Origin of the sequence: Streptomyces sp. NPDC057616, from assembly GCF_042800575.1 — a bacterium.
Taxonomy (GTDB): domain Bacteria; phylum Actinomycetota; class Actinomycetes; order Streptomycetales; family Streptomycetaceae; genus Streptomyces.
The window spans coordinates 57672-114341 of record NZ_JBHVGU010000026.1; the positions used below are offsets into that span (position 1 = coordinate 57672).

49 protein-coding genes, 2 tRNA genes and 1 pseudogene (2 of these 52 running past the window's edge) are annotated in these 56670 nt (G+C 71.0%); 25 read left to right on the forward strand and 27 right to left on the reverse strand.

The window, feature by feature from the left end:
- Positions 1-659, forward strand: a pseudogene (locus tag ACFU97_RS29490) (RNA-guided endonuclease InsQ/TnpB family protein) (it extends 414 nt beyond the left edge of the window).
- 83 nt (positions 660-742) lie between these two features.
- Here ACFU97_RS29490 and ACFU97_RS29495 read toward each other — a convergent pair.
- Together ACFU97_RS29495 and pepN are read right to left on the reverse strand one after the other, a co-directional pair.
- Positions 743-1789, reverse strand: coding sequence for a hypothetical protein (locus tag ACFU97_RS29495; protein WP_384262498.1), 1047 nt, complete (start codon positions 1787-1789; stop codon positions 743-745).
- A 188-nt stretch (positions 1790-1977) separates the two neighbouring features.
- Complete coding sequence (gene pepN, locus ACFU97_RS29500) at positions 1978-4545, reverse strand: aminopeptidase N (protein WP_384262500.1); 2568 nt, start codon at positions 4543-4545, stop codon at positions 1978-1980.
- Positions 4546-4702: 157 nt separating this feature from the next.
- Here pepN and ACFU97_RS29505 point away from each other — a divergent pair, with 157 nt between their 5' ends.
- Entirely contained in the window at positions 4703-5365 is a 663-nt protein-coding gene (locus ACFU97_RS29505; protein ID WP_384262502.1) for a DsbA family protein, read from the forward strand.
- 3 nt (positions 5366-5368) lie between these two features.
- Here the strand turns inward: ACFU97_RS29505 and ACFU97_RS29510 are convergent, their stop codons facing one another.
- From ACFU97_RS29510 to ACFU97_RS29555, 10 genes are all read right to left on the reverse strand, one after another.
- On the reverse strand, positions 5369-5536 hold the full coding sequence (locus tag ACFU97_RS29510; protein ID WP_384262505.1) for a hypothetical protein: 168 nt from the start codon (positions 5534-5536) through the stop codon (positions 5369-5371).
- A gap of 127 nt (positions 5537-5663) precedes the next feature.
- Positions 5664-5891 carry a hypothetical protein gene (locus tag ACFU97_RS29515; protein WP_384262507.1) on the reverse strand — a complete coding sequence of 76 codons (228 nt, stop codon included), beginning with the start codon at positions 5889-5891 and terminating at the stop codon, positions 5664-5666.
- Positions 5892-5919: 28 nt separating this feature from the next.
- Positions 5920-7341 carry an FGGY family carbohydrate kinase gene (locus ACFU97_RS29520; RefSeq protein WP_384262509.1) on the reverse strand — a complete coding sequence of 474 codons (1422 nt, stop codon included), beginning with the start codon at positions 7339-7341 and terminating at the stop codon, positions 5920-5922.
- 16 nt (positions 7342-7357) lie between these two features.
- Entirely contained in the window at positions 7358-8380 is a 1023-nt protein-coding gene (locus tag ACFU97_RS29525) for a 2-hydroxyacid dehydrogenase (protein WP_384262512.1), read from the reverse strand.
- The gene (locus ACFU97_RS29530) at positions 8377-9456 is read right to left on the reverse strand and encodes an ABC transporter ATP-binding protein (protein ID WP_384262514.1); all 1080 of its coding nucleotides are present in this window, start codon (positions 9454-9456) and stop codon (positions 8377-8379) included. Before ACFU97_RS29530 ends, ACFU97_RS29525 begins: the two co-directional genes overlap by 4 nt.
- A complete protein-coding gene (locus tag ACFU97_RS29535) occupies positions 9434-10273 on the reverse strand; it encodes a DeoR/GlpR family DNA-binding transcription regulator (protein WP_384262516.1) in 840 nt (279 codons plus the stop codon). Before ACFU97_RS29535 ends, ACFU97_RS29530 begins: the two co-directional genes overlap by 23 nt.
- On the reverse strand, positions 10270-11358 hold the full coding sequence (locus ACFU97_RS29540) for an ABC transporter ATP-binding protein (RefSeq protein WP_384262518.1): 1089 nt from the start codon (positions 11356-11358) through the stop codon (positions 10270-10272). Before ACFU97_RS29540 ends, ACFU97_RS29535 begins: the two co-directional genes overlap by 4 nt.
- Positions 11355-12185, reverse strand: coding sequence for a carbohydrate ABC transporter permease (locus ACFU97_RS29545; protein ID WP_384262520.1), 831 nt, complete (start codon positions 12183-12185; stop codon positions 11355-11357). The genes ACFU97_RS29540 and ACFU97_RS29545 overlap by 4 nt, the downstream gene beginning before the upstream one ends.
- Positions 12182-13063 (reverse strand): carbohydrate ABC transporter permease, encoded by an 882-nt coding sequence (locus tag ACFU97_RS29550; RefSeq protein ID WP_384262523.1) that lies wholly within the window; start codon positions 13061-13063, stop codon positions 12182-12184. Before ACFU97_RS29550 ends, ACFU97_RS29545 begins: the two co-directional genes overlap by 4 nt.
- A gap of 5 nt (positions 13064-13068) precedes the next feature.
- The gene (locus ACFU97_RS29555; RefSeq protein WP_384262526.1) at positions 13069-14493 is read right to left on the reverse strand and encodes an ABC transporter substrate-binding protein; all 1425 of its coding nucleotides are present in this window, start codon (positions 14491-14493) and stop codon (positions 13069-13071) included.
- A gap of 188 nt (positions 14494-14681) precedes the next feature.
- On the opposite strand from ACFU97_RS29555, the gene ACFU97_RS29560 reads away from it, so the two are divergent.
- Positions 14682-16154, forward strand: coding sequence for an FGGY-family carbohydrate kinase (locus ACFU97_RS29560; RefSeq protein WP_384262528.1), 1473 nt, complete (start codon positions 14682-14684; stop codon positions 16152-16154).
- Positions 16151-16771: a histidine phosphatase family protein gene (locus tag ACFU97_RS29565; protein WP_384262531.1), complete on the forward strand. Its 621-nt coding sequence runs from the start codon at positions 16151-16153 to the stop codon at positions 16769-16771. Before ACFU97_RS29560 ends, ACFU97_RS29565 begins: the two co-directional genes overlap by 4 nt.
- A gap of 97 nt (positions 16772-16868) precedes the next feature.
- On the opposite strand, the gene ACFU97_RS29570 is transcribed toward ACFU97_RS29565, so the two are convergent.
- The 8 genes from ACFU97_RS29570 to ACFU97_RS29605 form a co-directional block, all read right to left on the reverse strand.
- Positions 16869-17516: a superoxide dismutase gene (locus ACFU97_RS29570; protein WP_384262533.1), complete on the reverse strand. Its 648-nt coding sequence runs from the start codon at positions 17514-17516 to the stop codon at positions 16869-16871.
- Between the two features lie 126 nt (positions 17517-17642).
- Positions 17643-19037: an amino acid permease gene (locus ACFU97_RS29575; RefSeq protein WP_384262535.1), complete on the reverse strand. Its 1395-nt coding sequence runs from the start codon at positions 19035-19037 to the stop codon at positions 17643-17645.
- 121 nt (positions 19038-19158) lie between these two features.
- Positions 19159-20055, reverse strand: a complete 897-nt coding sequence (locus ACFU97_RS29580; RefSeq protein WP_384262537.1) for a TauD/TfdA dioxygenase family protein — start codon at positions 20053-20055, stop codon at positions 19159-19161.
- Positions 20056-20067: 12 nt separating this feature from the next.
- Complete coding sequence (locus ACFU97_RS29585) at positions 20068-21411, reverse strand: LLM class flavin-dependent oxidoreductase (protein WP_384262540.1); 1344 nt, start codon at positions 21409-21411, stop codon at positions 20068-20070.
- A gap of 67 nt (positions 21412-21478) precedes the next feature.
- On the reverse strand, positions 21479-22192 hold the full coding sequence (locus ACFU97_RS29590; RefSeq protein WP_384262543.1) for an ABC transporter ATP-binding protein: 714 nt from the start codon (positions 22190-22192) through the stop codon (positions 21479-21481).
- A complete protein-coding gene (locus ACFU97_RS29595; RefSeq protein WP_384262545.1) occupies positions 22168-23025 on the reverse strand; it encodes an ABC transporter permease in 858 nt (285 codons plus the stop codon). The genes ACFU97_RS29590 and ACFU97_RS29595 overlap by 25 nt, the downstream gene beginning before the upstream one ends.
- Positions 23026-23030: 5 nt before the next feature.
- A complete protein-coding gene (locus tag ACFU97_RS29600; protein ID WP_384262548.1) occupies positions 23031-24095 on the reverse strand; it encodes an ABC transporter substrate-binding protein in 1065 nt (354 codons plus the stop codon).
- A gap of 239 nt (positions 24096-24334) precedes the next feature.
- On the reverse strand, positions 24335-25519 hold the full coding sequence (locus ACFU97_RS29605) for an ROK family protein (protein ID WP_384262550.1): 1185 nt from the start codon (positions 25517-25519) through the stop codon (positions 24335-24337).
- A 419-nt stretch (positions 25520-25938) separates the two neighbouring features.
- Here ACFU97_RS29605 and ACFU97_RS29610 point away from each other — a divergent pair, with 419 nt between their 5' ends.
- Positions 25939-26517 (forward strand): biotin transporter BioY, encoded by a 579-nt coding sequence (locus ACFU97_RS29610; RefSeq protein WP_384262554.1) that lies wholly within the window; start codon positions 25939-25941, stop codon positions 26515-26517.
- Here ACFU97_RS29610 and ACFU97_RS29615 read toward each other — a convergent pair.
- Positions 26501-27838, reverse strand: coding sequence for an FAD-binding oxidoreductase (locus ACFU97_RS29615; RefSeq protein WP_384262556.1), 1338 nt, complete (start codon positions 27836-27838; stop codon positions 26501-26503). The two genes, ACFU97_RS29610 and ACFU97_RS29615, sit on opposite strands and share 17 nt — an antisense overlap.
- A 116-nt stretch (positions 27839-27954) precedes the next feature.
- Positions 27955-28686, reverse strand: coding sequence for an LPXTG cell wall anchor domain-containing protein (locus tag ACFU97_RS29620; protein ID WP_384262559.1), 732 nt, complete (start codon positions 28684-28686; stop codon positions 27955-27957).
- A 232-nt stretch (positions 28687-28918) separates the two neighbouring features.
- Here ACFU97_RS29620 and ACFU97_RS29625 point away from each other — a divergent pair, with 232 nt between their 5' ends.
- Positions 28919-30913 carry a serine/threonine-protein kinase gene (locus tag ACFU97_RS29625; protein ID WP_384262682.1) on the forward strand — a complete coding sequence of 665 codons (1995 nt, stop codon included), beginning with the start codon at positions 28919-28921 and terminating at the stop codon, positions 30911-30913.
- Positions 30914-31012: 99 nt separating this feature from the next.
- On the opposite strand, the gene ACFU97_RS29630 is transcribed toward ACFU97_RS29625, so the two are convergent.
- The gene (locus ACFU97_RS29630) at positions 31013-32428 is read right to left on the reverse strand and encodes an amino acid permease (RefSeq protein ID WP_384262561.1); all 1416 of its coding nucleotides are present in this window, start codon (positions 32426-32428) and stop codon (positions 31013-31015) included.
- Positions 32429-32634: 206 nt separating this feature from the next.
- On the opposite strand from ACFU97_RS29630, the gene ACFU97_RS29635 reads away from it, so the two are divergent.
- Positions 32635-33123 (forward strand): ribose-5-phosphate isomerase, encoded by a 489-nt coding sequence (locus tag ACFU97_RS29635; protein WP_384262564.1) that lies wholly within the window; start codon positions 32635-32637, stop codon positions 33121-33123.
- 33 nt (positions 33124-33156) lie between these two features.
- On the forward strand, positions 33157-33966 hold the full coding sequence (locus ACFU97_RS29640) for an Fpg/Nei family DNA glycosylase (protein WP_384262566.1): 810 nt from the start codon (positions 33157-33159) through the stop codon (positions 33964-33966).
- 156 nt (positions 33967-34122) lie between these two features.
- Here ACFU97_RS29640 and ACFU97_RS29645 read toward each other — a convergent pair whose 3' ends face one another.
- Entirely contained in the window at positions 34123-35352 is a 1230-nt protein-coding gene (locus ACFU97_RS29645) for a GNAT family N-acetyltransferase (protein ID WP_384262568.1), read from the reverse strand.
- A gap of 162 nt (positions 35353-35514) precedes the next feature.
- On the opposite strand from ACFU97_RS29645, the gene ACFU97_RS29650 reads away from it, so the two are divergent.
- The 4 genes from ACFU97_RS29650 to ACFU97_RS29665 all read left to right on the forward strand — a co-directional run bounded on the left by ACFU97_RS29650 (position 35515) and on the right by ACFU97_RS29665 (position 40486).
- Entirely contained in the window at positions 35515-36705 is a 1191-nt protein-coding gene (locus tag ACFU97_RS29650) for a PP2C family protein-serine/threonine phosphatase (protein WP_384262571.1), read from the forward strand.
- Positions 36706-36825: 120 nt separating this feature from the next.
- A complete protein-coding gene (locus ACFU97_RS29655; RefSeq protein WP_384262573.1) occupies positions 36826-37584 on the forward strand; it encodes an ABC transporter ATP-binding protein in 759 nt (252 codons plus the stop codon).
- Complete coding sequence (locus ACFU97_RS29660; protein ID WP_384262575.1) at positions 37584-40016, forward strand: FtsX-like permease family protein; 2433 nt, start codon at positions 37584-37586, stop codon at positions 40014-40016. Before ACFU97_RS29655 ends, ACFU97_RS29660 begins: the two co-directional genes overlap by 1 nt.
- A gap of 20 nt (positions 40017-40036) precedes the next feature.
- On the forward strand, positions 40037-40486 hold the full coding sequence (locus ACFU97_RS29665) for an HD domain-containing protein (RefSeq protein ID WP_384262684.1): 450 nt from the start codon (positions 40037-40039) through the stop codon (positions 40484-40486).
- Here the strand turns inward: ACFU97_RS29665 and ACFU97_RS29670 are convergent.
- Positions 40483-41670, reverse strand: a complete 1188-nt coding sequence (locus tag ACFU97_RS29670) for an acyltransferase family protein (RefSeq protein WP_384262578.1) — start codon at positions 41668-41670, stop codon at positions 40483-40485. The genes ACFU97_RS29665 and ACFU97_RS29670 overlap by 4 nt on opposite strands.
- 613 nt (positions 41671-42283) lie before the next feature.
- Between ACFU97_RS29670 and ACFU97_RS29675 the strand changes: the two genes are divergently transcribed.
- Entirely contained in the window at positions 42284-42478 is a 195-nt protein-coding gene (locus ACFU97_RS29675; protein WP_026178055.1) for a hypothetical protein, read from the forward strand.
- 158 nt (positions 42479-42636) lie between these two features.
- On the opposite strand, the gene ACFU97_RS29680 is transcribed toward ACFU97_RS29675, so the two are convergent.
- Positions 42637-42710, reverse strand: a tRNA-Gly gene (locus tag ACFU97_RS29680).
- Between the two features lie 163 nt (positions 42711-42873).
- On the opposite strand from ACFU97_RS29680, the gene ACFU97_RS29685 reads away from it, so the two are divergent.
- The 5 genes from ACFU97_RS29685 to clpX all read left to right on the forward strand — a co-directional run bounded on the left by ACFU97_RS29685 (position 42874) and on the right by clpX (position 47661).
- A tRNA-Pro gene (locus ACFU97_RS29685) sits at positions 42874-42950 on the forward strand.
- Positions 42951-43153: 203 nt separating this feature from the next.
- Positions 43154-44551: a trigger factor gene (gene tig, locus ACFU97_RS29690; protein ID WP_384262581.1), complete on the forward strand. Its 1398-nt coding sequence runs from the start codon at positions 43154-43156 to the stop codon at positions 44549-44551.
- A 290-nt stretch (positions 44552-44841) separates the two neighbouring features.
- Positions 44842-45450 carry an ATP-dependent Clp protease proteolytic subunit gene (locus tag ACFU97_RS29695; protein WP_055570713.1) on the forward strand — a complete coding sequence of 203 codons (609 nt, stop codon included), beginning with the start codon at positions 44842-44844 and terminating at the stop codon, positions 45448-45450.
- A gap of 51 nt (positions 45451-45501) precedes the next feature.
- Entirely contained in the window at positions 45502-46182 is a 681-nt protein-coding gene (locus tag ACFU97_RS29700) for an ATP-dependent Clp protease proteolytic subunit (RefSeq protein WP_384262583.1), read from the forward strand.
- Positions 46183-46371: 189 nt separating this feature from the next.
- A complete protein-coding gene (gene clpX, locus ACFU97_RS29705) occupies positions 46372-47661 on the forward strand; it encodes an ATP-dependent Clp protease ATP-binding subunit ClpX (protein WP_384262586.1) in 1290 nt (429 codons plus the stop codon).
- Between the two features lie 77 nt (positions 47662-47738).
- Here the strand turns inward: clpX and ACFU97_RS29710 are convergent, their stop codons facing one another.
- Positions 47739-48713: a hypothetical protein gene (locus ACFU97_RS29710; protein WP_384262588.1), complete on the reverse strand. Its 975-nt coding sequence runs from the start codon at positions 48711-48713 to the stop codon at positions 47739-47741.
- Between the two features lie 137 nt (positions 48714-48850).
- Between ACFU97_RS29710 and ACFU97_RS29715 the strand changes: the two genes are divergently transcribed.
- The 7 genes from ACFU97_RS29715 to mreD all read left to right on the forward strand — a co-directional run.
- A complete protein-coding gene (locus tag ACFU97_RS29715; RefSeq protein WP_384262591.1) occupies positions 48851-51508 on the forward strand; it encodes a valine--tRNA ligase in 2658 nt (885 codons plus the stop codon).
- Between the two features lie 121 nt (positions 51509-51629).
- The gene (locus ACFU97_RS29720) at positions 51630-53123 is read left to right on the forward strand and encodes a bifunctional folylpolyglutamate synthase/dihydrofolate synthase (protein WP_384262593.1); all 1494 of its coding nucleotides are present in this window, start codon (positions 51630-51632) and stop codon (positions 53121-53123) included.
- Between the two features lie 6 nt (positions 53124-53129).
- Complete coding sequence (locus tag ACFU97_RS29725; RefSeq protein WP_384262596.1) at positions 53130-53486, forward strand: DUF4233 domain-containing protein; 357 nt, start codon at positions 53130-53132, stop codon at positions 53484-53486.
- Between the two features lie 67 nt (positions 53487-53553).
- Positions 53554-53967: a nucleoside-diphosphate kinase gene (ndk, locus tag ACFU97_RS29730; protein ID WP_384262598.1), complete on the forward strand. Its 414-nt coding sequence runs from the start codon at positions 53554-53556 to the stop codon at positions 53965-53967.
- A gap of 266 nt (positions 53968-54233) precedes the next feature.
- The gene (locus ACFU97_RS29735; RefSeq protein WP_365962333.1) at positions 54234-55253 is read left to right on the forward strand and encodes a rod shape-determining protein; all 1020 of its coding nucleotides are present in this window, start codon (positions 54234-54236) and stop codon (positions 55251-55253) included.
- A gap of 162 nt (positions 55254-55415) precedes the next feature.
- The gene (mreC, locus tag ACFU97_RS29740; RefSeq protein ID WP_384262601.1) at positions 55416-56354 is read left to right on the forward strand and encodes a rod shape-determining protein MreC; all 939 of its coding nucleotides are present in this window, start codon (positions 55416-55418) and stop codon (positions 56352-56354) included.
- A gap of 19 nt (positions 56355-56373) precedes the next feature.
- Positions 56374-56670, forward strand: the beginning of a protein-coding gene (gene mreD, locus ACFU97_RS29745; RefSeq protein ID WP_384262603.1) for a rod shape-determining protein MreD. 387 nt of this gene lie beyond the right edge of the window; only the first 297 of its 684 coding nucleotides appear in the window; the start codon lies at positions 56374-56376; its stop codon lies beyond the right edge, outside the window.

Below are 56670 nucleotides of genomic sequence, written 5' to 3' on the forward strand. Positions count from 1 at the left end.
GCCGAGCCGTCGAGCGTGCGTGTGTATCGCGACAATCTCGGGCACTGGTACGGCTCGTTCGTCGTTCCTGCCCAAGTCCAAGCGCTCACGGCCTGCCCCATGCCCAGCTTGGCCGGAAGGCTCAGGCCAAGCTGACCCGGTACGACCGGATGATGGCCCGCCGCAAACCCGCCAGGGGGCAGGCGGCTTCGAAGGGCTATCGCGAGGCGAAGAAGTGGCGGGCGGAGACACGCCAGAAGATCGCCCGCCAGCGGCAGGACACCGGCCGCGAGTGGGCAAAGAAGGTCGTGCGCGACCACGACGCTATCGCCGTCGAGGACTTCAAGGCGAGGTTCCTCGCCAGGACCACCATGGCGCGCAAGGCCGCCGACGCGGCCATCGGCGCCACCAAACAGGCACTGTTGGAGATGGGCCGCAAGCACGGACGGGACGTCCGTCTCGTGCATCCCGCGCACACCACCATGGACTGCGCGTCGTGCGGAGCGAGAACCAAGCACGCACTTCCTCTCTCGGAACGTACCTACACCTGCACCGCGTGCGGAGCCGTGTCCCCAAGGGACAAGAACTCCGCCCGCGTGATGCTGGTCCGGGCTGGTCTGTACCCGGCTGGTGTTGAGGGCGTGAGACCTCCTGGAGCGCTGCTCCAGGAGGCGGCCTGAGCCAGGAATCCCACTCGTCCGCGAGGGGAGCAGTCAATACCGGGGCAGTACCACGACGATGTGCGCGGCCGGGTCCGCGGTTGTCAACGGGGCAGCACCACGACGTAGGCGGCGGGTTCCCGGTCGCCGGACGCCATCAGCGCCGTGCGGACGACCGCCGCCTGCTGCTCCATCGCGTCGCGGAGCTTCCTGGGCGTGATGTGCACGACCGTGATGCCCAGGCGCTCCAAGTGCTCGCGCTTGCGGGCGTATTCGGACCACAGGGCGTCCTCGTCCTGCCGCGGCGCCCGGGTGTCCAGCTCCACCGCCACGGCCTGCTCGGGCCAGTAGGCGTCCAGTCCGCCGAGGTGCGGGCCGCCGGGCAGGCGCAGGTCGACGTTCCAGACCGGGTCGGGCAGGCCGTACTCCTGGACCATCCGGTACAGGCGGTCCTCGGCGATCGCGCGGCCCTCCGCGAGCAGGGAGTCCACCGCGTCCACCACGTGCGGGCGACCGAGCAGCTTCGCCTGGTTCAACGCCCGTACCACCGCGGCGGGTTCGCAGTGGCCGCCGCGCACCGCCTCCGTCAGCAGCCGCCGCACCGTGGAGGCGTCGGCCAGCTCCGACACCGCGTCGGCGAGGGCGCGCGGCACCGGCGCGACCGGAACTCCCGTCACCGCCTGGGCGGTCGGCAGGGCCGGCGTGCGGACGATGCGCGCGCAGCCCGTCGAGCGCAGGCGGCGCAGCCGGGGGACCAGGACGTCGATCTTCTCCAGCGACAGCAGCGGCGGCGCGGAGGTGAAGCCGTAGAGCGTCAGGGCCGCGAGGCCCGTGATCATGGCCTCCGCGTAGACGGGCCGGTGCGGCTCGTCCGGGCCGGGCTGGGCCGGCACCCCGGGCGCCGACTCGCGTGACGCGTACATCAGCACCGCGTGCAGCCGCTCCTCGCTCGTCGGCGGGCCCGGGTGGAGGAGGAAGACACCCGGCAGGATCTGCTGCCAGGCGCCGCCCGCGCGGCACTGCTCGTTCATCTCCGCCGACGAGACCCCGTGGGCGCGCAGCTGAGCCGTCGTCAGAACGCGCCGATGCACCTCGGAGAGGTGACGCAGGGGGCGGGGGGAAGCCGGGGGGAGCGGGGTGTTGTGGTTCATGACTCGGGGTTTCCCGCGTCCGGTCGGTTCTTTAACCGCTGTTACACGCCCGTCGACAAATACGGACAAGGCATCACTAAAGGACGGGTGTTCGGGTGCCGATAGGGCACGGAAAACCCCTGGTCCATTCGGGTTGGGCCAGGGGTTACGGGTCTTATTGACCGGATTCCGTAACGGTCACGGGCAGATCAGTCGTTGGCCAAAGCTTGGGCGCGCAGGGCCCGTGCCAGATCGTCCCGCGCCTCCAGCACCAGCCGGCGCAGCGCGGGCGCGGCGCCCTCGTGCGCGGCGAGCCACGCGTCCGTCGCCTCCAGCGTCGCGGGCGAGTCCTGGAGCGACGGGAACAGGCCGCGCACCACGTCCATGCCGATCTGGATGGACCGCTCCGTCCACAGCCGCTCGATCGCCGCGAAGTACTTCTCCGTGTACGGCGCGAGCAGTTCGCGCTGCGAGGACTGCGTGAAGCCCGCGATCGTCGCCTCCACCAGGGCGTTGGACAGCGCGTCGGACTCCACCACCTGGGCCCACGCCTGCGCCTTGACCGCCACCGACGGACGGGCGGCGAGGCAGCGGACCTGGTGGCGCTTGCCCGACGCCGTGTCGTCGCGGGCCAGTTCGGCCGCGAGCACCGGCTCGTCCACCGCGCCGTGCGCGGCGAGCGGCTCCAGGAACGTCCAGCGCAGCTCCTGGTCGACGTCCAGGCCCTCGATCTTCTCCGTGCCCTCCAGCAGGCCCCGCAGCAGGCTCAGGTCGTCCGGCGCGGACGCCACCGTCGCGTAGAACCGCGCCCACGCCAGCTGGTGCTCGCTGCCCGGCTCGGCCGCGCGCAGGTCGCGCAGCGCGGTGTGGGCCAGCAGCTCCCCGCCCCGCGGCCGCCAGGACGCGGGCGAGTAGTGCACCAGCGCCGAGTTCGCCCACGCGTGCAGCATCTGCAGCACGCCGATGTCGGACTCACGGCGCCCGAACCGCGTCACCAGGTCGATGAAGTCGGGTGCGGGCAGCAGGGCGTCCCGCGTCATGTTCCACAGCGCCGACCAGCACAGGGCACGGGCCAGCGGGTCGGTGATCGCGCCCAGGTGCTCGCGCAGCGCGGCGAGGGACGTCTCGTCGAAGCGGATCTTGCAGTACGTCAGGTCGTCGTCGTTGACCAGCACCAGATCCGGGGCCTGCTCGCCGGCCAGCTCCGTCACGACCGTCCGCGGGCCGTCGACGTCCACCTCGGCGCGCGCGTACCGCACCAGGCGGTCGTCCTCGAGGCGGTACAGGCCCACCGCCACGCGGTGCGGCCGCAGTTCGGGGTGCGACTCGGCGGCCTCCTGCACCACCGCGAGCTCGTCGACCCGGCCGTCGGTGGTCAGCAGCACCTGCGGGGTGAGGGAGTTGACGCCCGCGGTCTGCAGCCAGCCGCGCGCCCAGGTGCCCATGTCCCGGCCGCTGGTCTCCTCCAGCGCCGACAGCAGGTCGCCGAGGCGGGTGTTGCCGTAGGCGTGCCGCTTGAAGTAGCGGCGGGCGCCCTCCAGGAAGGCGTCCTGGCCGACGTAGGCCACCAGCTGCTTGAGGACGGAGGCGCCCTTGGCGTAGGTGATGCCGTCGAAGTTGAGCTTGGCGTCCTGCAGGTCGCGGATGTCGGCGGTGATGGGATGCGTGGAGGGCAGCTGGTCCGCGCGGTAGGCCCACGCCTTGCGGCGGTTGGCGAAGGTGATCCAGCCGTCGGTGAAGCGGGTCGCGCCGACCAGGGAGAAGGCGCCCATGAAGTCCGCGAAGGACTCCTTCAGCCACAGGTCGTCCCACCACTCCATGGTGACCAGGTCGCCGAACCACATGTGCGCCATCTCGTGCAGGATGACGTTGGCCCGGCCCTCGTAGGACGCCCGCGTGACCTTGCCGCGGAAGATGAACTCCTCGCGGAAGGTGACCAGTCCGGGATTCTCCATCGCGCCGAGGTTGTACTCGGGCACGAACGCCTGGTCGTACTTCCCGAAGGGGTACGGGTAGTCGAAGTGGTCGTGGAAGAAGTCCAGGCCCTGCTTGGTGACGAGGAAGACGTCGTCGGCGTCGAAGTAGGGGGCCAGGCCCTTGCGGCACAGGGCGCCGAGCGGGATCTCCAGCGTCGTGCCGTCCTCGAAGGTGCGCTCGTAGGAGTCCGTCACGTAGTGGTAGGGGCCCGCCACCACGCAGGTGATGTACGTCGAGATCGGCTTGGTCTCGGCGAACCGCCACACGCCGTCGGTGCGCTCGCCCGCGCCGTTGCTCCAGACCGTCCAGTCCTCCGGGGCGCGCACCTCGAAGCGGTAGGGCGCCTTGAGGTCGGGCTGCTCGAAGTTGGCGAAGACGCGGCGGGAGTCGGCCGGCTCGTACTGCGTGTACAGGTACACCTCGCCGTCCTCCGGGTCGACGAAGCGGTGCATGCCCTCGCCGGTGCGGGAGTAGGCGCACTGGGCGTCCACGACCAGCTCGTTCTCGGCGGCGAGGTCCTCCAGGACGATGCGGGAGCCGTCGAAGACCTGGCCGGGGTCGAGGTCGCGGCCGTTGAGTGAGACGGAGGTCACACTCGGCGCGATCAGGTCGGCGAACGTGGCGGCCCCCGGCTCGTTGCAGCGGAAGCGGATCGTGGTGACGGAGCGGAAGGTGCGCGGGCCGTCCCCGTCGTCCCCGCCCACCGCCGAACGCAGGTCCAGGGCGACCTCGTACCCGTCGACGGACAGCAGGGCGGCCCGCTCCCGGGCCTCGTCGCGGGTCAGATTCTCACCGGGCACGGGCGGTACTCCCTCGGCTGGCGTTCGGTATGTGGACAGGCCCGATCCTGCCATGTGCTCCTGACGGTGGGCACCCGGGAATCGGGCGGTCACCCGGGAATGGGGCGGGTGATGCCCGGCGTTGCTCGTTGAAACCGATACTTTCCCGAGGAGACCCATGTCCGAGACCGCGACCAGCTCCGCCAAGACCCCCGTCGACTTCTGGTTCGACCCGCTGTGCCCCTGGGCCTGGATGACGTCCCGGTGGGTGCTGGAGGTCGAGAAGGTCCGGGACATCGAGGTGCGCTGGCACATCATGAGCCTGGCGGTGCTCAACGAGGACAAACTGGACACGCTGCCCGAGGCGTACCGGGACATGCTCGCCACCAAGGCGTGGAAGCCGGTGCGCGTGGTGACCGCGGCCTGGCAGAAGCACGGCGCGGACGTCCTCGGCCCGCTCTACACCGCGCTCGGCACCCGCTTCCACAACAACGGCGAGGGCGCGACCACCGAGGCCATCGCCGCAGCCCTGGCCGACGCCGGCCTGCCCGCCGACCTGATCGACTACGCCGACCAGGAGAACTTCGAGTTCGACGCCGAACTGCGCGCCTCCCACAAGGAGGGCATCGACAAGGTCGGCCAGGAGGTCGGCACCCCGGTCATCGCCGTCCCCGGCGCGGACGGCGAGCAGCTCGCCTTCTTCGGCCCGGTCGTCACGCCGGCCCCCAAGGGCGAGGCCGCCGCCCGGCTCTGGGACGGCACCCTCGCGGTCGCCTCGGTCCCCGGCTTCTACGAGATCAAGCGCACCCGCACGGCGGGCCCGGACTTCAGCAACCTGTAGCGGTCACCCGGGCTCGGGGAGGGTCCCGCCCACCCCGTAGTTGCCCCTCTGCTGCCACCGACGGCACTTGCCGTTGGTGCAGCGGAGCAGGGAGCTCTCGCTGACGTGCTTCGGCACGTGCGGCCGGGCCTGCTCCTTCTCCTTCTCGGTCAGCTCACGGAACTCGTGCATCTGATGACCGCAGTTCGGACAGCGCTTCGACACCATGGGACCCCCCGAGGCCGGTGACCGGAGCGTAGGCCCGTGGTACGTCGCCGCGGCAGCCCGGAATCCGTCCCGCCACGGCGGATTCCGGGCATCACGCCCCCGCGGGCTCCTCCCGGAAGCTCTCCGGCAGCAGGTCGCCCCTGCCCCGGTTGAGATGCGGCTGGTACCAGAGACAGCCCTTGGCCGTGCAGCGCCACAGGTTGCCCACGAAGAAGCGGGGGCCCTTCTTCTCCCGGACCGCCGACTGCTCCGCGCTGTTGAGCCGGCGGAACTTCTGCCGTCTGCGGCAGGTCGGGCACTCCCGTTCGATCTCGGTCATCGAAGCCTCCTCGCGGTCGCGGCGCCGGTCAGGCGCGGATCCGGCCGCGGGCCTCTGCCAGGCGGGAGAGGTGGTTCTCGTACGCCGTCGTGTAGTACGCCGCGCGGGTCGGGTCAGGGTCCACCACCGCGGTCGGGCGCGTCCAGGTCCGTGCGTCGAGGGACATGCCGTGTCGCTCAGCCGCCGCCAGCACCGCACCCCGCGCACCCACCTCGCCCTCGACGACCCGGAGCGGGCGGCCCAGCACGTCGGCGAGCAGACGCATCCAGGCGGGGCTGCGGGTGCCGCCGCCGCAGACGGCGAGCGAGCCGGTGAGGCCGGCGGCCTCCAGGCAGTGGCGGGCCGCGTAGCCGATCCCCTCGCAGGTGGCCCGGACCAGGTCCGCCTTGGTGGACTCGAGGGAGACGCCGGTGAGTTCGGCGCGCAGCCGGGGCTCGACGAACGGCGCGCGCTCGCCCGAGGGCGCGAAGTACGGCAGCACGCGCACACCGTTCGCGCCGGGCGGAGTCTTCGCCAGCAGCGCGTCGACCTCCTCGTGCCGCACACCCGTCGTCGTCAGCACCCAGTCCAGGGCCGCGGTGCCGACCATCGCGGGCATGGCGCGCAGCCAGTGGCCGGGACGGTCGGTGGAGATGTACAGGCCGGCCGGCTCCCCGGTGAGGTCCAGGTCGGTCGTGGCGACGAGGCTGGCCAGGCACGTGCCGACGATCAGCAGACCGTCGCCGGGACCGGTCACCCCCGCCCCGAGCGCGCAGGACGGCAGGTCGTACGGCCCGTTCGCCAGCCGGGTGCCCGGCGGCAGCCCCTCGACCGCCTCAGCCGTCGAGATCGGGTCGCCGACCGGGGCGAGCAGACCGCGGCGGTGCGTGAGCCCCAGCAGCTCCACGACCCGGTTGTCGTACGCCCGGGTGCGCGGGTCGAGGAACGGCATCGACGCGTCCGACACGTCCGTGGTCGCCGGCGCGCCCGTCAGGCGCCGGAAGACCATGTCCTTGCAGTACAGGGCGGTGCTCGCGGCGTCGAGCGAGGCGGGCTCGTAGCGGTCGAACCAGGCCAGCAGCGGGCCGGGGCATCCGGGGAACATGGCGCTGCCCGTACGCCGGAACACCGTCTCGAAGGTGCCGTCCGCCAGCCACTGGTCGAGCAGTTCGTGCGCCCGCCCGTCCATCCAGGAGGCCGCGGGCCGCACCGGCCGCCCCTCCTTGTCGACCAGCCACACCCCGTCGCCCTGCCCGGTCAGCCCGGCCAGCTCCACCGGCTCCGCGACCCGCGAAGTCAGCTTCCCGAGGACCGCGACGACGGCCGCGTACACCTCCTCCATGTCCTGCTCGACCACGCCCCCGTGCAGTGCGAGTCCCACCGGGCGCGCCTCGACGGCCAGTTCACGCCCGTCGCCGTCGAAGGCGGCGGCCTTCACCATGGACGTGCCCACATCGATACCGACGTACATCTCGCCTCCCGGCTCGTCAGGTCAGACAGTGCGCCAGCGGCTCCCCGCGGCCCCAGCGCCCCACCTCTTCGGCGGCGATCCGGGCCGCCTTCTCCGCCACCGCGCGCGAGGCCCCGCCCAGATGCGGCGTCATCACCACGCGGTCGGCCAGGCCGAACAGGCGCGAGCCGGCCGGCACCGGCTCCTGCCCGTACGTGTCCAGGGCCGCCGCCGACACGTGGCCGCTCTCCAGCGCGTCGCACAGCGCCTCCTCGTCGACCAGCGGCCCGCGCGCCACGTTCACCACCACCGAGCCCGCGGGCAGCAGCGCGAGCTCGCGGGCGCCGATCAGGCCGCGGGTCTCGGCGGTCAGCCGGGCGTGCAGCGTGATCACCCGGGAGCGGCGCAGGAGTTCGTCGAGCGTGTGCATGCGCAGACCGAAGATCTGGCCGCGCATGTAGGGGTCGTACACCATCACCTGCGCGCCGAAGGCGCACAGCGCGCGGGCGACGCGACTGCCGACGGCGCCGTAGCCGACCAGCCCGACGGGCAGGTCCTCCAGCTCCAGGCCGCTGTGCTCGTACGTGTAGTACGTCGCCCCCTCCCAGCTGCCCTGCCCGGCCAGCAGGTGGTGCGCCTGCGGGATGCGGCGCAGGGCCGCCAGCATCAGGCCGACGGTGAACTCGGCGGTCGCGGCGGCGTTGCGGCCGGGGGCGTAGCAGACGCGGACGTCGTGCCGCTTGGCCGCGTCCAGGTTGACGTTGACCGGGCCGCCCCGGCACACGACCACCAGCCGCAGGTCCGGGCAGGCCGCCAGGACGCGCTCCGTCACCGGGCCCATCTGCGTGACCAGCACCCGGGCGCCGGCCAGCGCCTCGATCAGCTCGTCCTCGGCGTCGCTGGCCTCCATGACCTCGGCGACCGGCCCGAACGGCTCCAGCGGCCAGCCGAGGGTCAACTCCCTCACGTCGCAGTCGAGTTCGTGGGTGACCGCCGCCGTGATGAGCGACGGCAGGATGAAGTGGTCGCCGGCGGCGACGACACGGACGGGTTCGCTCATCGCAGGGAGTCTCCTGTCTCGGCGTCGAAGACATGGGTCAGGCGCGCCTCGGCGGTGACCCGTACGGGCTCGTCGTGCGCGAGGCGCACCTCGGGGCCGGTGAGGACGACGAGGGGGCGTTCGACGCCCTCCAGGGCGAGCGTGGCGATGCCCGCCTCCAGCAGCGGCTCATGGGCGACGACCGTGGTGGGCAGGCCCTCCTCGCCCCCGAGGCGCAGGTCCTCGGGCCGGATGCCGACGACCACCTCGCGGCCCGCCGCGACCGGCACGGGCAGGGCGATCCGTACGGCGTCCGAGAGGCGGGCGCGGCCGTCGTCCGCGACGGTCCCCGGCAGCAGGTTGATCGCGGGCTCGCCCACGAAGTCCGCCACGAACAGGTTCGCGGGGCTGTCGTAGATCTCGTAGGGGGTGCCGAGCTGCTGGATGACGCCGTCCTTCATCACGGCGATCCGGTCGGCGAGGGACAGGGCCTCCTCCTGGTCGTGGGTGACCAGGATCGTCGTATGGCCCAGGTCCCGCTGGATGCGCTTGAGTTCGCGGCGGGTGGTGTCGCGCTGGGCCGCGTCGAGGTGGGAGAGGGGCTCGTCCAGCAGCAGGACGTCCGGTTCGCGCACGAGCGCTCGGGCCAGGCAGACGCGCTGCTTCTGGCCGCTGGACAGGCCGGCCGGGTGGGCGTCGAGGATGCCGGTGAGGTCGACCCGGTCGGCGATCTCGGCGACCTTGCGCCGCACGTCCCCCCGCACGCCCCTCCTGCGCGCCTTCAGCCCGAAGGCCAGGTTCTCGGCGACCGTCAGCGGCGGGTACAGCGCGTAGTTCTCGAAGGCGACCCCGATGTTGCGGGCCTGGGCCGGGCGGTGGATCACCGACGTGCCGCCCACCAGGATGTCCCCGCCGGTCACGCTCTCGAGACCGGCGATCATCCGCAGGGTGGTGGACTTGCCGCAGCCCGAGGGGCCCAGCAGCCCGAGCAGTTCCCCGGAGTGCAGCGCGAGGTCGAGGCCGCGTACGGCGTCCACCGGCGGCCGGCCCCGGGAGCGGTACGTCTTGCGCAGATCACGTAGTTCCAGCTCGGTCATCGCTGCCCTTCGTGCCTCTCGTGGCGCAGATCTCGTACGGGACCTTGTGCTCGTCCAGGTCCCGCAGCGCCTCGGCCGACGCCCCGTCGTCGACGAGGAGCAGGTCGTAGCGGGACAGCGGGACGACCCGGTGCAGCGCGACCCGGGCGAGCTTGGTGTGGTCGATCAGCAGGACGTTGCGGGCGGCCGCGTCGAGCATGGCCCGCTTCACCGACACGATGTGCTGTTCCTGGTGGTATGCGTAACCCCCGTGCACGGCGGACGTCGAGGTGAAGCACACGTCCACCCGCAGCTGCTCGACCGCCTCCACGCAGGACACCCCGAGGAAGGAGGAGTGCAGCGGGTCGTAGTCGCCGCCGAGCGCCATCAGATGGATGCCCCGCTGGTCGGCGAGCAGGTTGATCGCCTCCAGGAAGTTGGTGACCACCGTCAGCGGGGTGATCTCGCCGAGCCGCAGGTGGCGGGCTATCTCCAGGGTGGAGGTGGAGTCGTCGAGCATGATCGCCATGCCGGGTTCTATGGATCCGAGCGCGTGTTCGGCGACGGCGGCCTTCTCGGCGCGCATCGTCTTGAGCCGGTACTGCACGTTGGACTCGAAGACACCGGACGGCTGCGCGGTCACGCCGCCCCTGAACTTCCGGACGATTCCCTGCCGTTCGAGCTCGTCGAGGTCCCGGTGGATGGTCATCAGGCTCACCCCGAAACGCTCGGCGAGCTCCGCCGCCGTCGCCGAGCCGTCGGCCAGGACCAGCTCGGCCATGGCGGCCTGCCGGGCCGCGGGTCCCTGCTGATGTGCGCCGCCGCTGTTGCTGCTCATCGTGTCCCGATCAGTCGTCCTGGGCGCCCGGGCCGGTCGGCCTCGAACAGCAGCAGGTTCTCAGGCCGGACCGTGAGTCGTACCGGATCGTCGGGACCGAGGCCCGCCGTGTCGCCGCGCGGGGCCACCAGCGACAGGTGCTGCCCGCCCAGCCGGACGGTCACCTCGACGCTGCGGCCGAGCACCTCGGTGACGTAGACGGTGCCGGTCAGCTCGTGGCCGCCGGCGCCCGACAGCGCGACGTCCCGGGGGCGCACACCGACCAGGACGTCCGTGCCGGCCCGGGCCCGCGCCGCCAGCGGCAGCTCCACCTTCCCGTCCGCCGACCGGAAGCCCCCGTCCTCGGTGACCGTCCCGGGCAGCAGGTTGATGCGCGGCCGGCCGAACGCCCGCGCCACCTCCGTGTCGTGCGGGCGGTACCAGATCTCCTCCCGCGTGCCCGTCTGCACGATCCGCCCGTCCCGGATCACCCCGATCCGGTCGCCGAGCGCGAGGGCCTCGACGGAGTCGTGGGTGACGTAGAGGGTCGTGGTGTTCTGCACCGCCCCGATCGCCTTCAGCTCGGCCCGCATCTGCTGGCGGAGTTTGGCGTCGAGGTGGGAGAGGGGCTCGTCGAGGAGGAAGGCGCGGGCGGGCCGGACCAGCACCCGGCCGAGGGCGATGCGCTGCCGCTGGCCGTTGGAGAGCTGACCGACCTGGCGGTCCAGCAGGCCGCCGATGCCGAGGAGTTCGGCGATCGCGCCGACGCGTGCGCGGGCCTCGGCGGCGGGCAGGCGATGGCGGGGCGAGCGGAGCGGGGAGACGAGGTTGTCGTAGGCCGAGCGGTGCGGGTAGAGGGCGTAGCTCTCGAAGCACATCGCCACGCCCCGGTCGTACGGCTCGACGTCCGCCATGTCCTCGCCGTCGAGCAGCACCGTCCCGGCGTCGGGCCGCTCCAGCCCGGCGACGGTCTTCAGCGTGGTCGTCTTCCCGGCCCCGGACGGTCCGAGCAGACAGAAGAACTCCCCTTCCCCGACGTCCAGTTCGAGCCCGTCGAGCGCGGTGACCTTTCCGTACGCCTTCCTGATCCCGCGCAGCCCGATCACGATTTCACCGCCCCGAACGACAGCCCCCGCACCAGATACCGCTGGATGGTCAGGGCCAGCAGCAGCGGCGGTACGACCGAGACCAGGGCCGCCGCGGCCGTGAGGTTGTACTTGGGGCGGTCGCCGCCGAGGAAGGACAGGGCGCCGACGGTCACCGTCTGGGCCTCGTTGGAGGTGAGGATCAGCGGGAAGACGAAGTTGTTCCAGGCGAAGATGAAGGCCAGCAGCGACACCGCCGCGACGCCCGGCTTGACCAGCGGCAGGGCCACCCTGAAGAAGGCCTGCTTGCGCGTGTAGCCGTCCAGCAGGGCCGCCTGCTCCAGCTCCGGGGTGAGATCGGCCAAGTAGGACCGCATGATCCACACGATGAGCGGCAGCGTCACCAGCTGCAGGACCCAGATCATGCCGACGTACGTGTCGAACAGCCCGAGCTTCTGGTACAGCACGAACAGCGGGATGATCACGGTGAGTTCGGGCGCGAACCGGAACGACAGCAGCGTGAACATCAGGTTCTCCGAGCCCTTGAACCGCCAGCGCGCCGACGCGTACGCCGCCGGCAGCCCGACCACGAGCGACAGCAGCACCGCCCCCACCGACACCACCAGGCTGTTGACGAAGAACCGCACGAAGGGGATGCCCTCGCTGTCGCCGAGCACCGTCCGGTAGGCGCCGAGGGTCGGGGTGAAGGAGAAGTAGGTGCTGAAGAGCTGGTTCGCGGGCTTGAGCGAGAGGATCACCATCCAGGCGATCGGGAACAGCGCGAAGACGAAGTAGAGGATGAGTGCCGCGTCCGCGAGCCATCCCAACAGGCGCTTCCTGACCGTCATTTCGCCTCGGCCGCCTTCCGCTGGATGCGGCCCAGATGGCGTACGAGCACCATCGCCGCGAGGTACACCACGGCCCACAGCACGATCGTGTAGCTGATGCCGAAGCTGTAGCGCTGGAAGCGGATCGCCTCCAGGTACGCCCGGATCTGCAGGACCACGGTCGAGTCGCCGGGACCGCCCTCCGTCAGGGCGTAGATGATGTCGAAGACCTTCAGCGAGTCCATGAACCGGAAGATCACCGCGACCAGGACGTACGGCCACAGCATCGGCAGCGTCAGCCGGCGGAAGGTGTACCACCAGCCCGCGCCGTCCACGGCCGCCGCCTCGAACGGGGAGGTGGGCAGCGACCGCAGACCGGCGAGGGCGAGGATCGCCACGAACGGGGTGTAGACCCAGACGTCCACGGCGATCGACGACAGCAGCGCGCCCGTCGGGGTGTCCGTCCACTGAACTCCCCCCAGCCCGAAGGGTTTCAGCAGATGGTTGACCACCCCCACCGACGGCTGGAGCATCAGCTTCCACATGATCGCGGCGATCACCGGGGCGATCATCAGCGGCAGGATGAGGATCTTCTCCAGCACCCGGCCGACGCGCGAGGAGCGGTGCAGCAGCAGGGCGACCGCGACCCCGAGCACGGTCTCGGCGGCGGCGGCCCCGACCGCGTACAGGACGGTCACCCACGCCGAGTTCCAGAACGCGTCCTGGGTGAAGACCGTCTCGTAGTTGTGCAGCCGCACCATGTCCGGCTGCGGCTTGCTCGCCGAGAAGTCGAACAGCGTGTAGTAGAGCCCGAGTCCGAAGGGGTAGAGGATCCCGCAGGTCAGCAGCAGCGCCGGGACGATCAGCAGGTACGGGCGCAGGGTCGGCCGCCAGCCCATGGTGCTCAACTCACCTTGGAGGCGAGGTCACTTGCCAGCCCGTTCAGCACCGACTTCGCGTTCTTGCCGCCGTAGATCTCCTGGAGGGCGGCCGCCCAGCTGGTGGTGGCGTCGAAGAACTGGGCCTGCGGGGTGAACTGGATCTTCGTCTGGCCGACGACCGTCTCGAAGGTCTCGATGAAGCCCGGCAGGTGCCGCATCTTGTCCTTGTACGCGGCGTCCTGGCTGATCGACTTCCGTACCGGGTCGATGTGGTTGTGGGTGATCGCCCCCTTGCGCAGGTGCTCCTTGCCGGTCGCCCACTGCAGGAAGAGCCAACTGGCGCTCTTCTTGCGGCCCTTGGCGTTCATGCCGAGCGACCAGATCCACATGTTGGTGGCGAGCGAGCCGTCCGGGCCCTTCGGGCCGGGGTGGAAGGCGATCTTCCCGGAGGCGGGGCTCGCCCCCTTCACGGCCTGGAAGTAGGCCGCGGTGTCCGCGTCGAAGAGCATGGCCGCCTTCTTCGCGCCGAGGTCGCTGGAGCACTGGTACCAGGTGTACGACGTCCACGACGGCGGCCCGCCCTGCTTGACCATGCCCGCCCAGTCCTGGGTGAAGGCGACGGCCTCCGGCGTGTTCATCGCGGGCTTCAGCTTCCCGCCGTCCACGGTGAAGTCGTGCAGGCCGTTGCGGGCGTACATGGTCATGAAGCCGGGGTGGATGGTGGCCCAGCTGCGCGAGCCGCGCACGGCGATCCCGTACATGCCGTCGTACCCCGCGCCCGGGGCCTTCCGCTTGACCGCCCCGGCGATCTCCCGCAACTCGTCGAAGGTCTCCGCCGGTTTGAGGCCGAGTCTGCCGAAGACCTCGGTGTTGTAGGCGACGACGTTCGTCTCCCAGCCCCACGGCAGCGCGTACTGCCCGCCCTGGCCGAGCGGGGCGCCGGCCTTCAGCGACCACTGGTCGGACCGGAGCAGGTTGGGGAAGAAGTCGGCCTGGTCCCATTCGTCGCCGGTGGCCGAGGAGTTGCGCATCCAGGGCCCGAGGTCCTCCAGCCAGCCGGGCGGCCCGTACTGCCAGACCATGTAGGCGCCGAGCATGAAGACGTCGTAGGAGGCCCGCCCGCTGGAGAGGTCCACGGTGAGCTTGTCGAAGTAGTTGTCCTCGGGGAAGACGTCGTACTCGACCTTGATGCCGGTCTGCGCGGTGAAGGACTTCAGGTCGGCGATCAGGGCGTCGGTGTAGGGGTGCTTGTTGAGCAGTGCCTTGACCGTCGTGCCCTTCTCCCGCTTCCAGTCGAAGGAGCCGGTGACGTCGTCGGCGGCCGAGCCGCCGCCCTTGTTGCCGTCGTCCCCGCCGAAGCCGGCGCCGCAGGCGGCCAGCAGCGGAGTGGCGGCGGCCCCGGCGGTGAGGGCGAGGAACCGTCTGCGGTCGTGCGCGTGCGTGTCCATCCGTGACCTCCGTGTGGGGGCGGGTCCGGTGCGCTGGGCGGTGGGGGCAACACGTCGAGTCGACTCGCTAACAGAGGGTGTAACGCCGGAAGTTGCGCGTCAATCCCTCGCGCAAGCGAAAATCACCCGTCAATATCGGAGGGAGGCGTGAAGTTCACAGGACGGTCCGAGATGTCCGGGAGGCAGGGATGCGGGACGAGCGAGAGGCGTGGCTGGGGATCGACCTCGGCACGCAGAGCGTCCGTGTGCTGGCCGTGACCGGGGACGGGACGGTCCTCGGCGGCGGCTCGGCACCGGTCGGCGGGCGCCGCGAACGGAACCGGCACGAGCAGGAGCCGGGGGACTGGTGGGAGGGGGTGCGCACCGCCGCCCGGGCCGCGCTCGCCCCGGTCGCGGGCGTGCGGATCGGCGGGCTCGCGGTGTGCGGCACGTCCGGGACCGTGCTGCTCACGGACGGGGCGGGCCGGCCGCTGAGCCCGGGGCTCATGTACGACGACGGGCGGGCCGCGGCGCAGGGGGCGCGGGCGCGGGAGGCCGGCCTCGCGGTGCAGGACACCTGGGCGCTGCCGAAGGCGCGCTGGCTGGTCGAGGAGTACGGACGGGGACGGATCACCCACCAGCCCGACGTCATCACCGCCCGGCTCGTCGGCAAGCCGGTGCCGACCGACTCCAGTCACGCCCTCAAGACGGCCTACGACGTCGGGCGGGAGGCCTGGCCGGACGTCATGGGCCTGCCCCGGGAGACCCTGCCCGACGTGGTCCGGCCCGGCACCCTGCTCGGCGAGGTCTGCCCGGCCGCGGCCGAGGCCACCGGCATCCCGGTCGGCACCCCTGTCGTCGCCGGGATGACCGACGGCTGCGCGGCGCAGATCGCGTCCGGCGCGCTGCGCCCCGGCTCCTGGAACTCCGTGCTGGGCACGACCCTCGTCCTCAAGGGTGCCGCCGCCGAGCCGGTCCGCGATCCGTCCGGCGTGGTCTACAACCACCGTGCGCCGGACGGGAGCTGGCTGCCCGGCGGGGCGTCCAGCGTCGGTGCGGGGGTGCTGACCGCGGCCTTCGCGGGCGCCGACCCGGCGGCGATGGACGCGCGGGCGGCCGCGTTCGAACCCTCGGGCGCGGTGGCCTACCCCCTGGTGTCGCCCGGCGAACGGTTCCCGTTCCTGGCACCCGGCGCCACCACCCTGGTGCTGGGCGAGCCGGCGGGGGACGCCGACCTGTGGGCCGCGCTGCTCCAGGGCGTCGCCTTCACCGAACGGCTCTGCCTGGACTACCTGCACCACCTCGGCGCCCCGCTGGACGGCCCGCTCACCTTCACCGGCGGCGGTGCCCGCAGCCCGTACTGGAACCAGCTGCGCGCCGACATCCTCGGCCGCCCGGCCCGTGTGCCCGCGCAGACCGAACCGGCCCTGGGCATGGCCGCGCTGGCCGCCCACGGGACGGGCTCGGGCCCCCTGGTGGACATCACCGACCGCATGGTCCGCATCGGCACCCGCCTGGAACCCCGCCCCGGGCGCACCGCCCGCTTCGCCGAGCCGTACGCCCGCCTGGTCGACGAGCTGACGGCCCGTGGCTGGCTGCCGTCCCCGGTGGCGGGACACGCGCACGCCCGGCTGCGGCAGACCCTGGAGGGTGCCGCCCACCGCGATACTTCGGACTCATGAGTACGACGCTGCTGCTGGCCCGGCACGGGCAGACCGTCTGGCACGCCGAGAACCGCTACGCCGGAGTGAGCGACGTGGCGCTCACCGGCACGGGGCGCGCGCAGGCCGAGGCGCTCGGGCGCTGGGCCGGCGCCCATCCCGTCGACGCGATCTGGACCTCCACCGTCTCGCGCGCGATCGCCACCGCCGAGCCCGCCTGCCGCGCCCTCGGCCTCACCCCGTACCGCGAACACGCCCTGCGGGAGTGCGACTTCGGGGTGGTGGAGGGCCGCACGCTCGCCGAGTTCGCGCGGGAGGACCCCGACGCGGCGGCGGCCTTCCGCGCCGATCCGGTGGCGCACCCCTTCCCCGGTGCCGAGGACCCGCGGGCGGCCGCCGAACGGGGCGCCACCGCCCTGCGGCGCATCGCCGCCGCGCACGAGGGCGGGCGTGTCCTGGTCGTCGCGCACAACACCCTGCTCCGCCTGGTGCTGTGCCGGCTGCTGTCGATCCCGCTCCCCGACTACCGCCGGGTGTTCCCGCGGCTGCGCAACGCCGCCGTCACCGAACTCCGGCTGGACGCCGGGTCGGTGGGGCTGCTCTCGCTGAACGTCCCGTGCGAGGAGGAGGCCGCGTAGCTCATGGGAAGCCCCCGCGAGTCCTGTCCTCGCGGGGGCTTCCGTCATGCCGCCTGCCTGGTGAAGGGTGAGAAGACGATCACGAGGCAGGACGCTCTCAGGGAGCCAGGAGCAGCACGTCCGCCCGCGACCTCGCGGCCTCGTAACGCCGGGCGACGTCCTGCCAGTTGACGACCGCCCACATCGCTTCGACGAAGTCGACCTTCTGGTTGCGGTACTGCAGGTAGAAGGCGTGCTCCCAGGCGTCGAAGACCAGGATCGGCACCGAGCCCTGGCCGACGTTGCCCTGGTGGTCGTAGACCTGCTCGACGACGAGCCGCCCGCTCAGCGGCTCGAGGGCGAGGACGCCCCAGCCCGACCCCTGCGTGGTGGCGGCGGCCTTGGTCAGCTGGGCCTTGAAGGCGCCGAAACTCCCGAACGACTCGGTGATCGCGCCGGCCAGTTCGCCCACCCCGTCCACGGCGAGCGGCTCGCCGCCGCCCTCCTTCGGGCCGGTCATGTTCTGCCAGTAGATCGAGTGCAGGATGTGCCCCGACAGATGGAAGGCCAGGTTCTTCTCCAGGCCGTTCAGCGCCCCCCAGCTCTCCCGCTCCCGTGCCTCGGCCAGCTGCTCCAGGGTGTCGTTGGCGCCCTTCACGTACGCCGCGTGGTGCTTGTCGTGGTGCAGCTCGATGATCTCGGGGCTGATCACGGGCGCGAGCGCGGCGTAGTCGTACGGCAGCTCAGGAAGCGTGTAGACGGGCATGGGGGTCCCCTCCGACTCTTATTGCAAAAGACTTGCAAGTACACGCTAGCAACAAAAAGACCCCCGCGGATCACCGCGGGGGTCTTTCGGGGCAGGTGCCGGAGCCTGTGCCGGATCAGGAGGGAGTCAGGCCTTGGCGCGCGCCCGCTGCCACGCGTACCCGATCGCCGCGAGGGCCGCCGTCATGCCGCCCGTGCCGTAGAGCTGGACGCGGGTGCCGGGCTCCCGGGCCATCAGGACGAAGATCGCCGCCATCGCGGCCAGGGCGAGCCAGGTGAGCCAGGGGAAGGCCCACATGCGGACGGCGAGCTTCTCGGGCGCCTCGCGTTCCAGGCGCGCGCGGAGGCGGAGCTGGGAGACGGCGATGAAGATCCAGACGACGAGGATCACCGCGCCGATCATGTTCAGCAGCCAGGGAAAGACGTCGTCCGGGCGCCAGTAGCTGAGCACCACGCAGACGAAGCCGAAGACCGAGGAGGTCAGGACCGCGACGCGCGGGACGCCGCCGGAGACCCGGCCCAGCCCCTTCGGGCCCTGGCCGCGCTGCACCAGGGAGTAGGCGATGCGCGAGGAGCCGTAGATGTTGGCGTTCATCGCGGACAGCAGCGCGACGAGGATGACCACGTTCATCAGCCGGCCGGCCCCGGGGATGCCGAGCGAGTGCAGGGCGGCGACGTACGGGCCGGACTCGACGACCTCCTTCGCGTCCCACGGGACGAGGGTGACGATGACCGCCATGGAGCCGATGTAGAACAGCGCGATGCGCCACATCGCGGTGCGGACCGCGCTCGCCACGCCCTTGACCGGGTTCTCCGACTCGGCGGCGGCGATGGTCACGGTCTCCAGGCCGCCGTAGGCGAAGACCGAGGCGAGCAGGCCGATGACCAGGCCCTCGCTGCCGTTCGGCAGGAAGCCGCCCTTGCCGGTGAGGTTCGCGGTCCCGGGGGCGTCCGTGCCGGGCAGCACGCCCGCGACCGCCAGCACGCCCAGCACCAGGAACAGGCCGATCGCGCCGACCTTCAGGGCCGCGAACCAGAACTCGAACTCGCCGAAGTTCTTCACCGCGGCCAGGTTGGTGGCGCAGAAGACCATCATGAACAGGGCGACCCACGCCCACTCGGGCGTCCCCGGCAGCCAGCCCGTCACGATCTTCGCGGCGCCGATGCCCTCCAGGCCGACGGCCGTGCACAGCAGCACCCAGAAGGACCAGCCCGCGGTGAAGCCCGCCCACGGGCCGATCGCGCGCTCGGCGTGCGCCGAGAAGGAGCCCGACGACGGATACGCGGCCGACATCTCACCGAGCATCCGCATCACCAGCATCACCAGCAACCCGGAGAGGGTGTAGGCGACGACGATGGAGGGGCCGGCGGCGGCGATCCCCGCGCCGGAGCCGACGAACAGGCCCGCTCCGATGACGCCGCCCAGGGCGATCATCGACAGATGGCGCTGCTTGAGGCTGTGGGACAGAGGGGCGGCGTCCGCCTGTGGCGGCGACTCGACCGTGGTGGTGCTGTTCGGCATGCGCGCGGCTCGTCCAGTACGTGAGGTGGGCAAAAACGCCCACAGTGTGGGCGGCCGCTCCGCTCAGGAGGATCGGCCGCCCACTATCCGGACACGCGCGTGACGCTGCGTGCCCGGCGGACTACGCCGCCACGGAGGTGTAGTGCGACGCGTCGCCCTCGATCGAGTAGCTCTCCTTGCCCTCGATGCCGACCGGCACGTCACCGGCGACGGTCACCCGGTGCAGCCGGCGCGGCAGCCCGTCGTAGTTGTCGACGGCGTAGTGCTGGGTGATGCGGTTGTCGAACAGGACGAGCTGGTTCGGCGACCAGCGGTGGCGCAGGATGTTCTCCGGCCGGGTGACGTACGCCTGCAGCAGGTCGAGGATCTTGCGGGACTCGCCGGGGGACAGGCCCACGATCCGCTGGGCGAACCCGCCGATGAACAGCCCGCGTTCACCGGTCAGCGGGTGGACGCGGACCACCGGGTGGACCGTGCGGTACTTGATCGACGTGAACTGGGCGCGCTGGGCGGCCTGCCGCTCGTCGACCTCCTCGTCCGGCACGGCGTAGTCGTAGTCGTTGGTGTGCTCCGCCCACAGCGTGTCCGCCAGCCGGCGCAGCGATTCGGGCAGTTGGCGGTAGGCGGCCGCGGAGCTGGTGATCAGGGTCTCGCCGCCGTACGGCGGGAGAGTGATGCTGCGGAGGGTGCTGGCCTGCGGCGGGTTGAGGACGAAGGTGACGTCGGTGTGCCAGTGGTTGGCGGCGCGGCCGCGCTCGCTGTCGACGGGCAGCACGTTCGGGACCCCGTCGACGGAGGAGACCGTCGGGTGCGCGGTGGTGATGTCGCCGAAGTGGCGGACGAAGGCCTGCTGGCCCTCGTCGTCCAGGTTCACGTCGTCGAAGACGAGCGCCTTGTGGACGTTCAGGGCCTCGCGGATCGCGGCGGCCGTCTCCTCGCCGAGGGGCTTGGAGATGTCGACGCCCGAGACACGGGCGCCGATGTGCGCGGTGACCTGCTGGATCTCGATGCCGGACATGTGCGGGTCCTTTCAGACGAGGGCGGGCTGGGCGGGCGGGACGTACTGGTTGGCGGGGCGCGGGAGGCCGTAGCGCTCGCGCAGGGTGCGGCGCGGTCCGTACTCCGTGCGGAGCAGGCCGCGGGCGCGCAGGATCGGCACGACCTGCTCGACGAAGGTCTCCAGGCCGGAGGGCAGCACGGCGGGCATGATGTTGAAGCCGTCCGCCGCGCCCCGGGTGAACCACGTCTCGATCGCGTCGGCGACCTGCTCGGGCGTCCCGGCGAAGGTCAGGTGGCCACGGCCGCCGCCGAGCCGGCCGATCAGCTGCCGGACGGTGAGGCGTTCGCGCCGGGCCAGCTGGACGACGAGCGTGTAGCGGCTCTTGGCGCCCTCCACCGCGTCCTCGGGCGGCAGGTCGGCGGGCAGCTGGGCGTCCAGCTCAAGGGTGCCGGGCTGGAGTTGCAGCAGGCGTTCCAGGCGGTCCACGCCGTGCCGGTGCACGATGTGGTCCTCCAGGAGCTGTTCGTTCGCCCGCGCCTCGGCCTCCGTCGAGCCGACGACCGGCACGATCCCGGGCAGCACCTTGATGTGGCCGGGGTCGCGGCCGGCCGCCGCCGTACGGGACTTGAGGTCGGCGTAGAAGGACTGCGCGTCCGCGAGGGTCTGCTGGGCGGTGAACACCGCCTCCGCGTAGCGGGCCGCGAACGCCTTGCCGTCCTCGCTCGACCCGGCCTGCACGAGCAGCGGGTAACCCTGGGGCGAGCGGGGGACGTTGAGGGCGCCCTCGACGCTGAAATACCTTCCCCGGTGCCGGGGCGGGTGGATCTTCGCGTCGTCGCCCCAGACGCCGGCCGCCTTGTCGGCGACGATCGCGTCGTCCTCCCAGCTGTCCCACAGCTTGAGGGCGACGTCCAGGAACTCGGCGGCCCGCGCGTACCGCTCGGCGTGCGCGGGCTCCGCGTCCAGGCCGAAGTTGCGCGCGGCCTCGGCACCCGCCGTGGTGACGATGTTCCAGCCCGCCCGGCCGCCGCTGATGATGTCCAGCGACGCGAACTTGCGGGCCAGGTTGTAGGGGGAGTTGTAGGAGGTGGAGGCGGTGGCGATCAGCCCGATGTGCTCGGTCGCCGTCGCCAGCGCGGTCAGCAGGGTGAGCGGTTCCAGGGCGCCGGCGGGCCGCTGCGCGATGTTGTTCCACATCTGGGGGCCGTCGGCGAGGAAGAGCGAGTCGAAGGTGCCGCGCTCGGCGGTCCGGGCGAGCCGGACGTAGTGGTCCAGCTCGACGTGCGCGTACGGATCGCTCTCCGGCAGCCGCCAGGAGGCCTCGTGGTGGCCGGTGTTCATGAGGAAGGCGTTGAGGTGGAGCCGGCGGGTCATGGGGTGTCCGTTCCTTCACGGTCGATCCACTGTTCTTGACGGGGTGCGGGCCGGTCGGTACCAGCGGTCACGCGGCGTCCTCCGTGACGCCCAGCGCGGCCAGCAGCCGCGTCCGGTACTCCTCGCGCGGGCGCTCGTGGTCGACGGCCAGATCGAGGCCGATACGGCCCTGCTCCAGGACCAGCACCCGGTCCGCGAGGACGACCGCCTCGTCGACGTCGTGCGTGACGAGGAGGACCGACGGCCGGTGCCGCTGCCACAGCTCGCGCAGCAGGCCGTGCATCTTGATCCGGGTCAGCGCGTCCAGCGCGCCGAACGGCTCGTCCGCCAGCAGGAGTTCGGGTTCGCGCACGAGCGAGCGGGCCAGCGCGGCGCGCTGCGCCTCGCCGCCGGACAGCTCGTTCGGCCAGGCCCGCTCGCGGCCCTTCAGGCCCACCTCGGCGAGCGCCTCGCGGCCCAGCCGCGCCGCGTGCTTGCCGTCGAGGCCGAGCAGGACGTTGTCCAGGACCCGCCGCCAGGGCAGCAGCCGCGAGTCCTGGAAGACCACGGACACCCGCTCGGGGGCGGTCAGCTGACCGCTCCCGGCGACCTTGTGGTCCAGGCCCGCGATCGCCCGCAGCAGCGTGGACTTGCCGGAGCCGCTGTGCCCGAGCAGGGCCACGAACTGGCCGGCGGGGATGTCGAGGTCGATGCCGTCGAGCACCGTGCGGTTCTCGAACGACCGTGTCAGGCCGCGCAGTTGGACGGCGGGCCGGGTCAGCTGCTCAGTGTGCGGCGCCACGACAGCACCCTCCGTTCGACGAGACGGACCGCGCTGTCGGAGATCAGGCCGAAGACGCCGTACACGAGCAGGCCGACCAGGATGACGTCCGACTGGCCGTAGTTCTGGGCCTGGAACATCATGTAGCCGAGCCCGCTGGTGGCGTTGATCTGCTCCAGCACCACCAGGCCCAGCCAGGAGCCGGTGACGGCGAGCCGGAGTCCCACGAAGAATCCGGGCAGCGCGCCGGGGATGACGATCTGGCGGACGAACCGGAGCCGGGAAAGACCCTGCACCTCGGCCAGTTCGACGAAGCGGCTGTCGATGCCGGACAGCGCGGCGTGCGTGTTCAGATAGACCGGGATGTAGACGACGATGGCGATGATCGCGATCTTGAACGTCTCGCCGATGCCCAGCCACAGGATGAACAGCGGGATCAGGCCGAGGGTCGGGATCGCCCGGTTGAGCTGCACCGTCCCGTCGATCAGTGCCTCGCCGACCCGGCTGAGCCCGGACGCCAGCGCGAGGAGGACCCCGGCGGTGAGGCCGATCGCGAAGCCGTAGGCGGCGCGTTCCAGTGAGGTCAGGATGTCGGTCGGCAGGGTCCCGGCGCTCCACAGCCGGCCGGCCGTCCCGACCACCGTCCAGGGGGCCGGGATCGCGCCGGGATCGAGCCGCCCCGCGGCGGACGCGGCGGCCCAGAGCGCGACGAGGAGCGCGGGGCCGATCAGGCGCGAGGCGGGCAGCGGCCGGCCGGGGGAGAGGCCGCGCCGTCGCCGCCGTCGTGGCCGGTGGCCCTCCTCCCGGTCGGCGGCCGGCGGGGTGGTGGACGTGGCGGGGGTCGTGGTGGTCATGGCGGTCACCTCCGGTACTCCGCCGGTACGGCCTTGGCGGCGATGTCCTCGAAGCGGTGGTCGAAGAGCGAGGAGACGTCGAACCTCTTCACGAAGCCGCCCTCCGCGAGCAGATCCGCGGTCTCCTGCTCCCACTTGATCGCCTCGGCCCAACTGGGCGCGAAGAGCGGCTTGTTGGCGAGCTTGGTGATGCCCTGAGCCTGCGCGAGGGTGAGGTTCTGGGTCTTGACGTAGAACTCCCGCTCGTAGGTGCCGGGGTGCTCGTACGCCCAGACCTGGCCCTTGGCCCAGGCCGGGATGTACGCGGCGACCGCGGCGGCCTTCGCGGGGTCGTTGAGCACGCTGACCGGCGCCCACAGCAGGTTGAGCAGGTCGACGACGTCCGTGGTGATGACACGGGCGCCCTTGGACGCGTACTGCTGGAGGTAGGCGGGAGCCTGGCTGTTGGCGAGCGGTGCGATGTCGACCTGGCCGGACTGGAGCGCGGTCAGGAACTGGTTGCTGGTCAGCGGGACGAGCTTCACGTCGTCGTAGGCGAGACCCGCCTTCTTCAACGCCCGCAGCAGCACCACCCCTTGGGCCTGCCCCTGGGAGAAGGCGAGCTTCTTCCCGCGGAAGTCGGCGACCGTCCGGATGCCGCTGCCCGGCTTGGTGGCGAAGAGGTAATTGGGCTTCCGGGTGATGTTGATCGCGACGATCTTCGCGTCGAATCCCTGGTAGTGCGCCTGGATCGGCGGAATGCCCGCGTTGTTGGCGAGATCCAGCGACTTGGCGCGGAAGGCGTTGATGACATCGGGTCCCGCCCCGATGTTCAGCCAGTTCGACACCTTGAACGGCACTTCCAGCCCGGCCAGTCGGAACTGGATCTGCTGGACGTTCTGGTACGAGGCGATCTTCAGGCTCGTACCGGCCGGGACCTTGCGGGCCAGTGGCGCGGACGAGGCCCCTTTCGTCTCGGCGGCCGCACTTCCGTTCGCGCAGCCGCTCAGTCCGGCGACACCGGCGGCGGCGCCGGCGAGAGAGGTGAGAAAGAGCCGTCGGCCGACACCCGGCACGGGCGATGGGGGCATGGGAGAACTCCATGGATCGAGAGCGGAGAACGCGCGCGGAATTCCGGTCCGTAGAAGGCCGGGAAAAGGAAAGGCGCGCGGGATCGGTACAGGATTCGCGCAGGATTTACGCAGAACGAAATGAGCGCTTCACACGCGGCAACGTGTCAGCAACAAAGGGTGCGACAGCTCACGAACAGGCTCATGAGCAGGATGTTCCCCGTCATTCACGACCCCTGTCAACATTGTGAGTTGCTGAATTAAATAAGGCGAGGTGACGCGGCCAGCGGATCGCGGTAGAGCACGTCGAGTGCCACCGCGCCGCCGGCCACCGCGAGCACCGCGTCCGGAAAGCTCGTCGGCACGACGGAGGCGGCGCGCAGGTCGCCGACCTCGTCGCGCAGCGCGCTCAGGCAGTCCTCCCGGTGGATGATCCCGACCTCGGTCACGACCACCGTCTCCGGATTGAGCACGTCGAGCAGCAGCCGGACCGCCCGGCCGACGGCGCGCGCCCGCTCCACGAGCAGCCGTGCCGCCTCCTGGTCGCCGGCGGCCGCCGCGCCGACCACGTGCATCGGATTCGTGCCGTCGACGAGGCCCGCCTTCCGCGCCCTGCGGCACAGCGTCCGCTCGCTCAACTCGGCCTGGAGGCAGCCGACGCGCCCGCAGTCGCAGGGCTCCGTGCCGCCGGGCACCGGAAGATGGGCGATCGCGCCGGCCTGGGAGCGGGGGCCGTGGTGCACCTCGTCGTTGGTGGCGAACGCCGCGTCGACGACGTTCCCGACGAACAGGTGCAGCACGCTCCGGTGCTCCCGCGCGAGGCCGAACAGCCGCTCCGCGTTGACCAGCGCCCGTGCGTGGCCGTCGACATGGACGGGCAGCCCGGTGCGCCGCCCGAACATCTCGCGCACCGCCACGTCCCGCCAGCCCAGCAGCGGGTGCTCCACGACGGTGCCGGACTCGCGGTCCACCCAGCCGCCGACGGCCACGCCGACGCCGAGCGGCCGGCAGCCCGGGGCGGCGGCCAGGAGCGCGGCCAGCCCGTCGGCGGCCCGCGCCAGCAGACGGCCGGGATCGGTGTGCTCGTGCTTCAGCTCGCGCCGGGCCACCACCCGGCCGCGCAGATCGAGCAGGGCGACCGTGGTGTACGGCACCGCCACGTGCACCCCGCCGACCACGAACCGGGAGTCGTCCAGGTCGACGGGGACGTGCGGACGCCCGACGCCGTTGGACCGCCGGGGCGCGGACGCCTCGCGGATCAGGCCGAGTTCGGTGAAACGGGCGCAGTAGTCCGTCACCGACGCCGGGGACAGACCGGTCAGCCGGGCGATGGTGCTGCGGGCCACGGGACCGTGGTCCAGCACGGACCGAAGGACGACGCTCGCGCTCGTCCGGCGCCGGCTGGAAGGGGACGCGGGAGTGGTGGATGCCAGGGCGGAGGGCATGGGAGACCGTCCTCGGGAACGGGGCCGACACGTCTCGGGGGTTGAGGCGCGCGGACCGCCTCACACCGGGCGGCGACAGGTGGCAGCACCCTGGCGTCGCAGGTCGACATAGCGACGCGACGTGAAGTTCAGGGCCTGGGCAACCATGGCTCGAAGAGTAGGCCAGAAAACATGAATCCGACCAGACCACTAGGATTCATTTGGTGAGACCCTACAGGTCGTCCGCTCCCGGCTCGGTGAGCGCGGCCTCCCTGCCTCCGTGACCGGCATCACGTCAAATCCGGTGTAGCGGGCACTCTTTGTCCGGAGCCCACCAAGCCCGCCGTCCCGCCTTTGTCGATCGCTGACGGTGATCACTCCGGGACCGCTGGGATAGCGTCACCGTGTCCCAGCATGTCCTCGTCACCCGCGGAGTCCTCATGAGCACCGCTGCCGCCACCGTCCGCCCCCGTGAGGTCCTCGCCGACCTCCTGCCCGCGACCCGTCTCCGGGACGTGGCCCTCGTGCTCGGCGGCGCCGCGCTCACCGGCCTCGCGGCCCAGATCTCCGTGCCCGTGCCGGGCTCCCCGGTGCCGGTGACCGGCCAGACCTTCGCCGCCCTGCTGGTCGGCACGGCCCTCGGCGCGAGCCGGGGCCTGGCCTCGCTCGTCCTGTACGCGCTCGCCGGGCTCGCCGGTGTGCCGTGGTTCGCCGGCGGCACCTCCGGTGTCTCCGTCTCCTTCGGCTACATCATCGGCATGATGCTCGCCTCCGCCGCCGTGGGCGCCCTCGCCCGCCGCGGCGCGGACCGCTCCGCCCTGCGCATGGCGGGCACGATGCTGCTGGGCGAGGCGATCATCTACGCCGTCGGCGTCCCCTACCTGGCCTACGCCGCCGGGATGTCCCTGTCCGCGGCGGTCGCGGCCGGCCTGACGCCGTTCCTCGTCGGCGACGCCCTCAAGGCGGCCTTGGCGATGGGCGTCACGCCCACCGCCTGGAAGCTCATCGGCAGGCGCTGACGCCGAAGTCGTCACGGAAGAGGCTCGCCGGGTCGTACTGCGACTTCAGCCCGGCGAGCCTCTCGCGCGTCCGGGCGTCGTAGAAGCCGTCGGTCCGGTCCCCGGCGCCGAAGGCGAAGGCGCGGGCCCGGCCCAGGGTCACCTCCGCGAGCAGCGCGAACGCCGGGTCCAGCACCGCGCGCGCCTGCTCACGGTCCCCGACCGTCAGCAGCCGCAGCAGGAACCGCCCGTCGCGGTACGGCACCGAGTTCGGCGCGGGCCGCGCGAGCGCCCCGCCCAGGTGGTTGATCTGCACGACGCACAGGGGGCCGCCGGCGTCCGGGCCGGTGCGCGCGAGCACCTCGCCGGCCCTGGCGACGTCCAGCTCGCTCAGCACCGCGCTGTCCCCGTAGTAGGCGTGCGGGAAGTCCGGGTCGCTGTGGATGGTGCGGCTCTCGGTGTACGGCATCTCGCGCAGCGAGTCGCTGAGCACGGGGCCGAACTCCCTGAGCGGAGCGACGCGTTCGGCCCCGTCGGCGCCGGTGTACGCGACGCGCACGGAGACGACGTACCGGCCGCGCAGCCGCGGCGGCAGCGCCGGCAGGTCCGGGTACGGCACGGCCGCGAAGGACGAGGTCAGGCCGTCGGGCACGGTCCGCGTCCATTCCTCGTACGCCCGCAGCAGGGCCGCCGGGTCGGTCCGCCGGCCGTCGAAGGAAACGGAGCCCCCGTACAAGGTCCGTACCGGGACGAGGCCGATCTCCATTCCGGTGACGATGCCGAAGCCGGGGCCGCCGCCGAGCAGGGCCCAGCTCAGGTCGGGGTCGGACTCCCGTGTCACGTGCCGCAGCCGGCCGTCCGCGGTGACCAGGTCCAGCGAGCGCACATGGTCGGCCGTGTAGCCGAACTCCCTGGCCAGGACGGACAGTCCACCGCTCAGCGTGTACGAGACGGCGCCGACGCCCGGGGCCGAGCCGTTGAGCGGGGCCAGGCCGTGCGGTGCGGCGGCGTCCACGACCTGGCCCCAGCGGACGCCCGCCCCGACGCGGACGGTGCGGGCCGCGGCGTCGACGGTCACCGCGTCCATGCGGCGCGTCGTGACGAGGACGCCGCCCTCGGACGGGCCGGGCAGCCCGTGGCCGGTGGCCTGGACGCCGATCGGCAGGTGCCGGGCGGCCGCGTACCGCACGGCGGCGCGCACGTCGTCGGCCGAGGCGGCGGCGAAGACCATGGCGGGGCGCTGGGCGAACCCGGTCTGGAAACCGGCGATCTCCTCGTCGTAGCCGGGCTCCCCGGGACGCAGGACGAGCGGGCCGGTGGCGTTGTCGGTCGCGATGTTCATGACCGGCATCGTTCCCGCATAGCCTGACAGCGGCCGTCAGCTTTTCTGGTGAGAAGAAGGCCGGGGTGCGCGGGCACCCCGGCCGTGTCGCGGATGGTGCGCGGCCGCCGGGAGTGTCAGCCGCGGAGGTGGCGGGCCGGACGCCGGGACGTCCACCACAGCCCGGCCGCACCGGCCGTGATCAGGGCCGCACCCGCCGCGCCCAGCGGCAGGACGTCCCGCCCGACGCCCGTCTTCGGCAGCTCCTTCTGGTCGCCGCCCGGCGCCACCGGCGTGTTGTCGGTGCCGAGCAGCAGCGGGGTGGCGGGGGCGTTCGGCGACGGGTTCGTCGTACCGAACGGAACCGGTCCCTGCTGCCAGTACGTCTTCTTCCCGTCACCGGACGTCACGGGCAGGCAGATCTTGCCGGCCTTCTTGAGGTCGTAGGTGGCGTCGACGGCGTACGACTTCGACTTGCCGGCCGCGAGATTGTCGATCGGGCAGGAGAAACCGCTGTTCGAGCCCTTCGGAAGATTACTTTCGGCAATCTGGGAGCAGCCTTGCACGCTCTTGACCGTGAGGCCGTCGAAACCGACGACCAAAAGCTGGATCTTTCCGCTGTCCTTGGTCCCCTCGTTCTTGACCGTGGCGGTAATCGCCGTCTTTTGCGAGCCGTTGTCGACCGAGATCTTCGAAGGCAGGAGCGTGGTCAGCTTCACGCCTGCCGGCGCCTCGTCGACGGCCTTTCCCCCCTTGCTGCTGCCAGGTCCCTGGTCGTCCGCGCTGGCGGTGAAGGAAAGGATCATCACCGTCGAAAAAGATGCCGCGACCAGCGATCCCGCGATGGTCGTCATGCGACGAGAACTCATGTTCACATCCCCCTTGGCTGCGCCTGAATTCGCAGTACTTGAAGAGCTACCACAAGATTTCTCCGCACTATGCTGGTACGGCCCGAAGTGTGACCATTGTGGGACAGTCGGGGCGTTGCAGAGGTAATTGAGGGGGTGCAGCGGATTGCCGGGGAATACGAGAAGCGGCGGAGTTCCAGGGTTGCTGGTGACGGGGCGCTACAGGCTGGTCGAGAGTATCGGCCAGGGGGGAATGGGGCGGGTGTGGCGGGCCGCCGACGAAATGCTCGACCGTCCGGTCGCCGTCAAGGAGATGCGCATCGACGGGCTGGACGCGGAGGACACGCGCACCCGCCGCGAGCGGACCCTGCGCGAGGCCAGGGCGACCGCCCGGATCGACCATCCCAACGTGGTGCGGGTCTACGACGTCGTCGACGAGGGCGAACGGCTGTGGATCGTCATGGAGCTGGTCGGCGGCCGCTCCCTGGAACGGCTCGTCGCGCAGGACGGCCCGCTGTCTCCCGCCGCCGCGGCGCGCATCGGGCTGGGGCTGGTGGGGGCCCTGCGCCAGGTGCATGCGCGCGGGGTGCTGCACCGCGACATCAAGCCGGGCAACGTCCTGGTGGAGGACGGCGCGGAGCGCATCGTGCTCACCGACTTCGGCATCGCCGCGATCCAGGACGCCAAGGCGCTCACCATGGTCGGGATGCTGGTCGGCTCCCCCGACTACATGGCGCCCGAGCGCATATCCGGCCGCCCGCAGGGCCCGCCGTCCGACGTGTGGTCGCTGGGCGCGACGCTCTGCGCGGCCCTGGGCGGCCGGTCCCCCTTCTCCCGCGACACGACCCTGGCCACACTGCACGCGGTGCTGTACGAGGAGCCCAAACTCCCGTCCGCCGCCGGTCCCTTGCGGGACGTCCTGGCCGCGCTGCTGGAGAAGGACCCCTCGGTCCGCCCGGACCTGGACGACCTGGAGGAGGCCCTGCTCCCGGTCGCCTTCCCGCCGACCATGCCGACGCTTCCCGTGGGCGCGGGGGAGGGGAACGGCGGTGCGCAGGAGGGTGAGGCGGACGAGTCCGCCGAGCCCGCGGCCGAGGCGGAGACGCGCCCCCGGCCCGTCGTGGAGCCCGAGCGGCCCACGCCGGTCTACCTGGACACCCGTCTCGTCCGTGCCGCCCGCGACCCCAGGCAGCCCGAACCCGAAGCCGCGCAGAAACCCGCGCTCGACCCCGCCCCCGTCGAGGACGCGGTGCCGCGGGAGCTGCCGGAGCCCGCGACGCCCTCCGCCCACCAGCACGTCAACGCCTCCAGCGAGGTCCCCTCAGAGGTGCGCTCCGAAGTGCGCTCGGAGATCCGCTCCGAGGCCCCGTCCGCCGCCTCGGCGCCTCCCGCCACCGCGTCTCCCGCCTCCGCGCCTCCCGCCACGGGGCGGCCCGGTGTCAACCTGGTCCGCACCCCCACCGTCCCCGAACAGCACACCCCGCGGGGCAACGGCTCCGGCGCGGCGGCGCCCGGTGCCCGGCAGGGCGCGGCGCCCACCCCGGAGCTGTCCACCCGCCCGGCCCTGGGCCCCCATCCGCTCCGCACCCCGCAGCCCGACCTCCCCGGCCCCGCCGTCCCGGCCGGCCCCCGCCCGGGCCGCGGACGCCGCCGCGCCGGCTTCGTCGCCGCCGGCGGACTGGCCGCCGCGGGTGCCGTCGTGGCCGCGGTCCTGCTGGCGAACTCCGGCTCGCCCGGCGGCAATCAGGCGGACTCCTCCTCCTCGTCCGCCACCACGGCGGACAGCAGCGCGCCGCCCACCGTGGAAGGCACGTCGAGGCCGCAGACCCTGCCGCCGGGCGTGCACCGGGAGGGCGGGTACGCGTGGGCGACCCCCAAGGGCTGGCGCCGTGACGTGAAGACGGGCTCGGAGGTGCACTACACGTCGCCCGACGGCACCCAGGAGCTCGCGGCCGCGTCGTCCGTCGCCCGCGGCGACCTGATGGAGACCTGGAGGAAGTCGGAGCAGAACGCCCACCAGGGGCAGAACTACCAGAAGATCCGCCTGGAGAAGACGACCTTCCGCGGCAACCCGGCGGTCGTGTGGGAGTACACCTTCACGCTGAACGGCACCCCGTGGCACGCCCGGCTGCTGGGCTTCACCCAGGAGGGGAAGACGTTCCAGATCAACACCTGGTACCAGCCGGGCGTCGAGAGCCAGGCCCTCAAGACCTACACCAAGACCAAGAACAGCTTCATCGTGCTGTGAACCGCGCGGACACGACACGGCGCGGACACGACACGGCGCGGACACGCGAAGGGGCCCGCGGCGATCGCCGCGGGCCCCTTACGTACAACGCCCGTTCCGTCAGCCCGTCTTGACCTCGTCCGGCGCCGTCGCGGACTCGGCCGCCACGGCGGTCCGGCCGCCGAGCACCTTCTCCTTGATCACGGCGATGACCAGCACGATCGCTGCCACGAGCAGCGACAGCAGCACGGTCTCGCGTCCGTCGTGCTCCGTGTCCGTGAGCATGTAGCCCAGCACGAACACGATCACACCGGCCGCCGCCCAGGTCAGGTACGGGTACAGCCACATCTTCACGACCAGCTTCTCCGGTGCCTCGGTCTGGATGATCTTCCGCATGCGCAGCTGCGAGAAGCAGATGACCAGCCAGACGAACAGGGCCACGGCACCACTGGAGTTGACCAGGAAGAGGAAGACCGAGTCCGGGAACTTGTAGTTGAAGAAGACCGCGACGAAGCCGAAGAGGACGGACGCGAGGATCGCGGCCCTCGGCACACCGCGGGACGTCGTCCGCGCGAACATCTTCGGTGCGTCACCGCGCTCACCCAGGGAGAACGCCATCCGGGAGGCCGTGTAGAGGCCGGAGTTGAGACAGGACAGCACCGACGTCAGCACGATGAAGTTCATGATCTGGCCGGCGTGCGCGATGCCCAGGGAGTCGAGGGCGGCGACGTAGGAGCCCTTCTCCTTGATCGAGGGGTCGTTCCACGGCACCAGCGAGACGACCACGAGGATCGAGCCCAGGTAGAAGACCGCGATACGCCAGATGATGCTGTTCGTGGACTTGGTGACCGCCCGCTGCGGATTCTCCGACTCGCCGGCGGCCAGGGTGGCGATCTCGCTGCCCATGAACGAGAAGACGACGAGCAGCACGCCGGTGAGGATGGCGCCGGGCCCGTGCGGCAGGAAGCCGCCGTGGTCGCTGAGGTTGCCGAAGCTCGCCTTGTCGGCGTGCACGCCCGGCAGCACACCGAAGATCGCGAGCGCGCCGACGACGATGAACGCGCCGATCGCGACGACCTTGATCCCGGCGAACCAGAACTCGAACTCGCCGTAGGAGCCGACGGAGACGAGGTTGGTGGCGGTCAGCACGAGCATCACGATGAGGGCCCAGCCCCACTGCGGGACGGCCGGTATCCAGCTCTCGAGGATCGTGGCGCCGGCGGTGGCCTCCACCGCGAGCACCACGACCCAGAAGAACCAGTAGAGCCAGCCGATGGAGAACCCGGCCCAGCGGCCGAGCGCGCGGTCGGCGTGCGCCGAGAACGATCCGGAGGTGGGGTTGGCCGCGGACATCTCGCCGAGCATGCGCATCACGAGCACGACGAGGGTGCCGACGAGGGCGTACGAGAGGAGGATGCCGGGTCCTGCGGTGGCGATGCCTGAGCTGGAGCCGACGAACAGTCCGGCACCGATGACACCGCCGATGGCGATCATCGTCAGATGACGGTTCTTGAGTCCGGCCTGGAGACCAGTCATAGGGGGAATTCCTTCGCGCCTTGTGAGCGATCCCCGTACGAGCGGTGTACGGGTCGGACCAGTGAAACGGAGGTTAAGTGATTCGTGAACCTTCGAAACGGGATCGTTACTTGAGGTTTCCTTGAGGTTCTGTGGTCGACGTCATGGTTTCCCCTGGTCGGCACCCGGAGCTGCTGCCCGCAAACAGCCGTGTCACACTCGGAGTCATGCGCGTGTACCTCGGCTCCGACCATGCCGGCTTCGAACTCAAGAACCACCTCGTCGAGTGGCTCAAGGCGGCCGGCCACGACCCCGTCGACTGCGGCCCGCACATCTACGACGCCCAGGACGACTACCCGCCCTTCTGCCTGCGCGCCGCCGAGCGCGCGGCCGCGGACCCCGACTCCCTCGGCGTCGTGATCGGCGGCTCCGGCAACGGTGAGCAGATCGCGGCGAACAAGGTGAAGGGCGTGCGCGCGGCGCTCGCCTGGAGCGAGGAGACCGCGTCGCTCGGCCGCCAGCACAACAACGCCAACGTCGTGGCGGTCGGCGCCCGTATGCACACCACGGAGGAGGCGACGAAGTTCGTCGAGACCTTCCTGGGCACCCCGTTCTCGGGTGACGAGCGCCACATCCGCCGGATCGACATGCTCGCGGACTACGAGACGACCGGCGAGCTTCCCCCCATCCCGGCGCACCACCCGCAGCAGGACTGACGCCCCTCGGGGGGCGGGAAGGACACAGGCACCGTGCCAGAGGGGCACACGATCCACCGGCTGGCGTCCGACTACGCCGACCGCTTCTCCGGCACGGCACCGCGGGTGACCAGCCCCCAGGGCAAGTTCTCGGACGCCGCCGCACTCCTCGACGGCGCCGGGCTCACCCGCACCGAGGCCCACGGCAAGCACCTCTTCCTCGGCTTCCGCGACACCGACTGGGTCCACATCCACCTGGGCCTGTTCGGCAAGGTGGCCTTCGGTGACGCCCCCGCCCCGCCGCCCACCGACACGGTCCGCCTGCGGCTCGCGAACGACACCTCGTACGTCGATCTGCGCGGACCGACGACCTGCGCGCTCATCACGGACGCCGAGAAGGACGCGATCCACGGCCGGCTCGGCCCCGACCCGCTGCGGGCCGACGCCGACCCGGCGGCGGCCTATCGCCGGATCTCCCGCAGCCGTACGACGATCGCCGCGCTGCTCATGGACCAGAAGGTGATCGCGGGCGTCGGCAACGTCTACCGCGCCGAGGTCCTCTTCCGGCACGGCATCGACCCCTACCGGGCGGGCAGGGACATCACCCCGGCCGAGTGGGACGCCGTCTGGGCCGACCTGGTCGGGCTGATGCACGAGGGCGTCCGCAACAACCGCATCGACACCGTCCGCCCCGAGCACACGCCGGAGGCGATGGGCCGACCGCCGCGCGTGGACGACCACGGCGGCGAGGTGTACGTCTACCGGCGGGCCACGCTGCCCTGCCACATCTGCGGCGGCGAGATCCGCACCGCCGACCTCGCCGCCCGCAACCTGTTCTGGTGCCCCGCCTGCCAGAAGGGCTGACGCCCCAGGGCCGGCCGGCCCCGTGCGGCAGCCGGAACCCGTAGGCCGGCCGGGGTCTGCTGCCAAAGCCCCGTCCGCCCGGCGGCGCCCGGAACGCTCCCCGCCGGATGCCACCCGGCCCGCCCTCCGGGCGGACGACGGGACCTCCGCACAGTCCTAGAACCCGTGCGGCAGCCACGGCGGCACGGAGGACACGAAGGCCGGCGACGCCTCGGCGAGCGCTCCCTGGCGCAGCTCCCGCACCCGCCCGGCCGCGGCGAGCGCGTCCAGGCTCACACCGCCGAGATAGGCCGAGCCCAACTCCCGTACGGACAGCGCGAGATCGGCCGCGTCCTCGGTGCGCGTGCAGGAGGCGCCCTTCGGGTCCCCGGTCAGCCGCCAACGCCCGGCGTTCCAGGGGCAGAAGGCGTCCTCCACGTCCAGCACCACGTCCACCGGCGCCTGGTACGTCCGCGCCTCCAGCGCCGCCCCGACGTCCACCAGCCGTACGTACAGCGAGTCCCGCACGAGCAGCGAGCAGCGGCGGATGTCGGAGACCATGTGCTGCCAGCCCTCGCCGACCGGCCGCCCGCGCGTGCTCACCTTCGACGTCAGGTCGATGTCGAACAGGAACCGCCACAGCGCCGCGTGCGCCGCCGGATCCAGCGCGTCCAGGTCCTGCAGGACGACCGTGCCCTTGGGTCCCGCCGGCTCCCAGTCCGGCTTGATCCGGAAGCGGGCGTACCCGACGGTCTCGCCCGCCCGCTCCGCGAGCACGCACTGCAGCGGTGACGCGCCGTCGCGCTCGCTCTCCGGGTCCAGCAGCCACAGCCGCTCCCAGCCCGGAAGCCGCGCCACCATGCCGGCCCGCCCCGGCACCAGCCGGGCGTACACCGCCTCGCACGCGCCGATCGCGTCGGCGGGCGATGCGTACCGAAGCCGTACGTCATCGGTGCCGGGCGGCACGGACAGCCGTACGCGGGTCGTGTCGATCTCGGCGTTGACGTGGAACGTGCCGACGCCGTACCCGAACCGACCGTAGATCGCGGGCTCGGACGCGGTCAGGACGGCCAGCGGCTCGCCCCAGGACCGCACATCGTCCAACTGCCGCCGCATCATGGACGTCAGGACGCCGCGCCGCCGGTGCGTGGCGGCCACGCTGACCATGGTCACGCCCGCCGCGGGCACCGCCGCGCCGCCGGGCACGGTCAGCCGGAAACCGAATGCCCCTGCAGTTCCCACGCACGTATCGTCGTCCCACACGCCTATGGAACGGTCCGTCTGCGTGAGCTCGCGGAACAGCGCGCGCTCCTCGGCCGACTCCGGGACCCCGCCGAAGGCGCGGATCAGGTTGTCGTACCACTCGTCCCAGTCGTCCTGCCGCAGCACCCGCAAGTCAGTCGCCATGAACCATGCCTACCAGGGCATTGCGGGACGAGCGAGGGAATTTCGTCCTGGCGGGCCCGCAACGGCTTTCTGTGAAGTTCACTGTGAAGTTGAACCTCGGACGGGGGACAAGTGGGACCTCCCGTGCCAAGCAGCTGGTCCGATGGATAGGGTCCCGAACTGATGGCAGCAGGACGAGAGCGGCGCGCGGAAGCCGAGACGTTCACGGCCCGGTGGAAGATGCAGTGGCACCGGGTCCGCGTCGGCCTGCGCAGAAGCGCCGTCGACTACTTCCGCGGCGACGGCTCGGACTGGGTCGCACTGGCGGGGCTGCTCCTCATGGTGCCGGTGATCGCGGCCGTCACGCTCGCCAACTCCGTGTGGTGCTCCCCGGCCGTGCTGGTGCTGCCGATCGTGGCGGGCGGGCTGCTGCTGCGCCCGGCGAGCCTGCTCGGGCTGTACGCGGCCGCGGCCACGGCGCTGATAGTGGAGTCGGTGAAGCTCGGGCCCTACACGGAGGGCCCGTCCCGCGTCACCCCGGGCGTGGTCCTGGTCGTCGCCGCCTGCGGCTTCTTCGGCCTGCTCATCGCCCAGTTCCGCAGCAGGGTCGGCGTGCCCTGGCGGCGCGGCGGCACCATGCTCTTCGACCTGCGCGAACGCATCCGGGTGCAGAGCAAGCTGCCGACGCTGCCGATGGGCTGGCACCGCGAGATGGCGCTGCGCCCGGCGGGCGGCCAGTCCTTCTCGGGCGACTTCGTGGTCGCCGCCCGCACCAACGGCGGCCGCACCCTGGAGGTCGTCCTGACGGACGTCTCCGGCAAGGGCATGGACGCCGCGTCGCGGGCGCTGCTGCTGTCCGGTGCCTTCGGCGGCCTGCTGGGCTCGCTGCCCCCGCACGCCTTCCTCCCGGCGGCCAACGGCTATCTGCTGCGCCAGGACTGGCAGGAGGGGTTCGCCACCTCCATCCATCTCGTCCTGGACCTCGACTCCGGGGACTACGAGCTGTACTCCGCCGGGCACCCCCCGGGCCTCCAGCTCAGCGCGGGCAGCGGGCGCTGGGAGGAGAAGGCCGCCGAGGGCCCGCTCCTCGGCGTCTACGACGGGGCGCAGTTCGACCCCGTGAAGGGCTCGCTGCGCCCCGGCGACGTGCTGATGCTGTTCACGGACGGCCTCGTGGAGACCTCCGACCGCGACATCGTGGAAGGCATCGACCGCCTCACGGGCGAGGCCGACCGCTATGTCGCCGGCGGCTTCCACGGCGCCGCCTGGCACCTCATCGAGGCGGTGGCCAAGGACGTCAACGACGACCGCGCGCTGCTGCTGATCTGCCGCGAAGGCCCCACGGTCTCGGCCCAGCCGCCGACCCTGCACTGAGCGGCCGGAAGACGGCGGGTGGGGTTTACCCCCGCCCGCATCCGCCAGCCGCCCTCATCGCCCGCCCCACCCTCCGGTCCGTACGTTCGAAGCACCACCCCGGACCGGAAGGAAACAGGCATGTCAGGCGACTGGGCCGTAGAACTGCACGGAGTCCGCAAGCGCTACGGCCGCGGCGGCGGCGCCGTGCACGCCCTGCGCGGCATCGACCTCACCCTGCCCCGGGGCAGCTTCACCGCCGTGATGGGCCCCTCCGGCTCCGGCAAGTCCACCTTCCTGCAGTGCGCGGCGGGCCTGGACCGGCCCAGCGCGGGCGCGGTCCGGCTCGGCGGCACCGAGATCACCGGCATGAAGGAGAACAAGCTCACCGCGCTGCGCCGCACCCGGCTCGGCTTCGTCTTCCAGGCGTTCAACCTGCTGCCGTCCCTCACCGTCGAGCAGAACGTCGTCCTGCCGATGCGTCTGGCCGGCCGGCGGCCCGACCGCCGCCGCGCCGCCGAGGTCCTCGCCCAGGTCGGCCTCGCGGACAAGGCCCGGCGCCGCCCCGGCCAGCTCTCCGGCGGCCAGCAGCAGCGCGTCGCGATCGCCCGCGCCCTGGTCACCCGCCCCGACGTGGTCTTCGCCGACGAACCCACCGGCGCCCTGGACACCACGACCGCCGCAGAGATCCTCTCCCTGCTGCGCCAGGCCGTCGACGTCCACGGCGCCACGGTCGTCATGGTCACCCACGACCCCTCGGCCGCCGCCTGGGCGGACCGCGTCCTGTTCCTCGCGGACGGCGAGATCGTCGACCGGCTGGACCGAGCGCCCGCCGAGCGGATCGCCGCCCGTATGACGGCCCTGACCGCGCGCCCGCCCTTCGCACAGGCGGCGGCGTGATGTTCACACCCAACGGCCTCGCCCGCGCGGCGCTCCGCTTCCGCCCCTCGGGGTTCGCCGGCACCTTCGTCGCGCTGGTGATGGCCGCGATGGTCGTGTCGGCCTGCGGCATCCTGCTGGAGACCGGCCTGCGCGCCACCGTCCCGCCCGCCCGCTACGCCGCCGCCCCCGTCGTGGCCGCGGCCGCCCAGACCGCCCCCTACGGCCACGGCGACGACGCCGACAGCGAGCCGCTGCCCGGCCGCGCCCGCCTCGACGACTCCCTGGTGGCGAAGGCGGCCGCGGCGCCCGGCGCCCGTACCGCCGTCGCCGACGTCACCTTCCCCGGCCGCGGTCCGAACGGCCTCCTGAGCGCCCACAACTGGGCCTCCACCGCCTTCTCCGGGGAGAAGCTCGCCGCAGGCCGCGCGCCGCACCCGGGCGAGGTCGTCCTGGCCGGCGGAAAAGCCGCGATCGGCTCGCACGTCGCCCTCACCACCCCCGAGGGCACGCACTCCTACCGTGTCTCGGGCACCACCCGCGCCTCCGGCGCCGCCGCCTGGTTCGCGGACGACGAGGCCGTACGCCTCTCCGGCCACCCCGGGCGCGTCGACGCCGTCGCGGTGTTCCCGAAGGCCGGAGTCTCCACCGGGACCCTGAAGTCGCAGGTGGCGCAGGCGCTGGGGAAGCAGGCCAGGGTGCACACCGGCGACGACCGCGGCACCGTCGAGGACCCCTCCCTCGGCCAGGCCAAGGAGACGCTCATCGGCATCGGCGGCTCCTTCGGCGGTGTCGCCACCCTGGTCGCCATGTTCACCGCGGCGGGCACGGTCGCCCTCGCCGTGGGCCAACGGGCCCGTGAGTTCGCCCTGTTGCGGGCCATCGGCACCACCCCGCGCCAGATCCGCCGCACGATCGCCACCGAGACGCTGCTGGTGGCCCCACTCGCCGGCGCCCTCGGCTGCCTGCCCGGAATCGCCCTGGCCCGCTGGTGGTTCGGGCAGCTGCGGGACAAGGGCGCCGTGCCGGAGGCGGTCGACCTGTCCGTCTCCTGGATCCCTCTCGTCTCCGCGGCCGGCGCCGTCCTGCTCACCGCGCTGCTCGCCGGCTACACGGCGGCCCACCGCAGCTCGCGCATCAAGCCCGGCCAGGCGCTGAGCGAGGCGTCCGTGGAGCGGCTGCGCATCGGCTGGATCCGTACGCCCCTCGGCATCGCCGCCGCAGCCGGCGGCTTCGTCTGCGCGGGCGTGTCCGCCTCCCTGACCGGCGACGACGCGGCCAACGCGGCCCTGGGCATCGTCTTCCTGTTCATGCTGGCGGTGGCGCTGCTCGGCCCGCTGGTCGCCCGCGCCTGCGCCGGCCTGCTCGGCCTGCCGCTGCGCGGCGCCGGCGCCCCGGCCGCGCTCGCCGCCGCCAACTCCCGTACCAACGCCCGCCGTCTGGCCTCCGCGATCACCCCGATCGTGCTCGCCATGGCGTTCTCCTCGGTGCTGATCTTCATGCAGACCAGCACCGAGCGCGTCACCGCCGACCAGCAGCACGCCGGCGTCCTCGCCGACCACATCGTCACCGCCGATCCGGGCCTGACGCAGGACGCCGTACGGCAGGCCGCGCACAGCCCCGAAGTCACCGCGGCGGTCGGCCTGTTGAGGAGCTCCGTACTGGTACCGGCCTCGGGCGGCCTGGAGTCGGTCTCCGCGCAGGGCGTCACGGGCGGCGCCCGGGACCTCGCCGCGGTGCAGGACCTGGACGTCGGGCACGGCCGGCTGTCCCTGAAGCGCGGGGAGATCGCGGTCGACGCCCAGCTCGCCGGAAACGCCCACGTCGGGATCGGCGACCGCCTCCACCTCCGGCTGCCCGACGGCACCAGGGCCGCTCCGCTGGTCGTGGCGACGTACGGGCGCGGCATGGGCCTGTCACAGGTGACGATGGCCCGCGCCGACCTCGCCACCCATGTGACCTCCGCCTACGACACCGAGCTGTGGACGAAGGGCGGAACGGCCGCCGGGCTCGGGCGGTTCGGCACCGTCCTCGACCGCGGCGGCTACACCACCGCCCAGTCCCTCGACCGCGAGCTCAACGCCTGGGCCAACTCCGTGATGGCGGGCGTCCTCGGCGGCTTCGCGGCCGTCGCCGCCGTCAACACGCTGGTGATGACCGTCCTCGACCGCCGCCGCGAACTCGGCACGCTGCGCCTCATCGGCTCCACCCGCCGCCAGGTGCTGCGCATGATCCGCTGGGAGGCCCTGCTGGTCGCCCTCGCGGGCATCGCCCTCGGCACGGCCATCGCGCTGGCCACCCTGGTCCCGATGATGAAGGGCCTGACCGGCCAGGGGCCGTACATCCCGCCGCTGGTCTACGGCTCCTTCGCCGGCGCGATCGTCGTCCTCGGGGTGACGGCCGCGACCCTCCCGGCCCGCGCGGCCCTGCGCAAGGAGACACTGGACGAGTGACCGCACCATCCCGAACGCCCATGACCCTGGCCGAGGTCGAGGCCACCGCCCGTGCCGCCCACGCGGGGCAGACCGACAAGGCGGGACGGCCCTACGCCGAGCATCTGAGCGCCGTCGCGGAGGGCGTCCGCGCGCGCGGCGGCGACGAGGAGCAGATCGCGGCGGCCTGGCTGCACGACGCCGTCGAGGACGACGCGCTCTCCGAGCGGTGGCTGGAGGAGGCCGCGCTGAGCCGCCGTACGAAGGACATCGTGCGGGCGGTCACCAAGCGGGCGGGGGAGGGAGCGGAGGAGTACGCGGGGCGGATCCTCGCCACGCCGGGCGCGCTGCTGGTGAAGGAGGCGGACCTGGCGCACAACGCCGACCCGGCCCGCCTCGCCCGCCTCGGCGACGAGGCGACCCGCACACGACTGACCGAGAAGTACACGCGGATGCGCGCACTTCTCGGTCTCGGGGGGTCCTCGGTCTAGACGTTCGCCATCTCGCGCCGGCGCTGCTGCTTCTCGCGCTCGCGGGCCAGCTCCGCCGCGTCGCGCTTGAAGGCCCACTTCATCTCGGGCTCCATCGCGAACTTGAACATCCGCTGCACGGGGGGCGTGCACAGCACCGTCACTATGGCGGCCGCGGCGAGCGTCACCGCGATCTCGCCGAGCGGCTTGCGCATCCACGCGGGGTCGAACCAGCCGTAGAAGTCACCGGCCTTGACCACGAAGCCGTGCAGCAGATAGCCGTACAGCGTGCCCGCGCCGAGCGCGGTGAACCACATCTTGCGGCGCGGCACCCAGGCGAAGAAGCACGCGGTCAGCAGCAGCGAGCAGCCGAACATCGCGAGCACCATGACCGGCCCGGTCCACCACGGCGCGGCCAACTCCTGGGCGGCGTCGCGGTGGTAGAACCACGCGGTGTTCATCCGCGGCACCGCCCACCAGCCGAAGGCCAGCGCGGCCGCGAACACCGGCACGGCGACGATCCGCATCGTCCACGTGCGCACCATCTGGAAGTGCTCGGGCTTCATGCACAGGCCGAGCACGAAGTACGGCAGGAACTGCAGCACACGCTGCAGATCGAGGTCGTTGCCGATCTCCGGCGAGACCGAGCCGAACATCGCGATGCCGAGCGCGACCGGCAGCGGCCACCGCAGGTTCTTCCACAGCGGTGTCGTCAGGCGCCAGACGAACAGCGCGACCAGGAACCAGGTGAGGTACCAGGGGTCGAGCAGGCTGACGTCCATGCCCGGGTCGTGGTCGCCGTACCGCTTGAAGAGGGAGTACGCCGTCTCGAAGACGACGTAAGGCACCAGGACACCGGTGACCAGGCGCCTGAGGCGGTCGGGGCGCATGTCGAAACTGCGGGAGAAGAAGCCGGAGATGATGATGAACGCCGGCATGTGGAAGGTGTACACGACCGTGTACACGCCCTCCAGGATGCGGCTGTCACCCTTCAGCGGCTCCCAGGAGTGGCCCATGGCGACCAGCACGATCGCCAGGTACTTCGCGTTGTCGAAGAACGCGTCGCGCTGTTTCCCGGGTCTGGCGGGCGGGGCCTGCTGTTCCTGCGACGGTCGGCGCGGACTCGGCACTCCCGACGCCGGCACGGTGCGTGCCGGAGGGAGAGGCGTCCTGTTGTGGCCGTGCGGTGGCAACGAGTTCGTCACAGACCCTCCCCCCGGAAACGGGGGGAGGCGATCCTGGACCTCGCTGCACATGCGGGGGACGAGGCAGCGTGAAACATCTGAGGAACCCTAGCGTCGTCTGTGGGTTTTCGTAAAACTCCCCACGTCTTTCCTGGTTATTGACTTCGGGTACCCATCATTAAGCGAAGTTGTCTTCCCTGTGTAGGTGATGGTCAACACACCATTACATGTCCTGGTTGTCACGACTCGTCCTGACTAAATGGGGCATATGACCCGGAGGCGACTCCAGTGGAATGTCCGCTTCATTCGCCTTTGCGGAACCGGCCGTTGAGTGCTGTCGGGCAGCCGTGACGACAATTCGAAATACCTGCGAACGCGTTGTGTGGGCATGGAAACGATCCCGTTGAATTTCCTGTGCGGGTGCATCCTCGAAATGCTGTGCGGGGCAGCCGAGTTGGGCTCGCGCACGGGCCGCGGCCGCACGCCGAGGGCAAAGGTCCGACATGCTGTGGCCGACGATGCCTCAGGTGTCGCATACCCGGGCCCCGTTGGTGGCACGATGGTTCTGGCGGGGGTGCGCGGGCGTCGGCACCCCCGGGCCGGGAGAGCGGACCGACCGAGGGTGTGATCAGTTGTGGCCATTTCACTGTCAGTGGTGCTTCTGTTGGCGATCATCCTGGTGGTGTTGATCCGGGGAGGCTCGATCAAGGCCGGCCCCGCCATCGTGGCGATCCTCTTCGGCTTCTTCCTGGCGTCGACGGGCATGGCGCCGTCCATCAACCGGTTCCTGAACTCGATAGCCGAGACGATCAACTCGATCAGCTTCTGAGCCGCGGCAGGCTCCGGGTGGGCCGGTCCTCGCCGGGCGCCGCGCGACCGCGCCGCGCCCCGGGCCGACCGCGCCCCGCTCGCCGGCCGTGACGCCCGGCCGGAACAGCCGCCGAAACACTCAGGGCCCGGTTCCACGGAACCGGGCCCTGAGTCGTGTGGAGCGGGCGACGGGAATCGAACCCGCGTAGCCAGTTTGGAAGACTGGGGCTCTACCATTGAGCTACGCCCGCGCAACGCGCGCCGCGCATCGGTGATCGCGGCACGGTATGCATCGTAGCGGGTCGGACGCGCTCGGCGCACACCCCTTCCCCGCCCGCACCGGCCCGGCGCCACCGCCCGGGAAATGCGGCGTCCGCACTGGCGGCGGGCATGTACCCTACGTGTCGCACCTGACGGGGTGTGGCGCAGCTTGGTAGCGCGTCCGCTTTGGGAGCGGAAGGCCGTGGGTTCAAATCCCGCCACCCCGACCAGCACCGGTCAACACCGGCCTCAGGCCCGATCACCTCGGGTGATCGTGTCTCTTGATCGCCTTTGGGGCGTGTCGCCGCTGCCGTTACTATGCAAGCTGCACGCCCGTGTGTCTCTCCCCTACGAAGTCCTCCGGGCGGCGAAATCCGCCGGACCAGTCTGGCTCCGGCAGAAACCCAGAAGTCAGCCACAAGGAGACCGAACCGTGAAGAGCGCCGTGGAGACCCTGAACCCGACCCGGGTTCGGCTCACTGTCGAGGTGCCCTTCGAGGAGCTCAAGGACAGCCTCGACGCGGCGTACAAGAAGATCAACCAGCAGGTCACGGTGAAGGGCTTCCGGAAGGGCAAGATCCCGGCGCGCGTCATCGACCAGCGGTTCGGCCGCGGTGCGGTCCTGGAGGAGGCGGTCAACGACGCGCTTCCGAAGTTCTACACGGAGGCGGTCAACGAGGCCGAGCTGAACGTCCTGGGCCAGCCCGAGGTGGACATCACGGAGCTGAAGGACGGCGAGACGCTGAACTTCACCGCCGAGGTCGACGTCCGCCCCGCCCTGGAGATCCCGGACTACTCCGGCATCGAGGTCGAGGTCGACGCCGTCGAGGTGACCGACGAGGACATCGAGAAGTCCGTGGAGCAGCTGCGTGAGCGCTTCGCGTCGACCTCCCCGGTCGAGCGCGCCGCCGAGGACGGCGACGTCGTCACCATCGACCTGGAGGCCAAGGTCGAGGGCGAGGTCCTCGAGGACGGCGTCGCCAGCGGCGTCTCCTACACCATCGGCTCCGGCGAGCTGCTGGACGGCATCGACGACGCCGTGAAGGGCCTGGAGGCCGGTGGCGAGGCCACCTTCACCTCCGAGCTCAAGGGCGGTTCGGCGGCCGGCAAGGAGGCCGAGGTCACCGTCAAGGTCACCCAGGTCGCCGCGCGCGAACTGCCCGAGCTGGACGACGACTTCGCGCAGCTCGCCTCCGAGTTCGACACCCTCGAGGAGCTCAAGGCGGACAGCCGCAAGCGCCTCGAGAACATGAAGCAGTACGACCAGGCCACGCAGGCCCAGGAGCGCGTCCTGGAGAAGCTGCTGGAGCTCGTCGAGGTGCCCGTCCCCGAGAAGCTGCTCGAGGACGAGATCAACACTCGCAAGCACAACCTGGAGCACCACCAGCTCGGCCAGATGGGCCTCGACCTCGGAAAGTACCTGGAGATCCAGGGCAAGACCGAGGAGGAGTTCGACGCCGAGACCAAGGAAGCCGCGGTCAAGGGCATCAAGACCCAGTTCGTCCTCGACGAGCTGGTCAAGCAGGAGAAGCTCAACGTCAACCAGGAGGAGCTCACCGAGCACCTCATGCGGCGTGCGGCCTCCTCCGGCATGTCCCCCGACCAGTTCGCGCAGGCCGTCGTCGAGGGCGGCCAGGTTCCGCTCCTGGTCGGCGAGGTCGCCCGCGGCAAGGCCCTCGCGGTCGTCGTGGAGTCCGCCACGGTCAAGGACACCAACGGCGAGGTCATCGACCTCGACGACGAGGACGAGACCGAGTCGGCCGCCGACGTCGCCGCCGAGGCCACCGAGGCCGGTGCCGCGGACGACGCCGACGAGAAGACCGAGGGCTGACGCCCACGGCGCCTGGCAGCTCGTAGGACGGGCCCTCGGGGACGCGATGCCCCGGGGGCCCGTCGTCGTACGGTGGAAGAGTGCCGCGAAGCCCGCGCACCCCGCGTGCGCACGGCGCTACGCCCCCGGCGAACACCCCACTCTCCGGGATTCCCCGAAGGGACCAGCGCGTTAGGGTCCATGAGTACGGGGGCAGGGAAGTCCCGGAATTGCCCAGCCTCCCGGATGGGAACACGTGAAGACGGCCCGGCGCCGTCGTAAGACGAGCAGGTGGATACGTGACGAATCTGATGCCCTCCGCCGCCGGCGAGCCTTCCATCGGTGGTGGCCTCGGCGACCAGGTCTACAACCGGCTGCTCAACGAGCGGATCATCTTCCTCGGCCAGCCGGTCGACGACGACATCGCGAACAAGATCACCGCACAGCTGCTGCTCCTTGCCGCGGACCCGGACAAGGACATCTACCTCTACATCAACAGCCCCGGCGGCTCGATCACGGCCGGCATGGCGATCTACGACACCATGCAGTTCATCAAGAACGACGTGGTGACCATCGCCATGGGCCTCGCGGCCTCGATGGGTCAGTTCCTGCTCAGCGCGGGCACCCCCGGCAAGCGCTTCGCGCTGCCGAACGCCGAGATCCTGATCCACCAGCCCTCCGCCGGTCTGGCCGGTTCGGCCTCCGACATCAAGATCCACGCCGAGCGGCTGCTGCACACGAAGAAGCGCATGGCCGAGCTCACCTCGCAGCACACCGGCCAGTCGGTCGAGCAGATCACCCGCGACTCGGACCGTGACCGCTGGTTCGACGCCTTCGAGGCCAAGGAGTACGGCCTCATCGACGACGTCATCCCGACGGCCGCCGGAATGCCGGGCGGCGGCGGCACCGGGGCGGCCTGAGGCCCCCCGCACAGCCCCCAGCCGACCGCCACAGCTCCTAGGAGACACACAGTGAACGACATCCCCGGCAGCGGCCTGTACGACCGCACGCGCGCCGAGTACACGGGTCCCGCCGCCGAGTCCCGCTACGTCATCCCGCGCTTCGTCGAGCGCACCTCGCAGGGCATCCGCGAGTACGACCCGTACGCGAAGCTCTTCGAGGAGCGGGTGATCTTCCTCGGCGTGCAGATCGACGACGCCTCCGCCAACGACGTCATGGCGCAGCTGCTGTGCCTGGAGTCGATGGACCCCGACCGGGACATCTCGGTCTACATCAACAGCCCGGGTGGCTCCTTCACCGCGCTTACGGCCATCTACGACACGATGCAGTTCGTGAAGCCCGACATCCAGACGGTCTGCATGGGCCAGGCGGCGTCCGCCGCCGCGATCCTGCTGGCCGCCGGTACGCCGGGCAAGCGCATGGCGCTGCCGAACGCCCGCGTGCTGATCCACCAGCCCTACAGCGAGACGGGCCGCGGTCAGGTCTCCGACCTGGAGATCGCCGCCAACGAGATCCTCCGGATGCGCTCGCAGCTGGAGGAGATGCTGGCCAAGCACTCGACCACGCCGATCGAGAAGATCCGCGAGGACATCGAGCGCGACAAGATCCTCACGGCCGAGGACGCGCTGTCGTACGGCCTGATCGACCAGATCATCTCCACCCGGAAGATGAACAACGCGTCCGTCCGCTGACACAGAGGGACACGGACGATGTATCGTCTGCCGCCCCTTGGCACGGTTGGTGTGCTTTGACACGCTGCACGTCAAAGTGAACCGCGCCAAGGGGGGCCCGAACGGGGGGCTCGGCAAGGTACCGTCGGATGAAGGCAGCACCAGGAGCCGCTGGACCTAGGCGTCTCCCAGGCGAAGGGGAAGCACACCGTGGCACGCATCGGTGACGGCGGCGATCTGCTCAAGTGCTCGTTCTGCGGCAAGAGCCAGAAGCAGGTCAAGAAGCTCATCGCAGGGCCCGGTGTGTACATCTGCGACGAGTGCATCGACCTCTGCAACGAGATCATCGAGGAAGAGCTCGCGGAGACCAGCGAGGTGCGCTGGGAGGAGCTTCCCAAGCCCCGCGAGATCTACGAGTTCCTCGAGGGCTACGTGGTCGGCCAGGAGGCCGCCAAGAAGGCCCTCTCGGTGGCGGTCTACAACCACTACAAGCGCGTCCAGGCCGGCGAGAACGGCGGGGGCAACGGCCGTGACGACGCGATCGAGTTGGCGAAGTCCAACATCCTGCTGCTCGGCCCCACGGGCTCGGGCAAGACGCTGCTCGCCCAGACCCTGGCCCGCATGCTGAACGTCCCGTTCGCGATCGCGGACGCGACGGCGCTGACGGAGGCGGGCTACGTCGGCGAGGACGTCGAGAACATCCTGCTGAAGCTGATCCAGGCGGCCGACTACGACGTCAAGAAGGCCGAGACCGGGATCATCTACATCGACGAGATCGACAAGGTCGCGAGGAAGAGTGAAAACCCCTCCATCACGCGCGACGTGTCGGGCGAGGGCGTCCAGCAGGCACTGCTGAAGATCCTCGAGGGCACCACCGCCTCGGTGCCGCCGCAGGGCGGGCGCAAGCACCCCCACCAGGAGTTCATCCAGATCGACACGACGAACGTGCTGTTCATCGTGGGCGGTGCCTTCGCGGGCCTGGAGAAGATCATCGAGTCCCGGGCCGGCGCGAAGGGCATCGGCTTCGGCGCGACGATCCGCTCCAAGCGTGAGCTGGAGGCCAAGGACCAGTTCGAGGACGTCATGCCGGAGGACCTGGTGAAGTTCGGGATGATCCCCGAGTTCATCGGCCGTCTCCCCGTCATCACCTCGGTCCACAACCTCGACCGCGAGGCGCTGCTCCAGATCCTGGTGGAGCCGCGTAACGCGCTGGTGAAGCAGTACCAACGACTGTTCGAACTCGACGGTGTGGAACTGGACTTCGAGCGTGAGGCGCTGGAGGCCATCGCCGACCAGGCCATCCTCCGCCAGACCGGCGCGCGCGGCCTGCGCGCCATCATGGAGGAGGTCCTGATGTCGGTCATGTACGAGGTCCCGTCCCGCAAGGACGTGGCCCGCGTGGTCGTCACGGCCGACGTCGTCCACTCGAACGTGAACCCCACCCTGATCCCCCGAGACGCCCGCAACGGCCGGGGTCCGGGGGAGCAGAAGACGGCGTAACCGCCGCCGCGGACGAGACGACGAAGGGGCCCCGGTCGCATCGACCGGGGCCCCTTCGCGGTTCGGGTGTGTGGGTGTCAGGCCTTGACGCGTACGTCGTTGCGGAGCTTGGCCGCCGTGGCCGCGGTGTCGTCGATCGAACCGCCGTTGCCGCTGGCGAGGTCGGCGAAGCCGAAGGACGTGACCACCGCGACGGTGCTGTGGTCGCCCCAGATGCACATCGGCATCTTGATGGTCTTCGCGGCACCGGCGCTCGAGCTCGACGAACTGGTGTTGTCGATCTGGGCGATCTGGCACTTCATGATGCCGTTCTTGAAGCCGGCGGGAGAGACCTTCTCCGGGCTGCCGATCATCTTGCCCTTGCCGCTGTCGCCGCTCTGGTCCTTCTCGGACTCCGACTTGACCTTGGCGAACATGGCGTCGACGACCGCCTCCGGGTCGTCGATGGTGCCGTAGACACCGCTGAAGGACAGGCTGGTGGCGCTGAGGCCCGTGCCCTTCTGGTAGCCGGCGCTGACGTCCTTGGGGTTCTGGACGCCCCACTTCTCGAAGTCGGCCTTGTCGTCCTTGGTCATCTCGTCGTTGGAGCCGCCGTTCTCCGACTTCTTGTACTGGCCGTCGATGACGGTCGCCGGCGTCGTCAGCTTGTGCGCGCCGTCGTCGGCGATGGACGAACCGCCGCCGGAGCCGCTCCCCCCGCCCACCACGAAGTACACGCCGACGCCGATGGCGGCGACGACTGCCACCGCGCCGATGATCAGGCCCGTCTTCTTGCCGCCGCCACCGGCCTGGGGCGGCTGCGGGGGGTACGGCTGCTGGCCGTACGGGGCCTGGCCGTAGGGGGGCTGCTGGCCGTAGGGCGCCTGCTGGGGCGGTACGCCCTGCGGGGGCTGCTGCGGGTAGCCGTAGCCAGGCTGGGCCGGCGGCTGCTGGGGGTAGCCGTAACCGGGCTGGGGCGCCTGCGGCGGCTGCTGGCCGTAGGGTCCCGGCTGTCCGTACGGTCCGGGCTGCTGGGGCTGCCCGCCGTACGGGCCCGGCTGGTTGTGACTCATTTCTGGGTTCCCCTCCAGATGCCTTATGTGTTCCCGACATCCTGGCGCAGGCCGGGGGCGCACGTTCCATCGGGGCCCCCACCGTTACAGAACAAACGCGTTTCGGGACTGCCCCGTGACACCCCTAAACTGAGCGCGTGACCGAGAACGCTCAGCAGCAGCCACCAGCGCCCAGCACCGAACTGCCGACCCAGTACGCGCCGGCCGACGTAGAGGGGCCGCTGTACGAGCGCTGGGTGGAGCGCGGTTACTTCGAGGCGGACGCGAAGAGCGACAAGCCGCCGTACACCATCGTCATCCCGCCGCCGAACGTCACGGGCTCGCTCCACCTGGGCCACGCCTTCGAGCACACCCTCATCGACGCGCTGACGCGCCGTAAGCGCATGCAGGGCTTCGAGACGCTGTGGCAGCCCGGCATGGACCACGCCGGCATCGCCACGCAGAACGTCGTCGAGCGCGAGCTCGGCAAGGAGGGCAAGTCCCGCCACGACCTCGGCCGCGAGGCCTTCGTCGAGCGCGTCTGGCAGTGGAAGGGCGAGTCCGGCGGCCAGATCTCCGGCCAGATGCGCCGCCTCGGCGACGGCGTCGCCTGGTCGCGCGAGCGCTTCACCATGGACGAGGGCCTCTCCCAGGCCGTCCAGACCATCTTCAAGCGCCTCTACGACGACGAGCTGATCTACCGCGCCGAGCGCATCATCAACTGGTGCCCGCGCTGTCTGACGGCCATCTCCGACATCGAGGTCGAGTACCAGGACGACGACGGCGAGCTCGTCTCCATCAAGTACGGCGACGGTGACGAGACGGTCGTCGTCGCGACCACCCGCGCGGAGACCATGCTCGGTGACACGGCCGTCGCCGTTCACCCCGGGGACGAGCGCTACCAGCACCTGGTCGGCAAGCGCATCAAGCTCCCGCTGACCGACCGCTCCATCCCCGTCGTCGCCGACGAGCACGTCGACCCCGAGTTCGGCACGGGTGCCGTCAAGGTCACCCCGGCCCACGACCCGAACGACTTCGAGATCGGCCGGCGCCACGACCTGCCGGCCATCGCCGTGATGGACGAGCACGCCGTCATCACCGTCCACGGCCCCTTCCAGGGCCTGGACCGCTTCGAGGCCCGCTCCGCCATCGTCGCCGCGCTGCGCGCCGAGGGCCGGATCGTCGCCGAGAAGCGCCCGTACGTCCACTCCGTCGGCCACTGCTCGCGCTGCAAGACCACCATCGAGCCGCGCCTGTCGATGCAGTGGTGGGTCAAGGTCGGCCCGCTCGCCAAGGCCGCCGGTGACGCGGTCCGCGAGGGCAAGGTCAAGATCCACCCGCAGGAGATGGAGAAGCGCTACTTCGACTGGGTCGACAACCTCCACGACTGGTGCATCTCACGGCAGTTGTGGTGGGGCCACCGCATCCCGGTCTGGTACGGCCCGAACGGCGAGGTCGTCTGCGTCGGCCCCGACGAGCAGCCGCCCGGCACCGAGGCGGAGGGCTGGAAGCAGGACACCGACGTCCTCGACACCTGGTTCTCCTCCGGCCTGTGGCCGTTCTCCACGCTCGGCTGGCCCGAACAGACCGAGTCGCTCGCGAAGTTCTACCCGAACTCCGTCCTGGTCACCGGCTACGACATCCTCTTCTTCTGGGTCGCCCGGATGATGATGTTCGGCCTGTACGCGATGGACGGCACCCCGCCGTTCCACACCATCGCCCTGCACGGCATGGTCCGCGACCAGTTCGGCAAGAAGATGTCGAAGTCCTTCGGGAACGCCGTCAACCCCCTTGACTGGATGGACAAGTACGGCAGCGACGCCCTCCGGTTCACGCTCGCCCGCGGCGCCAACCCCGGCGTCGACGTCCCGATCGGCGAGGACTGGGTCCAGGGCTCGCGCAACTTCGCCAACAAGATCTGGAACGCCACGCGCTTCGCGCTGATGAACGGCGCGACGGTCGAGGGCCCGCTGCCGGACGCCTCGGAGATGTCGTCCACGGACCGGTGGATCCTCTCCCGGCTCAACTCCGTCGTGGCCGAGGTCGACGCGCTCTACGAGGACTACCAGTTCGCGAAGTTGTCGGACGCGCTCTTCCACTTCGCCTGGGACGAGGTCTTCGACTGGTACGTCGAGCTGTCCAAGACGACGTTCCAGGCGGGCGGGGCGGCCGCCAAGGTCTCCCGGCGCGTCCTCGGCGAGGTCCTCGACGTCACCCTCAGGCTGCTCCACCCGGTCGTCCCCTTCGTCACCGAGACGCTGTGGACGACGCTCACGGGCGGCGAGTCGGTCGTCATCGCCGAGTGGCCCGAGGCTGTGTTCGTTCCTGGTGCTGACGCACCGGGCGGCTTCCGTGACACGGCCGCCGAGAAGGAGATCGAGTCCCTCCAGTCGGTCATCACCGAGGTCCGCCGCTTCCGCGCCGACCAGGGCCTGCAGCCCGGCCAGCGGGTCCCGGCGCGCCTGTCCCTGGACGGTACGGCCCTCGCCCCGCACGAGGCCGCCATCCGCCAGCTGCTGCGCCTGCAGCCGGAGGGCGAGGCCTTCACGGCCACGGCCACCCTCCCGGTCGCCGGCGCGGAGGTCGCCCTCGACCTCTCCGGCACGATCGACGTCGCGGCGGAGCGCAAGCGCCTCGCCAAGGACCTCGCCGCCGCCGAGAAGGAGAAGGCGCAGGCCAACGCCAAGCTGGGCAACGAGGCCTTCCTCGCGAAGGCCCCGGACAACGTCGTGGACAAGATCCGCGGCCGCCTCGCGAAGGCCGACGAGGACATCGCCCGCATCCAGGCCCAGCTGGAGCGCCTGCCTCAGCAGTAGCCGCTTTTCAAAGGGGCGCGGGGAACTGCGCGACCAGCCGCAGACTCCCCGCGCCCGCCGACCATGACCGGCCACCCCACTCCGTGGGCACGCTGTCAGTCCGCCTCCGTAGACTGGCCCTGTGAGCGACCAGAACGAGCCCGACCCCTTCGACGAGCTGATCGCGGAAGAGACCGACCGCGACCCCGATCTCGCGGTCATCGAGGCCGGCAGCCGCACCCTGCGCACCCAGGGCGGGCAGCCGCAGGCGGACGTGCCGGCCCGCCCCGAGGACCCCGAGGTCGACAAGGCCCTGCGCGAGGTCGAGGCGGAGCTGGCCACCCGCTGGGGCGAGACCAAGCTGGAGCCGTCGGTCGCCCGGATCGCCGCGCTGATGGACGTGCTGGGCGAGCCGCAGCGCGCGTACCCCTCGATCCACATCACGGGGACGAACGGCAAGACCTCCACGGCCCGCATGATCGAGGCCCTGCTCGGGGCCTTCGAGCTGCGTACCGGCCGCTACACCTCCCCCCACGTCCAGTCGATCACCGAGCGCATCAGTCTCGACGGTGCGCCCATCAGCGCCGAGCGCTTCATCGAGACGTACGCCGACATCAAGCCGTACATCGAGATGGTCGACTCCCAGCAGGAGTACCGGCTGTCCTTCTTCGAGGTGCTGACCGGCATGGCGTACGCCGCCTTCGCCGACGCGCCGGTGGACGTCGCGGTGGTCGAGGTCGGCATGGGCGGCTCCTGGGACGCCACGAACGTCATCGACGGGGACGTCGCCGTCGTCACCCCCATCGACCTCGACCACACCGACCGGCTCGGCGGGACGCCCGGCGAGATCGCCACGGAGAAGTCCGGGATCATCAAGCAGGACGCCACGGTCATCCTGGCCCAGCAGCCCGTCGACGCGGCCCAGGTGCTGCTGAAGAAGGCCGTCGACGTCGACGCCACGGTGGCCAGGGAAGGGCTCGAGTTCGGCGTCGTCGCCCGCCAGGTCGCCGTCGGCGGACAGCTGCTCACGCTGCGCGGCCTCGGCGGCGAGTACGACGAGGTGTACCTCCCCCTGCACGGTCCGTACCAGGCGCACAACGCCGCCGTTGCGCTCGCCGCCGTCGAGGCGTTCTTCGGCGTCGGCGCGCAGCGCCCCGAGCCGCTCGACATGGACACCGTGCGCAAGGCGTTCGCCGCCGTCTCCTCGCCGGGCCGCCTGGAGGTCGTACGGCGCTCGCCCACCGTCGTCCTGGACGCGGCCCACAATCCGGCGGGCGCCCGCGCCACCGCCGAGGCCGTGGGGGAGGCGTTCGACTTCAGCCGGCTGATCGGATTGGTCGGCGCGAGCGGCGACAAGAACGTCCGCGGGCTGCTGGAGGCGTTCGAGCCGATCTTCGCCGAGGTCGTCGTCACGCAGAACTCCAGCCACCGCGCGATGGACGCCGACGAGCTCGCCGCGATCGCGGTGGAGGTGTTCGGCGACGAGCGTGTCCAGGTCGAACCGCGGCTGCCCGACGCCCTGGAGGCCGCGATCACGCTGGCCGAGGAGGAGGGCGAGTTCACGGGCGGCGGTGTGCTCGTCACCGGCTCCGTCATCACCGTCGGCGAAGCCCGACTGCTCCTGGGAAGAGGCTGACCACCCTTGCGTACGCTCTGTGCTTCGACCCTGATCGGCGAGTTCTTCGTGATCGGCTTCGCCGGCCTGGTCGCCATGAAGGACCCCGACCTGACCACGGCGACGGTGTGGACGGTCAGCGGTGTCGCGATGTTCCTGTGCGTCGCGCTCTGCGGCGTCGTGACGCGTCCGGGCGGCATCGCCCTCGGCTGGGTCCTTCAGGTCGCGCTCATCGCCTCCGGCTTCGTGGTTCCGACGATGTTCTTCCTGGGCGCGGTCTTCGCGGCCCTGTGGTGGGCCTCGGTGCACTACGGCAGAAAGATCGACGAGGCGAAGGCGCGGTTCGCCGCGGAGGCCGCCTCCTCCACTCCTGACGCTGCGTAACCCGGCTCCGGACACGCCCTGTAATCTTCGAACACCCGCAACGCCCTTGATCCCTAGGAGCACCGTCGTGACCCAGCGCACCCTCGTCCTGCTCAAGCCCGACGCCGTCCGCCGTGGCCTGACCGGCGAGATCATCAGCCGCATCGAGCGCAAGGCCGGCTGGCAGATCACGGCGCTGGAGCTGCGCACCCTGGACCAGGACACGCTGGAGCAGCACTACGGCGAGCACAAGGGCAAGCCCTTCTACGAGCCGCTGGTCGAGTTCATGGCCTCCGGCCCCGTCGTGGCGCTGATCGTCGAGGGCGAGCGGGTCGTCGAGGGCGTGCGCGCGCTCGCCGGACCGACCGACCCCATCGCCGCCGCGCCCGGCTCCATCCGGGGCGACTACGGCGTGATCGTGCGGGAGAACCTCATCCACGCCTCCGACTCCGAGGAGTCCGCCGAGCGCGAGGTGAAGATCTTCTTCCCCGGCCGCGCGTGACCCCCAGGCGGGCAGAAGTGTGAGGTCGAGGCGTTTACCCTCGATCATCTGGCATATGCGTGGCGATCGAGGGAACGAGAGCCCCCGAACGCCCCTCTCACCAAGCGAACGCACCCAGCATCTGCTGACAATGGCGGAGACCCTTACGCAGTGTTCGCGGAGGCGCCATTACGATGGAAGCCTTCACGTCACAGCACCCACTTCGCCTACCTGAAAAGCCCTCAAAAGCTCCCAGGAAGGCCAGACGAATCCTGATGGGGAACTCAATGTCGTTCATCGGCCGTGACATGGCTGTCGACCTCGGGACCGCCAACACGCTGGTGTACGTCAGGGGTCGCGGGATCGTACTCAACGAGCCGTCCGTCGTCGCGATCAACACCAACACCGGTGGCATCCTCGCGGTCGGCGCCGAGGCGAAGAAGATGATCGGCCGGACTCCTGGCAACATCGTCGCCGTACGACCTCTGAAGGACGGCGTCATCGCCGACTTCGAGATCACCGAGCGGATGCTCCGCTACTTCATCCTGAAGATCCACAAGCGGAGGTATCTGGCCCGGCCGCGGGTCGTCGTCTGTGTGCCCTCGGGCATCACGGGCGTCGAGCGCCGTGCCGTCATCGAGGCGTCGTCCCAGGCGGGCGCGCGCCAGGTGCACATCATCGAGGAGCCCATGGCGGCCGCCATCGGTTCCGGCCTGCCGGTCCACGAGGCCACGGGCAACATGGTGGTGGACATCGGCGGCGGCACCACCGAGGTCGCGGTCATCTCGCTCGGCGGCATCGTCACCGCCCAGTCCATCCGCGTCGCGGGGGACGAACTGGACAACGCGATCATCCAGCACATCAAGAAGGAGTACAGCCTCCTTCTCGGTGAGCGCACGGCCGAACAGATCAAGATCACGATCGGTTCGGCGTACGAACTCGACTCCGACGAGCACACCGAAATCCGCGGCCGGGACCTGGTGTCCGGGCTGCCCAAGACCGTCGTCGTCTCCGCCGCCGAGGTCCGCAAGGCGATGGAGGAGCCGGTCAACGCGATCGTCGACGCCGTCAAGACGACCCTGGACAAGTGCCCGCCGGAGCTGTCCGGCGACATCATGGACCGGGGCATCGTGCTGACGGGCGGCGGGGCGCTGCTGCGCGGACTCGACGAGCGGCTGCGCCGGGAGACCGGCATGCCCATCCACATCGCGGAGGATCCGCTCGACAGCGTGGCGCTCGGATCCGGCAAGTGCGTCGAGGAGTTCGAGGCGCTCCAGCAGGTGCTGGACGCCCAGCCGCGCAGATGACGTAACTCTTCGATTCCGCCGTACGAGACGATCTCTTCTCGTGCGGCGGATCGTTGATATTGAGGCATAAGCTCACCCATAAGCCTCTGCACACCTGAACACCTGAACACCTGAACACCCAAACCTCTGCACATTCCTATGAGGAAGGCACGGCCGCCGCACGTGAGGGACACACGAGAGAGCCGGCTGCTCCTGGTGCTGCTGATCGCCATCGCGTTCGCGTTGATCACGGTGGACATCCGCGGTGGGGAGGATTCACCGGTCGACGGCGCCCGCCAGGTGGCGGCCACGGTGTTCGGCCCGGTCGAGAACGGGGTGTCGTCGGCGGTCAACCCGGTCGGCGACGCGGTCTCCGCGGTCCGCGACTCGGGCACCCGCCACGACCGGCTCGCCCGCCTGGAGACGGAGAACGCGGCTCTCAAGGCGAAGCTCGGCAGCGACGATCGCAACTCCAGCCGGCTCAAGCAGCTCGACAAGATGCTGAAGGTCGCCGCCGAGGGGCAGTACGGCATCAAGGGCGCCCAGGTCATCGCCATAGGAGCGGCGCAGGGCTTCTCCTGGACCATCACCATCGACATCGGCGCCAACGACGGCATCAAGCGGGACATGACCGTGCTGAACGGCGACGGCCTGGTCGGACGGGTCACCAACGTCGGCCCCGACGTCTCTACCGTCCTGCTCGCCAACGACCCGGACTTCACCGTCGGCACCCGCATGGAGAACAGCGACGAGCTCGGCTTCGCCTCCGGGCAGGGCGACCGCCCGCTGCGCGTCGAACTGCTCAACAGCAAGGCGGACGTGAAGAAGGGCGACCGGCTCGTCACCTTCGGCTCCCAGGCGGACAAGCCCTTCGTGCCGGGCGTGCCGGTCGGCGTGGTCTCCCGGGTCGACCCGTCGGGCGGCGCCCTGACCCGCACCCTGTACGTCACGCCGTACGTCAGCTTCACCAAGCTCGACGTCATCGGCGTCGTCGTCCAGGCCCCGAAGAAGGACCCGCGCGACACGGTCCTGCCGCAGAAGCCCAAGCCGACCCCCACGCCGACGGTCACCGTCACGGTCACGCCCTCGGCCAGTGCCCCCGTCGCCGGCCAGACCCCGTAGCAGTAGGAGCTGAATCCCCATGCGCGTCAACCGGATCCTGCTCTCCTCGGCCCTGATCGTGGTGGCCATGGTGCTTCAGGTCAGCGTCCTCGCCCGGCTCCATCTGCCGGGCGCCGTGCCCGACCTGCTGCTGCTGACCGTGCTCGGCCTGGCCCTGGTCTACGGCCATGTCGGCGGCGCCCTCGTCGGCTTCGGCGCCGGCCTGCTCGCCGACCTCGCGCCGCCCGCCGACCACGCCGCCGGGCGCTACGCCCTGGTGCTGTGCGTCATCGGCTACCTCGCCGGGCTGGCCAAGCCGGACCACGGCCGGCTGAAG

Bases quoted from the DNA above. Each gene is read 5' to 3' on its own strand.
- ACFU97_RS29570 (WP_384262533.1), bottom strand. From the start codon at position 17,516: ATGCCCGTCTACACGCTTCCTGAGCTGCCGTACGACTACGCCGCGCTC.
- ACFU97_RS29505 (WP_384262502.1), top strand. From the start codon at position 4,703: ATGTCCGAGACCGCGACCAGCTCCGCCAAGACCCCCGTCGACTTCTGG.
- ACFU97_RS29565 (WP_384262531.1), top strand. From the start codon at position 16,151: ATGAGTACGACGCTGCTGCTGGCCCGGCACGGGCAGACCGTCTGGCAC.
- ACFU97_RS29520 (WP_384262509.1), bottom strand. From the start codon at position 7,341: ATGTACGTCGGTATCGATGTGGGCACGTCCATGGTGAAGGCCGCCGCC.
- ACFU97_RS29515 (WP_384262507.1), bottom strand. From the start codon at position 5,891: ATGACCGAGATCGAACGGGAGTGCCCGACCTGCCGCAGACGGCAGAAG.
- ACFU97_RS29635 (WP_384262564.1), top strand. From the start codon at position 32,635: ATGCGCGTGTACCTCGGCTCCGACCATGCCGGCTTCGAACTCAAGAAC.
- ACFU97_RS29620 (WP_384262559.1), bottom strand. From the start codon at position 28,686: ATGAGTTCTCGTCGCATGACGACCATCGCGGGATCGCTGGTCGCGGCA.
- ACFU97_RS29665 (WP_384262684.1), top strand. From the start codon at position 40,037: ATGACCCTGGCCGAGGTCGAGGCCACCGCCCGTGCCGCCCACGCGGGG.
- ACFU97_RS29650 (WP_384262571.1), top strand. From the start codon at position 35,515: ATGGCAGCAGGACGAGAGCGGCGCGCGGAAGCCGAGACGTTCACGGCC.
- ACFU97_RS29550 (WP_384262523.1), bottom strand. From the start codon at position 13,063: ATGGGCTGGCGGCCGACCCTGCGCCCGTACCTGCTGATCGTCCCGGCG.
- ACFU97_RS29610 (WP_384262554.1), top strand. From the start codon at position 25,939: ATGAGCACCGCTGCCGCCACCGTCCGCCCCCGTGAGGTCCTCGCCGAC.
- ACFU97_RS29535 (WP_384262516.1), bottom strand. From the start codon at position 10,273: ATGAGCAGCAACAGCGGCGGCGCACATCAGCAGGGACCCGCGGCCCGG.
- ACFU97_RS29605 (WP_384262550.1), bottom strand. From the start codon at position 25,519: ATGCCCTCCGCCCTGGCATCCACCACTCCCGCGTCCCCTTCCAGCCGG.
- ACFU97_RS29600 (WP_384262548.1), bottom strand. From the start codon at position 24,095: ATGCCCCCATCGCCCGTGCCGGGTGTCGGCCGACGGCTCTTTCTCACC.
- ACFU97_RS29660 (WP_384262575.1), top strand. From the start codon at position 37,584: ATGTTCACACCCAACGGCCTCGCCCGCGCGGCGCTCCGCTTCCGCCCC.
- ACFU97_RS29655 (WP_384262573.1), top strand. From the start codon at position 36,826: ATGTCAGGCGACTGGGCCGTAGAACTGCACGGAGTCCGCAAGCGCTAC.
- ACFU97_RS29595 (WP_384262545.1), bottom strand. From the start codon at position 23,025: ATGACCACCACGACCCCCGCCACGTCCACCACCCCGCCGGCCGCCGAC.
- ACFU97_RS29615 (WP_384262556.1), bottom strand. From the start codon at position 27,838: ATGAACATCGCGACCGACAACGCCACCGGCCCGCTCGTCCTGCGTCCC.
- ACFU97_RS29580 (WP_384262537.1), bottom strand. From the start codon at position 20,055: ATGTCCGGCATCGAGATCCAGCAGGTCACCGCGCACATCGGCGCCCGT.
- ACFU97_RS29630 (WP_384262561.1), bottom strand. From the start codon at position 32,428: ATGACTGGTCTCCAGGCCGGACTCAAGAACCGTCATCTGACGATGATC.
- ACFU97_RS29530 (WP_384262514.1), bottom strand. From the start codon at position 9,456: ATGACCGAGCTGGAACTACGTGATCTGCGCAAGACGTACCGCTCCCGG.
- ACFU97_RS29555 (WP_384262526.1), bottom strand. From the start codon at position 14,493: ATGGACACGCACGCGCACGACCGCAGACGGTTCCTCGCCCTCACCGCC.
- ACFU97_RS29695 (WP_055570713.1), top strand. From the start codon at position 44,842: ATGCCCTCCGCCGCCGGCGAGCCTTCCATCGGTGGTGGCCTCGGCGAC.
- ACFU97_RS29510 (WP_384262505.1), bottom strand. From the start codon at position 5,536: ATGCACGAGTTCCGTGAGCTGACCGAGAAGGAGAAGGAGCAGGCCCGG.
- ACFU97_RS29625 (WP_384262682.1), top strand. From the start codon at position 28,919: ATGGGGCGGGTGTGGCGGGCCGCCGACGAAATGCTCGACCGTCCGGTC.
- ACFU97_RS29545 (WP_384262520.1), bottom strand. From the start codon at position 12,185: ATGACGGTCAGGAAGCGCCTGTTGGGATGGCTCGCGGACGCGGCACTC.
- ACFU97_RS29575 (WP_384262535.1), bottom strand. From the start codon at position 19,037: ATGCCGAACAGCACCACCACGGTCGAGTCGCCGCCACAGGCGGACGCC.
- ACFU97_RS29560 (WP_384262528.1), top strand. From the start codon at position 14,682: ATGCGGGACGAGCGAGAGGCGTGGCTGGGGATCGACCTCGGCACGCAG.
- ACFU97_RS29735 (WP_365962333.1), top strand. From the start codon at position 54,234: ATGTCGTTCATCGGCCGTGACATGGCTGTCGACCTCGGGACCGCCAAC.
- ACFU97_RS29525 (WP_384262512.1), bottom strand. From the start codon at position 8,380: ATGAGCGAACCCGTCCGTGTCGTCGCCGCCGGCGACCACTTCATCCTG.
- ACFU97_RS29645 (WP_384262568.1), bottom strand. From the start codon at position 35,352: ATGGCGACTGACTTGCGGGTGCTGCGGCAGGACGACTGGGACGAGTGG.
- ACFU97_RS29495 (WP_384262498.1), bottom strand. From the start codon at position 1,789: ATGAACCACAACACCCCGCTCCCCCCGGCTTCCCCCCGCCCCCTGCGT.
- ACFU97_RS29585 (WP_384262540.1), bottom strand. From the start codon at position 21,411: ATGACCCGCCGGCTCCACCTCAACGCCTTCCTCATGAACACCGGCCAC.
- ACFU97_RS29710 (WP_384262588.1), bottom strand. From the start codon at position 48,713: ATGAGTCACAACCAGCCGGGCCCGTACGGCGGGCAGCCCCAGCAGCCC.